The following is a 56,535-nucleotide window of genomic DNA, read 5'->3' on the forward strand; positions in this document are numbered from 1 at the left end:
CGGGCAAAGCCCACCAGGGCGAAACTCGGCGGCAGCAGCCCGCGGTTGGCGAGGTCATACACGGCCGGCATGAGCTTCTTCCGGGCGAGGTCCCCGGTCACCCCGAAGAGCACCAGCGACGACGGCCCGGCAATACGGTTCAGACGGCGGTCACGCGGGTCGCGGAGCGGATTACGCCCGCGGCCGGCCGTGGTCCTGCCGCCGTTGTAGGTTTCTGGCATGGTTGCGTGGGTGCCTTAGCTTTCGGTGGAAGGTGCTGCCTGGCCGGCAAGGGACGTGACGAGCTCCTGGAGCTGCTTCACACCCGCGGCCCGGTCGGTCAGGTGCAGCCGGAGGACCGGACGGCCGTGCTCGGACAGGACCTGGGCATCCCCGGCGGCCTGCGCCGAGATCAGCTCACCGAACGTGAACGGGCGCTCCGGGATGGCCAGGTCCATGGCGGACGCGGCCGTGACCTGCAGGAAGACGCCGATCGCGGGTCCGCCCTTGTGGAACTGGCCCGTCGAGTGCAGGAAGCGCGGACCCCAGCCGAACGTCACCGGGCGCCGGCTCAGGGCCGCCAGCTCGTCCCGGACACCCTCGAACCCGGCGTAGGCGAGCCGGTCGAAATAGGCCTGAACACTGAGGTAGCTGTCCTCTGCGAGCTGGGCCAGCAGCGCGGAGACGGCGGCAGACGCCGTCGAGGCATCTCCCAGCCATTCGCCGCCGCGGACCTCGATGGCGCCGTCGGTGAAGTTCGCCGGCGTCGGCTCCGGCTGCGCGTCCAGCAGGCCGCGTGCGGCCACCTTGGCGGCCTCGACGTCGGGCTGGTCAAACGGGTTGATGCCCAGCAGCCGGCCGGCCACGGCGGTGGCGAATTCCCACACCATCATCTGCGTCGCCAGGCCCCCGGCAATGGCAACCTCGTTCTCGCCGAGCTGCACGTCGTCGGCATCCGCCGAAACGAGCCGGATCACGAGGACATCCGCTGCGCCCAGGGTGGCTTCGGGGGAGGCGGGGCCGGCCACGACCGGCAGCACGCCGGTGCCCAGCTTGCCCGTGGATTCGGCGATGAGCTGTTCGGCCCAGTCGGCGAACCCGACGATCCCGGAGCCGTCCTCTGCGATGACGATCTTGTTGCGCAGCGGGCTGGTCCCGCCCAGGGCCGTGCCGAGGGCGAGGCCGATGTTGTCTTCCGAGTCGTCGTTGAGGATCTCGGCGGCCTCTTCGGCCTCATCCAGGAACGCCTGGATGTCCACGCCGGCCAGCCCGCAGGGGACCAGCCCGAACGCGGTCAGCGCCGAGAAACGGCCGCCGACGTTGGGGTCAGCGTTGAACACGGCGCGGTAGCCGGCTTCACGGGAAGCCTTGTCCAGCGGAGAACCCGGGTCGGTGACGATGATGATGCGGCTCTTCGCGTCGATGCCGGCGTCGGTGAATGCCTGCTCGAAGATCCGGCGCTGCGAATCGGTCTCCACCGTGGAGCCGGACTTGGACGAAACAACGATGGCGGTTTCGGCCAGCCGGTCCACGAGGGCGGCACTGACCTGTTCGGGGTCGGTGCTGTCCAGCACGGTCAGCTCGACGCCAGCGGTGCCCGCAATGACTTCAGGCGCCAGCGAGGAACCACCCATGCCACACAGGACAATGCGCGTCACGCCGTCGGCCTTCAGTGCGTCACGGAGTGCCAGGATCTCGCTGACCAGGGGCTGGGAGACGGTGGCCGCCTCGACCCAGCCCAGCCGGACGGCCGACTCGGCTTCGGCGTCGGGACCCCACAGGGTATGGTCCTTCGCGAAGATCCGGGTGGCAATGCGGTCCTCCAGCAGTGCGGGGAGGTGCTGTTCGTGGGCCTGGCGGGCTGCGCCGGTGGCGTCGTAGCTGAGTGTGCTCATGGTGGGTTAGGAAGCCTTCCGTGCAGAGGCCAGGGCGCCTTCGACGTCGCCGAGGAGTTCCTTCCAGCTGGCCACGAACTTGTCCAGGCCTTCGGACTCAAGCAGTGCCACGACGTCGTTGTAGGAGATCCCCAGGTTGTCGAGGGAGTTCAGCGTCGCGTTGGCGTCGTCGTAGCCGCGGGTGACGGTGTCGCCCGTCACCACGCCGTGGTCGAACGTGGCGTCAAGCGTCTTCTCCGGCATGGTGTTGACCACGCCCGGTGCGACGAGTTCGGTGACGTACAGGGTGTCCGGGTAGGCCGGGTCCTTCACACCGGTGGAGGCCCACAGCGGACGCTGCGGCAGGGCACCGGCCTCGGCGAGGAGGGCCCAGCGTTCGGTGGAGAAGAGCTCCTCGTAGACCTGGTACGCCAGGCGGGCGTTGGCCAGGCCGGCCTTGCCCTTGAGCGCCTTGGCCTCATCGGTGCCGATGGCATCGAGGCGCTTGTCGATTTCCGCGTCGACGCGGGAGACGAAGAAGGACGCGACGGAGTGGATCGTGGAGAGGTCGTGGCCGTTGCCCTTGGCCTGCTCCAGGCCGGACTGGAAGGCGTTGATGACGGCGCGGTAGCGCTCCAGGGAGAAGATCAGGGTCACGTTGACGCTAATGCCCTCGGCCAGAGTCGCCGTGATGGCTTCGAGGCCCTCGAGGGTTGCCGGGATCTTGATCAGGACGTTGTCCTTGTTGACCTTCTTGTACAGGTGCTTCGCTTCGGCGATGGTGCCGGCGGTGTCCCAGGCAAGGCGGGGGTCCACCTCGATGGACACGCGGCCGTCGACGCCCTTGGTCGCGGCAGCGACGGGAGCGAAGAGGTCGCAGGCGTCGGCGACGTCGGTGGTGGTGATTTCGAAGACGGTCTCTTCAACGGTGGAGCCGGCCGCGGCCTGGGCAGCGATGACGGCGTCGTAGTCCGTGCCGGAGGTGATGGCGGCATGGAAGATGGACGGGTTGGTGGTGACGCCAACGACGTTCTTCTCTTCGATGAGCTTGCGCAGGGTGCCGGTCTGCAGGCGGCCGCGGGAGAGGTCGTCGAGCCAGATCGAGACGCCGGCGTCGGAAAGCTGCTGGGTGGGGGTAGTCATGTCATAACTCCTGGAAATGATGGGTTCCGGGGGCACAGCGTCCCCCGGAACCATGGGGGTGGGTCAGTTTGTGACGCTGGCGAGCGAGTCCTTCGCGGCAGCGGTGACGGCCTCGGCGGTGATGCCGAATTCCTGGAAGAGGCGCTTGTAGTCCGCGGAGGCGCCGAAGTGCTCAAGGCTGATGGAGCGGCCGGCGTCGCCGACGAATTCCTTCCAGCCCAGGGCCAGGCCGGCCTCGACGGAGACGCGGGCCTTCACGGCGGCCGGCAGGACGGCTTCGCGGTAGGCGGCGTCCTGCTTGTTGAACCATTCCACGCAGGGCATGGACACGACCCGGGCGGCGATGCCCTCGGCCTGCAGGGCCTCACGGGCGGCCACGGCGAGCTGGACTTCGGAGCCGGTGCCGATCAGGATGACCTCGGCCGGGACCGTGGCGCCGTCCTTGGAGGCTTCGGCGAGGACGTATCCGCCCCTGGCCACGCCGGCGGTGGAGCCGAAGGTGTCGCCGCTGGCGTCGCCTTCGCCGCGGGCGTATGTGGGGATGTTCTGCCGGGTCAGGACGATGCCGGCCGGGTTCTCGTGGTTCTCCAGCATGACCTTCCACGCCGCGGCGACCTCGTTCGCGTCGCCGGGGCGGACGACGTCCAGTCCCGGGATCGCCCGGAGGGAGGCCAGCTGTTCCACGGGCTGGTGGGTGGGGCCGTCCTCGCCCAGGCCGATGGAGTCGTGCGTCCAGACGTACAGGGACGGCACGCCCATGAGGGCGCCGAGGCGGATCGCGGGGCGCTGGTAGTCGGAGAAGATCAGGAACGTGCCGGAGAACGCGCGGGTCCGGCCGTGCAGGCTGATGCCGTTCACGATCGACGCGGCGGCGTGCTCGCGGATGCCGAAGTGGAGCACCCGGCCGTAGGGGTTGCCCTTCCAGGCCCCGGTGGAGCGTGAAGCCGGGATGAACGAGGGCGAGCCTTCGATCGTGGTGTTGTTCGATTCGGCGAGGTCGGCGGAGCCGCCCCAGAGTTCGGGCATGACCGGGCCGATCGCGTTCAGGACCTTGCCGGACGCGGCGCGGGTGGAAACGTCCTTGCCGGCTTCGAAGACCGGCAGGGCGGCGTCGAGCTCGACGGGGAGTTTTTTGGCTTCGATGCGCTCGAGCAGGGCAGCGTTCTCCGGGTTGGCGGACTGCCAGGCCTCGAAGCTGCTCTGCCAGGCGGTGCGGGCCTCGGCGCCGCGGGTCTGCGCCTGACGGGTGTGGGCCAGGACGTCCTCGTCGACCTGGAACGCGCGTTCCGGATCGAAGCCCAGGACCTTCTTCAGGGCCGCGACTTCCTCGCCGCCCAGGGCCGAGCCGTGGATCTTGCCGGTGTTCTGCTTCTTCGGTGCCGGGTAGCCGATGATGGTGCGCAGCGAAATGATCGAGGGCTTGCCGGTCTCGGCCTTCGCGGCCAGCAGGGCGGCGTGGAGTTCGGCGACGTCTTCGACGTATTCGCCCGTGCGGGTCCAGTCGACCCGCTGGGTGTGCCAGCCGTAGGCCTCGTAGCGGGCCAGCACGTCTTCGGTGAAGGCGATGTCGGTGTCGTCCTCGATCGAGATGTGGTTCTCGTCGTAGATCACCACGAGGTTGCCCAGTTCCTGGTGCCCGGCGAGCGAGGACGCCTCGGACGTGACGCCTTCCTGGAGGTCGCCGTCGGAGGCGATGACCCACACAGTGTGGTCGAACGGGGACTCGCCGGCGGGGGCATCGGCGTCGAACAGGCCGCGCATCCGGCGCTGGGAGTAAGCGAAGCCGACCGCCGAGGCCAGGCCCTGGCCCAGCGGGCCGGTGGTGATCTCCACACCGGCGGTGTGCTTGTATTCCGGGTGGCCCGGGGTCAGGGAGCCCCAGGTGCGCAGGGCTTCCAGGTCCTTCAGTTCCAGGCCGTAGCCGGAGAGGAACAGCTGGATGTACAGGGTCAGGGAAGTGTGGCCCGGGGACAGGACGAACCGGTCACGGCCCAGCCAGTCCGGGTTCTTCGGGTCGTGGCGCATCAGCTTCTGGAAGAGAAGGTACGCGGCCGGGGCCAGGCTCATCGCGGTACCGGGGTGGCCGTTGCCCACCTTCTCCACCGCGTCCGCGGCCAGCACCCGGACAGTGTCCACGGCGCGCTGGTCCAAGGTAGTCCATGACAGTTCTTGCTCTTCCAAATGTGGCACGAAAACCGGGCCCCTCTCTGTGCTGACGGCCGGCGGTACGCTTGGTCCCACCCCGGGCACAGTTCGGTGCCCGCTGCAGTACGTACCAGCCGTTCACCATCGAAACGTTGATCTATCATTCAGACGCAGATGCGGAGCCGCCGGTTTCGGCAATTGCCGGGCAATTACTCGACAATTGCGTTGGTGCGTGCCCGTGTGCGCTGATCTAAGAACAGCCTAGTCCCATTCCACTTGGTGGTCAGCGTATATCTCACCAATTGGACCTGATTTCGCTTATATGAATCACCGCGCGCTCTTGCGCCCGTGAGCCGGCGTTAACACGCCCGAATCATTGGGACCCGGCGGCGGGCCGGGTGCGCGCAGCGTCACGGTATGATGGGTGGTGGCCTTCGACTGGGGCAAGGACACGGGCGTGCGCTACGCGCGGCGCCCGTTCTGCAGCAAAAGCGTTGCGACATCCACCCGGGGCTGCCCAGCCAGACAGAACTGCCCAGACAGAACAGAGTGACTGCCACCGTGAGCACAACAAATACGCCGCTGAACGCCTCGCCGGCCTCGGCAAGAATGGGCTTCGGCCGCAAAGCCAAGGCCTACCTGGCGCTCACGAAACCCCGCGTCATCGAGCTCCTGCTCGTCAGCACCCTGCCCACCATGATCTATGCCGAACGCGGATTCCCCTCGATCGGCCTGATTCTGGCGACGCTCGTCGGCGGCGCCTTCGCGGCAGGCTCCGCCGGTGCCTTCAACTGCTACATCGACCGCGACATCGACAAGCTCATGCACCGCACCGAGAACCGGCCCCTGGTCACCGGCGAGGTCACCCCCCGCGAAGCACTGATCTTCTCCTGGCTGCTGGGCGCCGCGGCGATCGCCATCCTCTGGTTCGGGGCCAACCCGCTCGCCGCATGGCTGGGCCTCGGCGCCATCGTCTTCTACGTGGTCATCTACACCATGATCCTCAAGCGACGCACCGCCCAGAACATCGTCTGGGGCGGCGCCGCGGGGTGCTTCCCGGTCCTGATCGCCTGGGCCGCCGTCACCAACACCGTCGAATGGCCCGCCGTCGTGCTCTTCATGGTGATCTTCCTCTGGACCCCGCCGCACTACTGGCCGCTGTCGATGCGCTACGGCGAGGACTACCGCAACGCCAACGTGCCCATGCTGGGCGCCATCGCCGGCGCCAAGGTGGTCTCGGTGCAGGTGGTGCTTTACGCGTGGGCCATGGTGGCGTGCTCGCTCCTGCTGATCCCGGCCGGCGGCGCGGGCTGGGTGTACACGGTGACCGCCGTCGCGGCCGGCGCGTGGTTCCTGTACGAGTCACACGCCCTGTACAACCGCGCCCAGTCTGGCGACGTCTCCAACAAGGGAGCCATGAAGGTCTTCCACGGCTCCATCAGCTACCTGACGCTGCTCTTCATCGCCCTGGCGGTGGACCCGTTCATCGGTTCGGCGGTCATGGGCGGCTGAGCCCTCCCTGTTCTTAAAACAGCAGACGCTCCCTCACCCGTGGTGAGGGAGCGTCTGCTGTTTTGTGGCAGTGCTATGAGGCGTCGCTGCGTACTTCCTGGCGCGGCCCGGGCCGGGCAACGACGCCGGCAGCCAGCCGCTGGTCCGGGTACCGCTGGTCGAAGCGATGGCGCGCGATCCGTCCGAGCCTCTCGACCGTGTGCCAGCTGATGACCGCGATGACCAGGGTCACCACGATGGCCGACACCGCCACGAGCGGCGGCAGATCCGCCGTCGACCCGCCGTTGAGCCAGAGAATGACGAGGTAGTTCCAGAGGTAGGCGGCGTAGGACACGGTGCCCAGCAGCTGCAACGGGCGCGTCCACGTCGGCATCGCACGGGTGCGGGAGGCGGCGAGGGCCACCAGGACGGCCGCGGAAGCCATGGCCAGCGGGCCGCCGATGAAGAAGAAGGCCGGTGTTTCGTTGGCTTTCGGGAAGAACGCTAGCGCGGCCAGGAGTGCCGAGGAGCCGAGCAGGGCGGCCAGCCTGAGCCGGCGGCCCGTGAACCAGCCGAAGACGCGGACCCGATAGAGGCGCAGGGCCGACCCCAAGATCAGGCCCAGGCCCCACGTCGTGGGCAACGCGTAGACCAGCGAATGAAGTTGCGGAGCCAGGATCTCCATCGCCAGCACGCTTGCCGTCATCAAAGACAGGGCGACGGCGGCCGACCAGACAATCAGCCGGCCCTGCCGATTGCGCCGCAGGGCGAGCACCAGCAGCGCGGGCCAGATCAGATAGAACTGTTCCTCCACCGCCAGCGTCCACAGCGGTCCGATGGCCATGCTGACGTCGAAGGGCAGCGGCAGGTCTTTGAGGTAGCCGAGGCCGGCGAGGACGGTGTACCCGACGATGCCCTTGGACCGGTCCCCGAGGACGTCGGTGGCCAGCTCGACGACGGCGTACACGCCCAGGAGGGAGATCAGGGCCGGCACGAGCCGGAAGGCCCTGTGCGCATAGAAACGGCCGTAGCGAATCCTTCGATGCCGTTCCACGTCCCTGAGCAGCACGTTCGTGATCAGGTATCCGCTCAGCACGAAGAACGCAATGACACCGATGATCCCGGCGCCTTGAAATATTCCAGGCCAGGAATGTCCCAGCAGGACGGCGCCAACGGCCGCGCCGCGAAGGACGTCCAGGCCGTCAAGCCGCGGACGCACTGTGATTGGCTTGCTTGCGGTTTGTTGGGTTGTAGCGTGTTGGTCTGTAGATTGCAGGGCGGCCGTGGCGGCCCTTTCGCCGACTAGTAACGCCATATAACCTCCGGAGCCTCTATCCGGCCGGTTTCTATTTCAGCTGAATCAAGGCAAAACCGTGCCGTTCCTCTTCTGATGAATGTGATTCCGGCGCCACCGCGCCGTAACCTATTATTCCGGACGCGGCTGGACGAAACCTGACCACGGTCCGTCTGGTGGTCCGTTCGCCCACACGAGCCCGGGATTCAGAGGTTGTGGGCGATGAGTTCGAGCCCGATCACCAGAAGGCTCAAGACGACTTCGGCGAACATGATGGCCGCCTTGTGATGGAGCGGGATATCGAGGCGCCGGATCGCGAGGTATCCGACGACCATGAGTGAGGCAACAAGAACAACAACCGCCCAGCCGAGAGCCACGGCCGTCGACCAGAGCCCGAGGCCGGCCGCTGCGAGCAGGAGCAGCGGAGTCACCAGAACGCCGAGGCCGCCGGCGCTGACCGCCATCATATGATGCAGTTCTTCACCGGTAGGGAGCTTCGAATGAACCGTCAGGTGGCTCAGGAGATCGGCGACGAAAATCCCCAGCAGGGAACCGATCACCACGATGCTGAGGGTGGCGGCCGCGGCCGCGGGCGACGTCTCGTCCGCGTGACTCCGAAGCGCCAGCACCACGGCGAGGCTCGTAAAGATGATGTAGACCCGCTCTTTAAGGCTCGCCGCGCGTTGGCGGGCCGCGGGTGACAGGGTCACGGGCGGTTCGATCGGATTCATGTGAGAAGGCCTTCCGGTAAGCGTCACAGGAGTGAACGACCACATGCCCACGACCGCAACGATCCAAATCCATGCCATCTCATAGTGCTCCAGGGGAACCCGCCGAGGCCAGACCGGAGCCCACAAAGACAAGCAACGCGGGGTCACGTACGTCCCATCCGCCAGAGGCGGATCGGGCGGTACGCGACCCCGCGTTGTTTGTTGGGGAAGGTGTTGGTGCGCCTATTTCACCGGGCTGTAGCGGGCAAGGTCCGCGGCGTTGGTGGCCGCGCTCATCAGCAGGGCCGCCGCCAGCATGTGTGCGCCCACGAGCAGCGCCGGGATGCCGTTGTAGTACTGCGTGAAGCCGATGACGGCCTGCAGCACCGTGACGCCGAGGAGCATGAACACCGCGGAACGGAACGGCCCCGGGATCCGCCCGCGGAGCACGAGGAACACTCCGAACAGCGCTCCGGCGGTCACCAAATACGCGGGCATGGCATGGATGTGCGCGAACAAGTCCCAGTCGAGGTCATTCCGCGGGGCGTTGGCGTCACCGGCATGCGGGCCGGCCCCGGTTACCACCACACCCAGGCAAACGGCCACGGCGGAGAAGAACGCGACGGCGGTCATCACCGGGCGCGCGGCGCCCGGCAGGGCCGGAAGCTGCACGGTCCGGGCCTTGCCGGTGCGGCCGTAGGCGCGGTTCACCAGAAGGGTTGCCAGGACCACGAGAGCCATGGACACGAGGAAGTGCAGGCCCACGACCCAGGGGTTCAACTGGGTCAGGACGGTGATGCCGCCGATGACGGCCTGGGCCGGGATGCTGGCGAGCAGGCCCAGGGCCAGCAGGAAGAGGTCGCGGCGTTCCTTGCGGAGGTTCCACAGGTACACGAGCATCATCACCGCGACGGCGGCCAGCGCGAACGTCAGGAGCCGGTTGCCGAATTCGATGATGCCGTGGAACCCCATTTCCGGCGTGGTCGCCAGGGATCCTTCCGTGCAGCGCGGCCACGTTGGGCAGCCAAGGCCCGAGGCGGTCAGCCGGACGGCGCCGCCTGTCACCACCAGGACGATCTGGCCGATGAGGGACAACACGGCCAGCCGCCTGATCCTGTTGTCGACCGTGACGGGCAGCCGGGAGGTGAACCCGGAAACGATCCGGGGTGTGCGTGACGCCGTGCTCACAGTTTTCTCAATTCCACTTGAACCAACGGATTGCCGCGCCGCCGGCGATCGCCGTCCAGAGCAGCAGGACAAAGACGGCAGCAACGTTGACGCTGCCGTACAGGAAAGCATCCCTCAACGCCTGGCCCAGCGAGCCGGAGGGGAGGAAGTGCACCACAGCCTGCGAGAGCGCCGGGAGTCGTTCGGACGGGATCACGATCCCGCCCAAGGCCCCGAGCAGAATCCAGAGCAGATTGGTGATGGCCAGGGTCGCCTCCGGCCGGACCGTCCCGGCGACCAGCAGCCCCAGCGCGGTAAAACATGCGGCCCCGAGGACCAGGATGAGCATGCCGGGCACCCAGCCCGCGGGGTTGGGCTGCCAGCCCAACACCAGGGCCACGGCCGAGACGATGAGCACCTGCAGGAACAAGACGGCCAGGACGGCCAGGATCTTCCCCGCAATCAGTCCGGTGCGGCCCAGGGGAGTGGTGGAAAGAAAGCGCAGCACGCCGTAGCGGCGGTCAAAGCCGGTGGCGATGCCCTGGCCCGTGAAGGCTGTGGACATGGCGCACAGGGCCAGGATGCCGGGGACGGCAACATTGATGCGGCTCGCACCGAGCCCGTCCAGCAACGGCGTCACGGTCAGGCCGACCATCGCCAGTAGCGGCAGGACGATCGCGAGGATCAGCTGCTCGCCGTTCCGGAGCATGGTGATGGTTTCGTACCGTCCCTGCAGCATGATCCTGCGCAACAGCGGAGCGGGTGCGCTGCCGTATGCTGTGGGCGGCGCACTGCCCTGGGGGGCACTGCCGAGAGGCGCGCCGCCGGAAACGCGGGTCATCGGATCTCCCTTCCGGAGATGTCCAGGAAGACGTCCTCGAGGCTGCGTGCCTCAAGGCTCAGGGAGCTGGGCATGATCCCGCGCGCTGCCCACCACGCGGTGAGCGCCGCGAGGTCCGCCGGGGTCAGTGCGCCGGTCACGGCGTAGCTGCCGGCCCGGGCCTCGGTGACCTCAACGCCGTCGGGCAGTACGCCGGTGAAGTCCAGGCCCGGTTCGGTCTCAAACAGCAGGGTGCGGATGTGCTGCCCGTCATCGCCGGCGGGCAGCTGATGCTGCAGCAGCTGGGCTACGGTGCCTTCGGCGACGTTCCGTCCGGCGTCGATGATGTAGACGTAGTCGGCCAGACGCTGGGCGTCGTCCATCAGGTGGGTCGTGAGGATGATTCCCATCCCGCTGTTGCGCAGCTCGGCGATGAGATCGAAGACCATCTGGCGGGACTGCGGATCCAGGCCGGCGCTCGGCTCGTCGAGGAAGAGGACCTCCGGGTTGCCGACCAGCGCCGCCGCAAGGGCGAGGCGCTGCTTCTGGCCTCCGGACAGGCGCCGCACCGAGGTGCGGCTGAACGAGTCGATCCCCAGGCGGGCAATGAGCTCATCCACCGGCCACGGGTCCTGGTACATGCCGGCAATGTGCCGAAGCAGCGGGATGGGACGGGCCGACGGCGGGAGACCGCCGTCCTGGAGCATGACACCGACTCGCGCACGGAGGCCGGCGCCGGCAGTGTCCGGATCCTGGCCGAGCAGGCTGATGGTGCCGGAGGTCCGCTTCTGCAGCCCCTGGGCGCATTCGATGGTGGTGGTCTTGCCGGCGCCGTTGGCGCCGAGCAGGGCTGTTACCTGGCCGCGTTCGGCAACGAGGGAAAGGCCGCTGACCACGCGCAGCATCTTGCCGTCGAGGGTGGGCAGTGGACCAACATCCTTGACGAGCCCGCTGATGGTCAGAACGGGGGATTCGGGAGATCGCACCACAGCATTCTACGCGATGTAGTACGGCGTTTCCCCGGAAGGGGCACCGACTGCAGGCAAGCCATGCCTTACTGGATCGCCGGAGTAAATTACGACATGATTGTGTTGTGTATTCCATGAGTCCCCTTGCGTCTGGAGCCGCTGTGTCCGGAGCCGCTGCGCCCGCTGCCCGGTCCGGCCGCGCCGCTGCGCGCCTCGGGTCCGCCCGGGCGCACGTGGCCGTCGTCCCGGATGAGGTTCCCGACGTCGTTCCCGCGGGCGTCGGCAGCCAGACCCACGACGCTGAAGAGCGCACGCGTGACCGCGTCCTCAACGCCGTGCTGGAGCATGGACCCATCAGCGCCGCCGAACTCGGCGACCTCCTGGGCTTCACCCCTGCCGCCGTCCGCCGCCACCTCGACCACCTCTCGCGCAGCGGCGTGATTGAGGTCAAGCGTGCTGCCCGTGCCGGTGCCGGCGCGGGACGTCCCGCCCGCCGCTATGTCCTGAGCTCCCAGGGCCAGTCGACGCTTGGCAACGACTACCTCGACATCGCCACCGTGGCGTTGCGCCGCCTGGGCGAGGCCGCCGGCCCCGAAGCGGTGCGGCAGTTCGCCGTCGAACGGTTCGCCGACATGGAACGCCGCTACGCGCCCGGGATCGAGCAGGCCGGCCCGGACATCACGGCCCGGGCCCGGGCCCTCTCCGAGGCGCTGAGCCGCGACGGTTTCGTCGCCTCGGCGCAGTCGATTGAAGCCAAGGCGCCGCTTCCGGCCGCCCTGTCCAGCGTCCAGCTCTGCCAGGGGCACTGCCCCATCCAGCACCTGGCGGCCCAGTTCCCCGTGTTCTGCGATGTGGAGACCGAAGTGTTCTCCCGGCTGGTCGGCGTCGATGTGCGCCGGCTGTCGACTCTAGCGCGCGGCGGGCACGTCTGTACCACCCACATACCTACGGGCCGTCCGGCCGCCGTCGGGGCTTCCAGTCCCGCAGCCCCGGGTACCCCGGACGAAGTATCCAACCATCTGCAAGAAAGGCCGTGATGACGGACCAACTATCAGAGAAGAAGGTTGCTGACTCTACTGTGATTTCGGAGATTCTGGAAAAGAATCCCGAGCTCCACGGAATCGGCACCTACGAGTACGGCTGGGCCGACAAGAATGACGTCGGAGCCAACGCCCGCAGGGGCATCGATGAAGACGTTGTCCGCGACATCTCGGCTAAGAAGAGCGAGCCGGAATGGATGCTGGACCTGCGCCTCAAGGGCCTGAAGTACTTCGACCGCAAGCCCATGCCCACATGGGGTGCGGACCTCTCCGGCATCGACTTCGACAACATCAAGTACTTCGTGCGGTCCACCGAGAAGCAGGCCGCCACCTGGGAAGACCTTCCCGAGGACATCCGGAACACGTACGAGAAGCTCGGCATCCCGGAAGCCGAGCGCAGCCGCCTGGTCTCCGGTGTTGCGGCCCAGTACGAATCCGAGGTGGTGTACCACCAGATCCGTGAGGACCTCGAAGCCCAGGGCGTCATCTTCCTGGACACCGACACCGCGCTGCGCGAGCACCCGGAGATCTTCCAGGAATACTTCGGCACGATCATCCCGGTGGGCGACAACAAGTTCGCCTCGCTCAACACGGCGGTCTGGTCCGGCGGGTCCTTCGTGTACGTGCCCAAGGGCGTCCACGTGGACATTCCGCTGCAGGCCTACTTCCGGATCAACACCGAAAACATGGGTCAGTTCGAGCGCACCCTGATCATCGCCGACGAGGACTCCTACGTCCACTACATCGAAGGCTGCACCGCGCCGATCTACACCTCGGACTCGCTGCACTCCGCCGTCGTGGAGATCATCGTGAAGAAGGGCGCCCGCGTCCGCTACACGACCATCCAGAACTGGTCCACCAACGTGTACAACCTGGTCACCAAGCGCGCCATCTGTGAAGAGAACGCCACGATGGAGTGGATCGATGGCAACATCGGCTCCAAGGTCACCATGAAGTACCCGGCCGTCTACCTCGTGGGCGAGGGCGCCAAGGGCGAGACCCTGTCCATCGCGTTCGCCGGCGAAGGCCAGCACCAGGACACCGGCTCCAAGATGGTCCATATCGCGCCGAACACCAAGAGCTCGATCATTTCGAAGTCGGTGGCCCGTGGCGGCGGCCGTGCCGCCTACCGCGGCCTGGTCCAGGTCCGTGAAGGCGCCAAGCACTCGGCCAACACGGTCCGCTGTGACGCCCTGCTGGTGGACACCATCAGCCGCTCGGACACCTACCCGTACATCGACATCCGCGAGGACGACGTCACCATGGGCCACGAGGCCACGGTCTCGCGCGTCAGCGAAGAGCAGCTGTTCTACCTGATGTCCCGCGGCATGCGCGAAGACGAGGCCATGGCGATGATCGTCCGCGGCTTCATCGAGCCGATTGCCCGTGAGCTACCGATGGAATACGCCCTTGAGCTGAACCGCCTGATTGAACTGCAGATGGAAGGATCGGTCGGTTAATGACTGACATCACTACTGAAAAGGCCCGCATCGGCGCGCCGTCGGCCCAGCCGTTCATCAACGGTTTCACCGAGGAAGGCGAGAGCCTCTCACCGCTGAACGCCGCGGAGTCCAAGGCCCCGCTGGCCGGCGAGGCCGTCAAGCGCCACTCCCACGGTGGCGGCGTCGGCATTCCGGACAGCTCACGCGCCGGCCGGCTGACCTCGTACAAGCTGGCTGACTTCAAGCCGCTGACCGGCATGGAAGAGGACTGGCGGTTCACTCCGCTCAAGCGCCTCCGTGGCCTGCACACCCAGGTCCTCACCGGTGCGGCCCCGTCCGTGAGCGTCACCGCCCCGGACAGCGTCACGGTGGAAACCGTCGGCCGCGACGACCGCCGGATCGGCTCCGCCGCCATCCCCGAGGACCGTGTGTCCGCGAACGCCTGGGAGAACTTCACCGAGGCCACCGTCATCACGGTTCCCGCCGAGGTCCAGGTCGACGGCGAGGTCAGCGTCCTGCTGACCGGCCAGGGCACCGAGGCCTCCGCACAGCACGTCGTGATCGTCGCCGAAAAGTTCTCCAAGGCCGTCGTGGTCCTGGACCACCAGGGCACCGCCGTCGTGTCGGAAAACATCGAGATCGTCGTCGGGGACGGCGCGCAGCTCACCGTCATCTCGCTTCAGGAATGGAACGACGACGCCGTGCACGCCTCCTCCCAGCAGGCCAAGCTCGGCCGGGACGCCAAGTTCAAGCACATCGTCGTCAGCCTCGGCGGCGACCTCGTGCGCGTCACGCCGTCGGCACGCTTCACCGCCCCGGGCGCCGAAGTGGAACTGTTCGGCTTGTACTTCGCCGACGCCGGCCAGCACCTCGAGCAGCGCCTGTTCGTGGACCACTCCGTGCCCAACTGCAAGTCCAACGTCCTGTACAAGGGTGCCCTGCAGGGCCGCAATGCGCACACCGTGTGGGTTGGTGACGTTCTGATCCGCAAGGAGGCAGAAGGCACCGACACCTATGAGGCCAACCGCAACCTGGTCCTGACCGACGGTGCCCGCGCGGACTCCGTGCCCAACCTTGAGATCGAGACCGGCCTCATCGCCGGCGCCGGCCACGCCAGCGCCACCGGACGGTTCGACGACCAGCACCTGTTCTACCTGATGGCCCGCGGCATTCCGGAAGAGGTGGCCCGCCGCCTGGTGGTCCGCGGCTTCCTGAACGAGATCATCCAGCAGATCAAGGTTCCTGCCATCGAAGAGCGCCTCACGGACGCTGTCGAGCGCGAACTCGCGGCAACGAATCATTAGCCAGCACAGCAGCACAGGGAAGATCAATGACTGAACAGCCAAAGGGCGAGCTTGTCTGCAACGCCAGCGAGATCCAGGTCAAGCAGGCACTGCGGATCCTGATCGACGACTACCCCGTTGCGATCGTGAAAGACTCGATGGGCGAGATCCACGCCATCGGCGACACCTGCTCGCACGCGGACATCTCCCTTTCCGAAGGTGAGGTGGAAGGCTGCAAGATCGAGTGCTGGGGCCACGGTTCCCAGTTCGACCTGCGCAGCGGTGAGCCGCTCCAACTGCCGGCCTACGATCCTGTCCCCGTCTTTGCCGTGACCGTCCTGGATGATGAGGTCTATGTGGACTTCACCAACGTCCTGAACGGTGCCGAGGCCCCGAACTTCAGCTAGCTTCCGGCAGCTAGCGCACCACAACTTATCGACAAGAAAACGCACAGTGCCGGAGGGCGCCGTGCAGAGGAGAACAAGGCACATGTCTACTCTTGAGATCAAGGACCTGCACGTCAGCATTGACACCGAGCAGGGCACCAAGGAAATCCTGAAGGGCGTCAGCCTGACCATCCGGACCGGCGAAACGCACGCCATCATGGGTCCGAACGGTTCCGGCAAGTCCACCCTGGCGTCCACCATCGCCGGCCACCCGCGGTACAACGTCACCTCGGGTACCATCACGCTCGACGGCGAAGACGTCCTCGCGATGAGCGTTGACGAACGCGCCCGGGCCGGCCTGTTCCTGGCCATGCAGTACCCCGTCGAGGTTCCCGGCGTGAGCATGACGAACTTCCTGCGCACTGCCAAGACCGCCATTGACGGCGAGGCCCCGAAGCTCCGCACCTGGACGAAGGACGTCAAGGCTGCCATGGCGCAGCTGCGCATCGACGCCGACTTCACCCAGCGCAACGTCAACGAGGGCTTCTCCGGCGGCGAGAAGAAGCGCGTCGAGATCCTCCAGCTCGAACTGTTCAAGCCGAAATTCGCGATCCTCGACGAGACCGACTCCGGCCTCGACGTCGACGCACTGAAGGTTGTCTCCGAGGGCGTCAACCGCGCCCACGCGGAAGGCAACATGGGCACCCTGCTCATCACGCACTACACCCGGATCCTGCGCTACATCAAGCCGGACTTCGTGCACGTGTTCGTTGACGGCCAGGTTGTCGAAGAGGGCGGCCCGGAACTCGCCGACCGCCTTGAAGAAGAAGGCTACGACCGCTACGCCACGGGCGCCGGAGCAGCCACGATCGCTGCCGCAGACGCTGCAGCACAGGCCTAGTTAGGACTTCACCATGACTGAACTCAATGTGGCCCGCACGGGCCTCGAGGACGTCGAAGAGGCGCTCAAGGATGTGATTGACCCGGAACTCGGGGTCAACATCGTTGATCTGGGCCTGCTCTACGGCCTGAAGTACTCAGACGACGACGGCGCGCTCCTGATCGACATGACGCTCACCACGGCCGCCTGCCCGCTCACCGATGTCATCGAAGAGCAGGTCGGCAAGGCCCTGGACGGGATCGTCGACGACTGGCGCCTCAATTGGGTTTGGATGCCGCCGTGGGGCCCGGAACGGATCACCGAAGACGGACGAGACCAGATGCGCGCCCTGGGCTTCAACATCTAGGTCCCCCCACCGCCTCCCTAGCCTCGCTTCGCTCGGCCGGGGAACCCTCGGCGGCCCCTAATTACGATGACGCCGGCTCCGCCTCACTGAGGCGGGGCCGGCGTCATTTAAGCCTGCGCGTTCCCTTTCGGCCCGGTCGGTGATCTGATAAAGGCAACGAGTCCGCCGCGGCACCCTGGCTGCGGACCGGGCATAGTGTCGACAGGAGGCAAACCGGAATGGATGCCACACCAGCACCGTGGCCGGACACGGGCGGCGCTGCCGGCGCGGCGCCGGGGCCGTCCGGCGCCGCCGGGGACTTCGTCGTCGTCGAGGACAGCGGCGAGTTCGACTACTACCGTTCCAGGGAAGACCTGCTGGCGGACTTCGAGTATGTCGGCGAGGCCTCCTGCATCATCGACCGCAACGCCACCTCCTACCGCCTCGAGCTGGACCAGAACCGCCACCTGAAGATGGGGCCGCCCCTGGGACGCGTGGAATTCCACTGGCTGCGGCAGGCGCTGGCCGACGCCCGAGAGGTGCACCCGGAAAAACACCGGTTGCAGCGAGCGGACGCCGCCGGACTCACCGAACTCGTGGCCGGACTGTTTGAGACGCTGCAGCTGGAACGCGGGACGGACGCTGAACTGGGGCTCTGGGGCCTGGAAATCGACGGGCTGTCGACGCGGCGCAACGAACTGGCCGACGTCGACCGCCTCTTGGCCGGGAATGAGCAGCTGGACACGGTCCGGGTGATGGACCCCTTCGGGCATCTTTACCGGCCGGTATGGCATCCGAAGCACCGGCACATGGGCCACGCCGGTTTCCTGAGCTACGTTGAGATCCCGGCCCGGCGCGGAACGCCAGCCCGGTGAACGCGAGGCCGGTGAGCTCCAGCATTAGGCGTCAGGGCGTCGCCACCGCAAAGGTGTCGCACATGTTGATGTCCCCGGTCGTGTAGCCCTGGTAGAACCACTTCTGCCGCTGTGCACTGGACCCGTGGGTCCACGCTTCGGGTAAGACGCGGCCTGTGGCGGCCTTCTGGATGCGGTCATCACCCACGGCCGAGGCGGCCGACAAGGCATCCTGGAGATCCTTGTCCGTGAGCGGTTCGAGATACGGCTGGCCGGTCTTGGGGTCCGGCTGGGTGGTTGCATAGTGTGCCCACAGCCCTGCGTAGCAGTCGGCCTGGAGCTCTACCCGGACACCCCCGGAAGCGGGGCCCTGGGGATCCTGTTGCGCGCGGTCGAGGTTGCCGAGCAGGTTCTGGACGTGGTGCCCGAATTCGTGGGCAACCACATATTCCTGTGCCAGCGGGCCGCCGGAGGAGCCGAACCGGTCCACGAGTTCCTGGAAGAAGCCGGGATCGAAGTACGCAGTGGTGTCGACGGGGCAGTAGAACGGTCCTACCTCGGTTGTCGCGGCGCCGCAGCCGGTGTTGGTCCCGCCGGTGAAGATCACGGCCTTGGGACGCGGGTATTTGGCGTTGTACTGGGCCAGATAGGCCGGCCAGAAGGCGTTCAGGCTGTTGACGGTGCCCGTGATCCTGCAGTCGAGGCGGGCGTCGGCGTCGGCCCCGGTCTGGCAGGCCGGCGCAGAGCCCTGACTCTGCGACTGGGGGTCCTGGGTGGTGCCGGCCAGTCCCTCGAGAAGCTGGGGGTTGATGCCGAACAGCGCGGCCAGCAGCAGGATGATGCCACCGCCGATCCCGCCGCCGATCATGGGGCCGCGGCCCATCCCTCGTCGGTCCTGGACCTGTGACGGATCCAGCGGCGCGTTGTCATTGAAGCTCATTGAGTCACAATATCCCGCACAACGGGCGGCGGCGGCCGGCAACGGTAAAGTTGGTGCGATGCCTTTTCTCGACAGACTCCAACGCTGGGCCGATGACCGTCCCGACGAAACTGCCGTCGTCGTGGCCGGGACGCACCTCAGCTGGTCCGGTCTGCGGGGCCAGGCCGCGGCGCGGGTCCCCGCGGCGCCGGCCATCACCGTCTTGTCGGAACACAACTCGACCCGCTTCGCCGTCGCGTTCGCCGCTGCCGTCGCCGGTCAGCGCCAGTGCGCGGTGCTGGACCCTGCCTGGCCGCAGCAGCTGCAGGACGCGATTACCGCCCGCATCGCGCGGACACCGGTTCCGGGGGATGAGTCCGGCCCTGAACTGGGAGCCGAGCTGGTTGACGGGCCGCCGGGTACCTCGTTCCTGATCGGTTTGACCTCCGGGACCACCTCGGTGCCCAAGGCGTTTACCCGCTCGCGGCGGTCCTGGCAGGAATCGTTCGACGCGTCCATTGAATTCTTCGGCCTGACCCGGCAAGACAAGACCCTCGCCCCCGGCCCCCTCGCGGCGAGCCTGAACCTCTACGCTCTCGCCGAATGCCTCTACGCCGGTGCGGAGTTCCACACGCTTGACCACTTCGACGTCGGCGCCGCCCACGCGGCCGTCAGCCACGACGGCATCACCCGGCTTGTCCTGGTGCCCACCATGCTACGGCTGCTTAGCGAGCGCGGCCTGGCCGGCGGGGTCGACGCCTCCGGCATCCGCAGCATCGTCTGCGCCGGCTCCAAGCTGGACGCCCGGACGCTGGAAGCAGCGAGGCGCTGGGCACCCAACGCCACCATCTTCGAGTACTACGGCGCCTCCGAGCTCAGCTTCGTTTCGGGCGCCGGCCTGCGCCCCGGCGAGGGCGTGGAGCCCGGCGGCACCGGGATCGGGAAGCCCTTTCCCGGCGTCGATATCCGCATCCTGGACGACCGGGGGGCCGAACTCCCGGACGGCACTGACGGCAACATCTGCGTTCGCAGCGGCATGGTCAGCAACGGCTACCTGTGGGGCGACGACGGCCACGCCCTGCGGTGTTTCGACGGCTGGTACACCGTCGGGGACCAAGGATACGTCTCCGGCGGGACCCTGCACATGCTGGGCCGCCGCTCCGACATGATCATCACCGCCGGCACGAACGTCTACCCGCACGAAGTCGAAATGGCGCTGGCGTCCGTCCCGGGCGTCGCCGCGGCCGTGGCTGCCGGCATGGCCGACGACCTTCGGGGCCAGCGTGTGGTGGCTGCAGTGGTGCCCTCGCACGGGGCGGTCACCGCCACCCAGCTGAAGGCGGGCATCGAGGACGTGCTGGCACGCAATAAGCGCCCGCTCGAATACTTCGCGCTGGCGGAGCTGCCCCTGACCGACCGGGGCAAGATCAGCCGGCAGCTGCTGCTCGACTGGGTGGACCGGAACGATCCCCGGATCCGGCGCCTTGGCTGAGCGGCGCACCTTGGCTGAGCCGCGCCCGGAGTCCGGGCCGTTGGGAGGCGGCCCGGATTCAGACGGCCGTGCTTCAGGCGGGCCGTCCTTCCCGGGGCTGCTGCCGGAGGACCGGCAGCCTGTGATCATCGCCGCGCGGCGGACGCCGCTCTGCCGGGCCAACGGCACCCTGAAGAAGCTGCGCGCCCACGAGCTCCTGGCCCCGGTGCTGCGCAGCCTGCTCTCCGACGCCGGTGCGGGCCTCACCCCGGGCTCCGTGACCGACGTCGTGATCGGCAACGCCGTGGGCGGCGGCGGGAACGTGGCCCGGCTCGCCGCTTTGGAGGCCGGTCTGCCCATCACGGTCCCCGGCGTCACGGTGGACCGGCAGTGCGGCTCCGGGCTGGACGCGATCGTGCTGGCCTCCCGGCTCGTCGGCGCGGGCGGCAGCGGTGTCTACCTTGCCGGCGGCGTGGAGAGCATCAGCACGGCCCCGCTCCGGGCGCACCGCAATGAGGACGGCAGCGCGGACTACTACAGCAGGGCCCAGTTCGCCCCGCTCAGCCTCGGCGACCCGGACATGGGGGTGGCGGCCGAGAACGTTGCCGCCAGCTACGGCATCAGCCGGGACCGCCAGGACACCTTTGCCCTCCGCAGCCACCGCCGCGCCCTGGCCGCCGCCACTGCCGGGCGGTTCGACGGCGAACTCGTGCCGCTTGCCGCGCAGTCCGGGGCCGCCGTGGCAGCCGACGACGGTCCGAGGCCCAGTCTTGGACCGGCCCTGATGGCCCGCCTCCCCCCCGTGTTCGCTGCAGGCGGCACGGTCACGGCCGGGAACTCCTGCTTCGACGCGGACGGCGCGGCCGCTGTCATCATTACCTCCGTGGAACGGGCCCGGCAGCTGGGCGCCGCCGACGGGCTCCTGGTGCTGGCAACCGACACTGCCGGGGTGGCGCCGCACCTGCTTGGCATCGGGGCGGCCGCGGCGGCCGGGCGGCTCCTGGCCGCCCGGGGTCTCACGTCTAAAGACTTGGGCCTGGTGGAATTCAACGAGGCATTCGCCTCCCAGACGCTCGCGTGCCTGGATCTGTTGGGGATCGATCCGGAGCGCGCGAACCTCGACGGCGGCGCCCTGGCGCTCGGGCACGCCTACGGAGCTTCGGGCGCTGTGCTGGTGACAAGGCTGCTGGCACAGGCCCGCAGGTCCCGGGAGCCAGGCCAGCTCGCCCTGGCCATGATCAGCATCGCCGGAGGCATGGGCACGGCCGCGCTGCTCGGCTACTGCAGCCTCGGCTGACCGTCCCGGGCAGCCCCGGGGGGACATGCCCATTTTTCGCCGTGGCGGGTGGACATGCGGGGTTTATGTCCCGCGGCTGCGGGCAACGGAGGACATGTCCATTCTTCGGATCCGGGACACGCCCTGCTCTGGCCCCGGAGAAGGGACATGTTCTTCTCTGGCCCCGGCGACGTGACATGTACATTCTTCGGCTTGAAGGGTGGACACCATGGCTCTATGCCCATTGCTCGCGGCAAGGGGAGGGCATGTCCAACGGGTGCGGGCTCCGGGTGTGGGCCGCTCGGGCACTGGTGGCGGGACATGTCCATTACTTGGCTTCTGGGGTGGACACCATGGTTCTATGTCCATTACTTGCGGCCAGGGGAGGGCATGTCCAGGGGGAACGGGGTCCGGGAGGAATACCCGGGGCAACCGGCAGGGGACTAGTCCTCCGGGTCCTCGGGGTCGCCCAGGCCACGCGCGGCCAGGGCTTCGCCGGTCTGCCGGGCGAAGGCCACGGTGGTGATGAACACCGGGAGCACCAGTGCGCGGGGGTTGCGGTCGAGTCCGCGGGCCCGGGCGGAGTCGCGGACGTTCAGGTAGGCCTCGGCAACGAACGGGATGCTGCGGAGCATGATGGCAATGGTCAGGGCGAAGCGCTCAGGGTCCGCACCGAAGCGCCGAAACGGCCGGGCCAGGGACGCGACGCCGTCGAGGAGCGCCTGCACCGGGGTAGTGGCGGTGAGGATCGAGGCCGCCACAACACAGACCAGGACGTTCAGCACGATCCGCGCGGCGGTGGGTGCGCCCAGCTGCCACCACTGGAAGACGCCGATCGCCAGGAGAACCGGTAGGACCGGGCGCACCGCGCGGAACAACCGGGCCGGCCCCGCGCCGCTGACCAGGAACAGCCCGCACAGCAGCGTCAGCGCGACGGCGGACACCGCCCAGTCGGAGATCAGGAAGGACGCCATTCCACACCCGACAACCAGCAGGAACTTCAGCGCCAGCGGCGCCCGGTGGATCAGGGACGTGCCCGGCGAGTAGGTTGCCAGGAGGAAGCCGTGGCCGCTCACGGCCGCTCCAGCCGGGCCTGCCGAAGGCCGCCCTGCTGAAGCCCGCCCTGCTCCAGCGGCTCCGGCTGAAGCCCGGCCAGCCCGGCGCCGGTCCCAGGCACACCCACGATAGGCAGACCCGCAGCGCTCAGGGCGCGGTAGTGCCGGACGGCCTCGGCCGGACCGCCGTCGAACACCACCTTCCCGGCATCCACCACGAGGACCCGGTCCATGTCCTGGGCGAGTTCGAGGTCGTGGGTGGACAGGATGACCTGCTGGCGGAGCCCGGACAGCGTGCGCCGCAGGAGTTCGCGGTTGCGCAGGTCCAGCAGGGTGGACGGCTCGTCCAGGACCAGCACCTCAGGGTCGACGGCCAGGACGGCGGCTAGGGCCAGGAGTTGGCGTTCGCCGCCGGAGAGTTCATAGATGCTCTGGTCCGCGAGGCGCAGGAGTCCGAACCGGTCCAGGACTGTCTCCGCGTGGGCGCGGCGCTCGGTGGTGTTGCGGATGGAGCGCCGCAGGGACAGCTCCACGTCCTCGCGCCCGGTGGGCATGACGAGCTGGGACAGCGGATCCGTGAAGACAAAGCCCACGCGGCGGCGGACCTCCCGCACGGCGCGCACGGTATCGGCGCCGTCGACTCCTACCGTGCCGTCGCTGGGTGCCACGAGCCCGTTGAGGAGCCGAAGGAGGGTGGACTTGCCCGAGCCGTTCGCCCCGATAATCCCGATGCGCCGTTCCGTGAATGTGAGGGAAAGCTCCTGGAGCAGCGTCTTGGGTTCGGCGCGGCCGTCAACGGACACCCGCACCGAAACCCGGTCCAGGACGATGGTGCTCACGGGCGGGCGTCTGCCGTCCGGACGCGGCGGAGCAGCAGATCCGGGAAGGCCTTGTGCAGGGCCAGGGCAATGCTGACGGCCAGGACGTTCTTGATGATATCGCCGGGGTAGAACACGAGGTCGGCCAGGAAGGCCTTGGAGAAGTCGAGCTTGGCGTTGACCATCATGCCCAGGATGCCCAGGCCGTGGATGAAGACGATGCTGCTCACCATGGCGGCGGCGAACAGGAGCACGGCGCGGAGTTTGCCGGTCCGGGTGGCGGTGCGTGCGAGCACGACGGCGGTCAGCCAGCCCACCGCCGTGGCGGCCAGCAGGAACCCGATGATGTAGCCGGCGGACGGGCCGGCCAGAACGCCCAGCCCGCTGCGGCCGCCACTGAAGATCGGCAGGCCGGCGAATCCCAGCAGCAGGTAGAGTCCCAGGGCGGCGAAGGCCCGCCCCGGGTCGAGCGCCAGCCCCGTGAGCATGACCGCAAGGGTCTGCAGGGTGATGGGCACGCCGAGCCCGCCAACGGGAATGGCGGCGATCAACGCGGAGCCGGCCACTAGGGCGGCGAAGACTGCGATCAGGCCGAGGTCGGTGGCGTTCCAGCGGCTCCGGCGGCGCGAGAGCCCGGTCTTGGCAGTGGCGGAGTGGTCGGTCTGCGTCATGGAGTTCCTGTCGAAGGTGCGGTGCGGTGCGTTGCATGGCTGCGATGCGGCGCATAACGGAATGGTGATTCCGACTCTACGGCCGCGGCCCTCCGGGTTTTTTGTAGGTGCCCCACTAAGCGGCGGGTCGGATGCTGGAGGGCGCCGCCAACGAATGCCGTCCGCGGTCCGCGCGGCGGCCGGCCGCGGCCGCCGGTGTCCATGTCACGGAGTCCGGGCGGGGCCGGTAGACTTGTAGAGGCCGTGCTCTCGGCCGACCTGCCCCGGCCCCGCCCAGATTCCACCCGATGTGCCGCGGCATTCCCTGTTGTGAAAGGCCTTAGCTGCATTGATTACCGTCCAGGATCTCGAACTTCGCGCCGGCGCCCGCCTCCTCATGGACCAGGTGAGCTTCCGGATCGACAAGGGAGACAAGATCGGCCTGGTCGGCCGTAACGGTGCAGGCAAGACCACACTGACCCGGGTGCTCGCGGGCGAAGGCCTGCCGGCCGCCGGCAAGGTAACCCGCAGCGGTGAAATCGGCTACCTGCCGCAGGATCCGCGCACCCCGGACATGGAACAGCTCGCACGGGACCGGATCCTGTCCGTCCGCGGCCTGGACGTCGCCGTCGGCAAGCTCCGCGTCGCGCACGAAGAGATGGCCAGCGAGGACGCGGCAGTCCAGCGCAAGGCGATGAACCGCTACGACCGGCTGGAATCCGAATTCCTGGCCGCCGGCGGCTACGCAGCCGAAGCCGAGGCCGCGGCGATCTGCTCGAACCTCGCCCTGCCGGACCGCCTGCTGAACCAGCCGCTGAAGACCCTGTCCGGCGGGCAGCGGCGCCGCGTGGAGCTCGCGCGCATCCTCTACTCGGACGCCGAGACCATGCTCCTCGATGAGCCCACCAACCACCTCGACGCCGATTCCATCTCCTGGCTCCGTGAGTTCCTCAAGAACCACCAGGGCGGCCTGATCGTCATCAGCCACGACACCGAACTGCTCGAAGCAACGGTGAACAAGGTCTTCCTGCTGGACGCCAACCGCGCCCAGATCGATTTCTACAACATGGACTGGAAGCGCTACCTCACCCAGCGCGAAACCGACGAGCGCGCCCGCAAGCGTGAACGCGCCAACGCGGAGAAGAAGGCCCAGGTCCTCATGGACCAGGCGAACAAGATGCGGGCCAAGGCCACCAAGGCCGTCGCCGCGCAGAACATGGCCAAGCGCGCCGAACGCCTTCTCGGCGGCCTCGAAGCCGTCCGTGAAAACGACCGCGTGGCAGCCCTGCGCTTCCCGGACCCCTCGCCCTGCGGCAAGACCCCGCTCACTGCGGACGGCCTCAGCAAGTCCTACGGCTCGCTGGAAATCTTCACCGACGTCGACCTCGCGATCGACCGCGGCTCCAAGGTGGTCATCCTGGGCCTCAACGGTGCCGGTAAGACCACGCTGCTGCGCATGCTCGCCGGCGTCGACAAACCGGACACCGGCGAAGTGATCCCCGGCCACGGCCTCAAGGTGGGCTACTACGCCCAGGAGCACGAGACGCTCGACGTCGACCGCACCGTCCTGCAGAACATGCGCTCGGCCGCCCCGGACATGAACGATTCCGAGGTCCGTGGCATCTTGGGCTCGTTCCTGTTCTCCGGGGACGACGTCGACAAGCCCGCCGGGGTCCTCTCCGGCGGCGAAAAGACCCGTCTGGCCCTGGCCACCATCGTGGCCTCGAGCGCGAATGTGCTGCTCCTCGACGAGCCCACCAACAACCTGGACCCGGCCAGCCGCTCCGAAATCCTCGGTGCGCTGCGCAACTACACCGGCGCCGTCGTGCTGGTGAGCCACGATGAGGGCGCCGTTGAGGCGCTCAACCCGGAGCGGGTGGTCCTGCTTCCCGACGGCATCGAGGACCACTGGAACGAAGACTACCTGGACCTGATCACGCTGGCGTAAAACCCTAACGGACGGGCATCTCCACCGCGCCCGTGATCCGGTGCAGCTCTTCGTAGCTGATCGAGAACATCGAATTGTGGTCGCCCGCCCCTGCCCAGAGCACGGGATGGGCCGCCAGTGATTCGTCCAGCAGCGTCCGGATCTTCTCCGGGTGCCCCACGGGAGCCACGCCGCCGACTTCCTGCCCGGTGTGTTCCAGGACGAATTCAGGTGAGGCGCGGCGGATCTTCCCTGCGCCCACCCGCGCCGCGACCTTGCGGACATCGACCCGAGCGGCGCCGCTGGCCAGGATCAGCAACGGCGTCCCGTCAAGGTCGAACACGAGGCTGTTGGTGATCGCCGCGACGTCGCAGCCCAAGGCGGTCGCGGCAGCGGCCGCCGTCGGGACTCTCGATTCAAACACCGTGACGGTGTCCTCGGCGCCCAGGGAGGTCAGTGCGTGCTTCACCCGGGCCACCGGCTCCGGAATCAAGGCGGCCACGTCTCAGTAGCCCTGCGCGTCCAGAATCGCGTCTTCCTCTTCCTCCGCGGTCGCGTTCTTCCGCTTGCGGGGGACAGGACGACGCCGGGCCACCGGACCGCTGGAGTGCAGGAATCCGCCGTTGGCGGCCTCCGCTTCGGCGTCCTCGGCATCCATCGCAGCGTTACGGGCCTGCTGCCGGGCCGCATAACCGAAGCCAACGAACATCAGCACGCCAAAGGCGAACCACTGCAGGGAGTAGGAAAGGTGGGTTCCTTCATCGGTGGACGGTTTGGGGAACGGGAAGGGCATGGCCTGCACCGCGGGGGACTCCGAGGCAAGCTGTCCGTAGGCGCCCCTGAGCAGCGGATATCCCAGTTGTGTGGAATAGGTCGAGAGATCGATCGAGGCCAGCTGGCCGTCAGGGGCGCCGCGCTGAAGCTCGGGTTCGCCGGCTTTGAGGCGGGCAACCACCGTCACAGGTCCCTGCGGCGGCGCGGGCACCGTGTCGGGCCGGCCCGGCGTGTTGTTCCCGATCGGCAGCCAGCCCCGGTCAATCACCACGGTTTCTCCGGATTCGAGCCTCAGCGGCACCACCACCTCGTATCCTGGCTGGCCGTTCAGCGGCCGGTTGCGGACGACGCGCTGTCCGGCGGCGTCGTAGCTGCCCTTGAGTTCCACCTGGGTCCACTCGCGCTCCGGATCGAGCCGGGTGAACTGGTCCCGGACGGCGGAGAAGGGCACCGGTGTGGCGGAGTAATTGGAGACCACCCGGTTGATTTCAGCCAGAGTCTCGGCGCGCCGGTCCATTTGCCACCGGCCAAGCCCCACGCAGGCGGCGGCGAAGATCGCGGCGAGCAGCAAGTACCCCAGCCACTTGCTGGAGAAAAGAAAGCGGTACATTCAGCCGATCCTGCCTGACGGGTCCAGGGGCGCAGTCTTGTCGAAGGACGGGGTCGCTTCGAGGGCCAGAGTCTCTTTCCACAGCCCGCGGGTCTGGAGGTAGTCCTCAAGCCAGGCGCGGTGTTCACCGCACGCCAGCCAGATCTTGCGCCGCTCCGGGGTGTGGATCTTAGGGTTGTTCCACAGGAGCTGCCATTCCGCCTGCTCGCGGCAGGCCTTCCGCGAGCAGACGGTGCCGGGGGCCGCGGCGGTGCCGCCGCCGTTCCCGGCCAGGTCAAAGAGGTTCATGAAGCTGCCCGTCCGTGGGTGTCGTCGTCGTTCTCATCATCGATCAGTTCGCCTTGCAGCAGCGTCACGCCGGCGTCATCCGCGTCGTCTGCCCCGGCGGGCGCGGACGCCTGACCCGGGTCTGTGGCGGCCGGGGCGTCCAGCTCCACCTGCGGCACATAGTCCAGGAGGGAATCGCTGTGGATTTCCGCTTTGTCGCTGCCGTTGGCGATCACCACCGCAACCCACGGCAGGAACACGGCCCCCAGGACGGGAAGGAGCTTGAACCAGCCGTCCACGACGAAAATGAGGATCAGGCAAACCATGCGGATCCCCATGGCGATCGCGTATTTGATCATCCGCTGGCGCATCTCGTCCGAGTGCGCGGCAGCGGCGTCGGTAATGCTGTGCACCTCGGTGCCGCCGGACTCGGCGTCCGGCCTCCCGGGCACAGGAACACCGGGTCGGTTTTTGAGTGTCACGGCTGTTAGATCACGCTCCCAAGGCTTACTCCGATTCTCTCACCATCGGCGGAGCCGCCCAAACGGATGCGAACCGGACGCTAAGATCGGAGGCAGGAAAAATCCAGCCCCCCCCCAGCGCGGCCTTCCCTGCCGCAGAATTCCGGAGCCCCGCATGTCTGAAACACCCACCACCGGCCGCAGCGTTCTGATCACCGGCGGAAACCGGGGGATTGGCCTGGCTATCGCCGAGTCCTTCCTGGCCAACGGCGACAAGGTCGCAGTGACCTTCCGCAGCGAATCACCCCTGCCCGAGGGCATCCTCGGCGTCAAGGCGGACGTCACGGACGAAGCCTCGGTTGACGCCGCGTTCGCCGCCGTCGAAGCCGCCCACGGCCCCGTCGAGGTACTCGTCGCCAACGCCGGCATCACCAAGGACACGCTCCTGATGCGCATGAGCGAAGACGACTTCACCTCCGTGATCGACACCAACCTCACGGGCGCCTTCCGCGTCATCAAGCGCGCGTCCAAGGGCATGATCCGGGCGCGCAAGGGCCGCGTGGTCCTGATCTCCTCGGTCTCCGGCATGTACGGCGCGCCGGGCCAGATCAACTATTCGGCCTCCAAGGCCGGCCTCGTGGGCATCGCCCGTTCGCTCACCCGCGAGCTCGGCGGCCGCGGCATCACCGCGAACGTGGTGGCACCGGGCTTCATCAACACCGATATGACGGCCGAACTGCCCGAGGCTACCCAGAAGGACTACCTGACCAAGGTTCCCGCCGGGCGCTTCGCCGAAGCCTCCGAGGTCGCCAACGTCGTTCGCTGGATTGCCAGCGACGAGGCTTCCTACATCTCCGGTGCGATTATTCCGGTCGACGGCGGCCTCGGCATGGGCCACTAAGCCCCGCCGACGGCGGCGCACGGCCGCCTCGCGCGCACCGGCCGTGCCGGGCGCGGTGGGCACAGCGGACGACGGCGCATACCGCCGTCGTCCGCTGCCGTCTGCCGGCCGGCGCCTCCATCCCCGGGACGCCCGCCTGACTCCTCGACGCCGGGCCTTTTTGCCCTTGGCAGTGCGGGCCCGGGAGCGTGTAATGGGCTCACAGCCCCTGACCTGCCGCGGCAGGGGCGTGGACGCAGGAGGAAAATCATGAGTGATCTGAGCAAATGGACGCCCTCGGACATGCTGGAACCTGTCCGCCGCTTCCTTGAGGGCGATCTGACGCTGGCGCCCAGCATCAAGATCGAACAGTTCCAGGAGGGCAACACCCTGGTGGTTCGGGCCGAAGTGCCCGGCATCGATCCCGACACGGACGTCGACGTCTCGGTCAGCGAGGGCATGCTGAACATCTCAGTGGAGCGGGAGGAAAAGTCCGAGCAAAAGAGCAAGACCGGTTACCGCTCGGAATTCCGTTACGGCTCGGCCACACGAAGCATTGCGTTGCCTGCAGGAGCGAAGGAAGAAGACGTCACGGCCACCTACAAGGACGGCGTCCTCGAAGTCCGCGCCCCGGCGCCCGAGGTGGCGCCCGTCGAAACCACAAAGAAGATCCGGATCGACCGCAGCTGATACGGCGCTGGTCGAGACGGCACTCGCTGACTCTGTGCGTGCTCACCCTGTACTTGCCGGTGCGATGAGGCTGGCGGCAGGTGCCGCCGCGGCATCAGCGGGCCTCGTCCCGGGCCCGCTGGAGCCAGCCCGCGACCTCGGCGTCGAGGTCATCTTCCGAGCGAAGCTCCAAGTGGTGCATCCAGACGCCGGGGGACGAGTTGACCACTGATTTGAACCTTGATGAGTCGATGCGGCTGCCCGCGGCGATCGACAGCACTGCCGGAACGTCCGAGCGGACATAGCGTCCGGGCCACCACACGTAGGCAAACCCGCGGTTCTCCCGGAAGGCCACCTGGCTCCTGGTTGCCCGGGTCTCCGGCGGGACCGGATGTGCCAGCAATTCCTCCACAGCCCTGAACAGCGCCAGGCCCCGCGGCGAGCCGCTAAAGGCCTCCTCCGGTGTCGACTCGGCGGCCGGGCGTTCCATGGCCGCGAGCCTACGCCAGGCCGGCTCTCCACAACAGGGCCGGCCGAGGCTCAGCCAAACGCAGCCCACGGCGGCCCGTGCCGTCCCCGGGGGACATGTCCAGTCCTGGTCGCCGCCCGCGACCCCAACCGCGGGGACATGTCCAGTCCTGGCCCCCGGCACCGGACATATGGGCCACATGTCCAGTCCAGAGCCCACACGGAGAGCATGTCCCGCGCAGGGGAGGTGCAGGGGAGAATCAGTGGAGCCGCCATGCACCGGGAACTACGCCGCCGGGGCTTCTTTGTGGAGGCTGAACAACTGAAAAGGCGCTATCCGCTGGCATGATGGATTGCAGACCCACAGTGTTTGGACGTTTGGAACAAAGGAGCTTGTATGGGACTGCTGGAGAACAAGACTGCGATCGTGACCGGTTCGTCGCGCGGAATCGGCGCCGAAGTCGCCAAGTTCCTCGCCGCCGAGGGTGCGGCCGTGGTTGTGAACTACCGTCAGAAGGCGCCGCGCGCCAACAAGGTTGTCGCCGAGATCGAGGCCGCCGGCGGCCGCGCGGTGGCGGTCGGCGCTGACCTGACCACCCAGGAAGGCGTCCAGGCCCTGGCCAGCGCCGCCATGGAGAACTTCGGCTCGCTCGACCTCCTGGTCCTCAATGCCTCCGGCGGCATGGAGACCGGCATGGAAGAGGACTACGCCCTGAAGCTGAACCGTGACGCGCAGGTGAACATGCTCAACGCCGCGGCGCCCCTCATGCCGGAAGGTTCCCGCGTGGTCTTCGTGACCAGCCACCAGGCCCACTTCATCGACACCGTGCCCACGATGCCCGAGTACGAGCCCGTCGCGCGCAGCAAGCGCGCGGGCGAGAACGCCCTGCGCGAACTCGTCCCGGACCTGGCGGACAAGGGCATCTCACTCGTGGTCGTTTCCGGCGACATGATCGAGGGCACCGTCACGGCCACCCTGCTTGACCGGTCCAACCCCGGCGCCATCGAGGCCCGCCGTGCCGAGGCCGGCAAGCTGTACTCGGTCAAGGAGTTCGGCGCCGAGGTCGCCAAGATGGCCACGGCCGACGTCGAGACGGGCCACACCGAATACGTCGGGGGCGCCGATTATTTCGATAAGACCGCAGCCAAGTCGGCCGACAAGGGTTCCCACTAGGACCTCAGGCCGGCGCCGGCCGGGATGGCACGTCACGGCAATGTTTCCCCCAAAACATTGCCGTGACGTGCCATCCCGCAGTTAACGCAACGGAAGAGCGTCAGACCCCCGCGATGTAGCGCACGGCGTCGAGGTAGGGAAGGTTCACGGCGGCATCTGCGGCCGCGCGGACGGCCGGTTTCGCATTGAACGCGATGCCGATTCCGGCGGCGCCGAGCATGTCGAGGTCGTTGGCGCCGTCGCCCACGGCAATCGTGTGCTGCATCGGGATGCCTTCGGCCGCCGCCCACTCGCGCAGGTACTTCTCCTTGGCGGCGCGGTCGACGACGTCGCCGATCACCTTGCCGCTCAGCGCGCCGTCGATGATCTCGAGTTCGTTGGCAATCCAGTAGTGCAGGCCCAGGTCCTCGGCGATCGGCCGGAGGATCTGGTTGAACCCGCCCGACACCACGGCCACCGCGTGGCCGGCGGCCTGGAACGCCGCCACGAGCTCCGCGGCGCCGTCGGTCAGCTTGACCTCGGCGCGGACCTTTTCGACGACGTCGGCCGGCAGCCCGGCGAGCACCGCCACCCGGGCGTGCAGGCTCTGTGCGAAGTCCAGCTCGCCGCGCATGGCCGCCTCGGTCACCGCGGTCACTTCCTCGCGCTTGCCGGCATAGGCGGCCAGGAGCTCGATCACTTCCTGCTGGATGAGCGTGGAGTCCACGTCCATGATCAGGAACTTGCGCGGCGCGTTGCGCAGTTCCGCGGGAACCAGGGCCGTATCCACGCCGTCGATGCCTGAGGCCGCCAGCGTGCGGCGCGGACCCTCCAGCTGCGACGCCCCGAGGGAGGCTTCGGCATAGGCATCGGCGTTTCCGGGCTCTGCATTGAGGGAGTCCAGTGCGCAGTCCGCCGCATACACCTCGAAGCGGCCGTCGCCGGTGCGGGTTTCGGCGTCGACGCTCAGCCCCGCGTCCGTGAGGAGCGACCGCAGACGCTGGATGTCGGGAAGGGACAGTTTCAGGCCGTAGCTGACTGCGGTCACGTTCGAACTCATGGCTTCAATCCTAGCGAGCGGGCGCCGGACGGCCCGAATTCGTTGCGCATCGGCCCCCGCCGCGTGACGCCCCACGGCAGCCCGCGGCGCCGGTTATCAGTCGTCCGCTTTTTTGTCCTAGTGTCTACTCCTATGAGTGAAGTTCTTGAAATGGCCGGCGTCAGCGTTGTACGTGGGGCTAAGACCCTCCTGGACAAGGTCGACTGGCAGGTCAAGGAAGGCGAACGCTGGGTGATCCTGGGACCCAACGGCGCCGGCAAGACCACTCTTCTCCAGCTGGCAGGGGCGCGGATCCACCCCACGTCCGGCACGGCGGGCATCCTGGAGGAAGTGCTGGGCGCCGTCGACGTCTTTGAACTCCGGCCCCGGATCGGACTGTCCTCCGCAGCGCTGGCCAGCCAGATCCCGGAACAGGAAAAGGTCCTCAACGTGGTGGTCACGGCCGCGTACGGCGTGACCGGCCGCTGGCGCGAAGGCTACGAGAAGGACGACGAACGGCGCGCCTTTGGGCTGCTGAACGAGTGGGGCATGGGCCCGCTGCTCAACCGCCCCTTCGCCTCACTCTCCGAGGGGGAGCGCAAGCGCGTCCAGATCGCCCGGGCCCTCATGACCGACCCTGAACTCCTGCTCCTAGACGAGCCCGCCGCCGGGCTGGACCTCGGCGGCCGCGAGGACCTCGTCCAGCGCCTGAGCGAACTCGCCCGCGATGAGTCGGCCCCGGCAATTGTCCTGGTCACGCACCACCTCGAGGAAGTGCCGCCGGGCTTCACCCACGCCATGCTCCTGCGCGACGGCGGTGTGGTGGCCTCCGGCCCGCTGCCCGAGGTCCTCACGGCCGAAAACCTGAGCGCGACGTTCGGCCTGCCGCTGGACGTCACCGTCACCGCCGGCCGGTACACCGCCACCGCCAGCCGCTGACGGGGCCGCTGACCGCGCGTGGAGCTCCTCAATAGCGTTTTCATTTTCTTCGCCGGGCTGTGGGCGGGCACCATCAACAGCGTCGTCGGCTCCGGCACGCTGGTCACCTTCCCGGTGCTGATCGCCCTGGGTTACCCTCCCGTCACCGCGTCCATCAGCAACGCCATGGGACTCGTGGCCGGCAATGCCGCCGGCGCCTGGGGCTACCGGAGGGAGCTGACCGGCCGGGGCAAGCAGCTGCTCCGGCTCCTGCCGGCCTCGCTGCTGGGCGCCGTGACCGGCGCCTACCTGCTGCTGCACCTGCCCGAGAAGGTCTTCTACTACGCTGCCCCCGTCCTGATCGTGCTGGCCCTGCTGATGGTGGCCTTCCAGCCGCGGCTCCAGCGGTGGGTGAAGAACCGGGAAGAGAACCCCGAGCACGCGATCCGGGACCGCCGCCACGGTGTGCTGCTGGTGGTGCTGGTGTACCTGGCCGGCGTCTATGGCGGCTACTTCGTCGCGGCCCAGGGCATCCTGCTGGTCGGCATCCTGGGCGTGTTCATGACCGGGACCATCCAGAACGCCAACGCGATGAAGAACATCCTGGTCCTGGGCGTAAACGTCATCGCCGCCTGCTCGTACCTGTTGTTCGCCTTCGACCGGATCAGCTGGGGCGTGGTCGGCCTGATCGCCGTGAGCTCCCTGATCGGCGGGCTGATTGGCTCCAAGGTGGGGCGCCGGCTTTCTCCGGTGGTCCTGCGCGGGGTCATCTTCGTCCTGGGCATGGCGGCGCTGGGATTCATGATCGCCAACCTTTTCAAATAGCCACACGAACCTGCTGAAATGACCTGCCCGTGACTTTTTACTATCTTGACTCCGCCGACGACCCGAGGGTTTCCGACTACACCCAACTCACGGACGTGCACCTGCGCAAGGTCAGGGAACCCGCCGAGGGCCTGTACATTGCGGAGTCTTCCCGCGTCCTGCGCCGGGCCCTGGCGGCGGGGCACCGGCCGCGGTCCTTCTTCCTGGCCGAGAAATGGGCCGAGGACCTGGCGGATGTCTTTGCGCAGTACCCGGACGTCCCGGCCTATGTCGGCCCGGCCGCGCTGCTGGAGGAAATCACCGGCTTCCACCTGCACCGCGGCGCCATGGCCGCCATGCACCGGCCCGCCCCGGTGCCCCTGGCGGAACTGCTCGCGGGAGCCCGCCGGGTGGCCGTGCTGGAAGACATCGTGGACCACACCAACGTGGGGGCGATCTTCCGCTCCGCCGCAGCCCTGGGCGTGGACGCCGTCCTGGTGTCACCGCGCTGCGGGGATCCGCTGTACCGGCGCAGCGTGCGGGTCAGCATGGGCACGGTGTTCCAGGTGCCGTGGGCGCGGCTGGAAGACTGGCCGGGAGGATTGGCCGCGCTCCGGGAGCAGGGTTTCACCGTGGCCGCCATGGAGCTCACGGATGACGCCGTGGACCTGGACGAGCTCGCGGCCCGCCGCCCCGAGCGGCTGGCGCTGGTGCTGGGCACGGAGGGGGCGGGCATGAGCGAAGGCACCCTGGCCGCCGTCGACCTCGCCGTGAAGATTCCGATGCGCCCGGGCGTCGATTCACTCAACGTCGCGGCGGCGTCGGCGGTCGCGTTCTGGGAGCTCCGCCCGAAGGGCTGACGTGCGCAAACGGCGTTCGTCACTCCGTCCGCTTTCCGCTATGATTGATAGCTGGCCGTCCGGTGCTTTCCGTCGGCCATCCCATTCATACCTGGCAGCTGGCAAAATCCAGTTGTGCGAACAAAGGTCCAATTATGAAGTCTGATACCCACCCGAAGTACGAAGCTGTTGTTTTCAACGACCTGGCTTCCGGCGTCAAGTTCCTGACCAAGTCCACCGTGTCTTCTTCCAAGACCATCGAGTGGGAAGACGGCAACACCTACCCGGTCATCGACGTCGAAATCTCCTCCGAGTCCCACCCGTTCTACACGGGCAAGCAGCGCATCATGGACTCCGCAGGCCGCGTCGAGCGCTTCAACGCTCGCTTCAAGGGCTTCGGCGGCAAGAAGTAACTTTCTTCCCCAAGGTCTTGTAGGAAGCCCGCACCGGCAACGGTGCGGGCTTTTTGCGTGGCCCTCGCGTTCCGCCGTGCGTCGAGCCGCAGGCGGCGCCGGGCCGCCGTCGCTTCCGTCGCGCCGCCGGCAGGGTTGCCGTGGCAGGATTAATGCCATGACGACCCTTCCCTATGCTTCCGGTTCCGCGAACGACGACGGCGGCCGTCACCACGGCGAATACAAGGTCCCGGGCGGCAAACTTGTGGTCGCCGATTTCGACGTCGTGGACGGTGTGCTGACGAACGTCTCGCTCAGCGGAGACTTTTTCCTGGAGCCGGACGAGGCGCTGCCGGAGATCAACCGGGCCCTCACCGGGCTGGCCCTGGACACCGGCGCCGCCGACATCGCGGCCGCCGTGACGGCGGCCCTGCCCGAAGACGCCGTGCTGTTCGGCTTTTCCGCCGACGCTGTCGCGGTCACCGTCCGCCGCGCCCTGGCGAAGGCCACGGGCTGGGGGGACCACCACTGGAACATCATCGCCCCGTCCGTCCTGCCCACCCACGTCAACGTTGCCCTGGATGAAGTCCTGACCGAGGAGGTCGGGGCCGGGCGGCGCAATCCCACCCTGCGGTTCTGGGACTGGGAGGAGCCCTCCGTGGTGATCGGCAGCTTCCAGTCCGTCCGCAATGAGCTCCACCCGGCAGGTGTGGCCCGGCACGGCATCAGCGTGGTCCGCCGGATCAGCGGTGGCGGAGCGATGTTCATGGAGGCCGGCAACTGCATCACCTACTCGCTCTACCTCCCGCAGACCCTCGTGGACGGCATCAGCTTCGCGGACTCGTACAGTTTCCTGGACGCCTGGGTCATGGCCGCGCTGGAGAAGGTCGGCATCAGCGCCTTCTATGTGCCCCTCAATGACATCGCCACCGAGCATGGCAAGATCGGCGGGGCGGCCCAGAAGCGGCTCGCCAACGGCGGGATGCTGCACCACGTCACCATGAGCTACGACATCGACGCCGACAAGATGGTCGAGGTCCTGCGCATCGGGCAGGAGAAACTGTCGGACAAGGGCACCAGGAGCGCGAAAAAGCGGGTGGATCCGCTGCGGCGCCAGACCGGCTTGGCCCGCGCCGAAATCGTCGCGGCCATGATGGACGTCTTCGCCGAACGCTATGGCGCGACGCCGTCCGAACTCACCAACGCCGAGCTCGAGGCGGCCGGCCGCCGCGTCGAGACCAAGTTCGGCACCGCGGAATGGCTCCACCGGGTGCCGTAACGGTGCAGGCCTAGGCGTCCAGGGCCTGCGCCTTAAGAGAACGGTGCAGGTGGCTGCGCTGTTCGATGATGATCCGGCGCAGGGCGCGCGGCGCCCCGGGGTGGGCCGCCAGCCAGCGGTCGGTGCGGACGATCACGGGGTGGGTCTCGGGCGTCCCGCCGTGGCCGTCGAGGTCCTGGCCCGCAGGGTAGAAGCCGCGGACAATCCGGCTGGCGATCTCGATGCTCCGGTCCGCCCAGACCTGCTCGAGGCATTCGAAGTACGGGTCAATGAACCGGGCGAGCAGTGCGGCCGCCCCGGTGTTGAATCCGGCGATGGTGGCGCTGAGGAGCTGGTTGGACAGGCCCGTGCCGTGGACGGCGGCGTCCCAGGCAGCCGCTTTGACGGACGCGTCCGGGCGGGCTGTGAGGGCCGTGGCGTGGCCGGATTTGCCCGCCGCCGTATTGTCCCGGGTAAGTTCCTCGTCGAGCTGCGCCTGAGAGGCCTGGCCGTGGGCGGCGAGGGCGTGCCAGAGGTTCCAGCGCAGCTCGGCATCCACCGCGAGGCCGTCGATCACCGTGCTGCCGTCCAGGATGCCCCTGAGGAGATCGAGCCGGGCGGCGTCGTACCGGCTGGTGGCGGCGAGGGTCCGGGCCCAGGCCAGTTGCTGGTCGGACCCGGGCGTTGCCGCCTGCAGCTGTTCGGCAGCGGTGTCGAGGAAGCAGCGGCGCACGGTGTCCCGCGCGCCCCGGGGCACAAAGCGTTCCACCGCCGTCGAGGCGTTCCCCAGGACGTTCAGGAGGACCCCGATTCCGGTTTCGGCGGGTCCGAAGCGCTGGACGGCGTCGACGTAGAGGGCGGCCGGTGTGACCGCGTCACGGGCCGAGTCCCACAGCGCCGTCCAGCACAGCGCCCGTGCCATGGGGTCGCTGAGCTTGTCCAGGGAGCTGCGCACCGTGGTCTCGGAGTGCGGGTCCAGCCGGACCTTGGCGTAGCTGAGGTCGTCGTCGTTGACCAGCAGCAGGGCGGGCCGCGGTTTACCCGCCAGCGCTGTGACGTCGGTCCGGTCGCCGCTGACGTCGGTCTCGACGCTGTCCGAGCGGACCAGGGCGCCGGCGTCGTCGAAGTCGTAGAGGCCGATCCGCAGCCGGTGCGGCCGCGGTTCCTGCAGCCCGCTGGCCGGATCGACGGCGTCCTGCAATACGGCGACGGCGCCGAGCTCGTCCGCGTTCGCCGTCCCGCTGGCAATCGTGATCTCGCTGGAGAGGGTCGAGATGCCGGAGGTCTGCAGCCACTGCCGGGCCCACTGCGCGAGGTCGCGGCCGGATGCCGAGCTCAGCGCGGTCAGCAGCTCGGCCAGGGTGGTGTTGCCGTAGGCGTGGTCCTTGAAGTATTGCCTGGACCCGGCAATGAACGCCTCAAACCCGACGTAAGCCACGAGCTGCTTGAGGACCGACGCGCCTTTGGCGTACGTGATGCCGTCGAAGTTCTGCTTCGCGGCCTCGAGGTCCGGGATGTCGGCGACGATCGGGTGCGTCGTGGGGAGCTGGTCCTGCACGTAGGCCCAGGCCTTGCGGTTGTTGGCGAAGTTCACCCAGGCCGTGTCCCAGTCCGTGGTCCGGTCCACGCCCAGGGTGCCCATGTAGTCCGCGAAGGATTCCTTGAGCCACAGATCGTCCCACCACTTCATGGTGACGAGGTCGCCGAACCACATGTGTGCCATCTCGTGCAGGAGGGTATTGGCGCGGGCCTGGTACTGCGAATCGGCCGCCCGGGAGGTGAAGACGTAGCTTTCCGTGAAGGTCACGAGTCCCGGGTTTTCCATGGCGCCGAGGTTGTATTCGGGCACGAAGGCCTGCTCGTACTTGCCCCACGGGTAGGGGAAATCGAAAAGCTCGTTAAAGAAGGACAGCCCGTTCTTGGTGAGGCCGAAGAGCGCCCCGGCGTCGAAGGACGCGGCCATGGACGCGCGGCAGTAGAGCGCCAGCGGCACGTCCAGGACCGTGCCGTCGGCCAGCGTGCCGCTCCACGCGTCCCGGGCCTTGAAGTACGGCCCGGCCAGGACGGTGGTGATGTACGTGGACATCGGCCTGGTGGGGGCGAAGTCCCACCGGCTCGTGGCGGGGTCGGACGTTAGCTGGGTGCGCAGGACCTCAGCACCGTTGGAGGACACCTGCCAGTCCGACGGGGCCATGACATGGAACGTGAACTCGGCCTTCAGGTCGGGCTGCTCGAAGTTCGCGAAGACCCGGCGCGCGTCGGCGGGTTCGTACTGCGTGTAGAGGTAGCACTGCCCGTCGGCGGGATCCACGAAGCGGTGCATGCCCTCGCCGGAGGTGCTGTACAGGGCCGTCCCGGTGATGGTGACCTGGTTCTCGGGCTGCAGGTTGTCGAGCCGGATGCGGGAGCCGTCCACGACGTCGGCCACGGGCAGGCCCTTGCCGTTGAGGAAGACGCTGTGCACGCTGCCCGCGATGAAGTCCACGAAGGTCGACGCTCCGGGTTCGCTGGCCGAGAACGTGATGACGCTGCGGCTCGTGTAGCCGGCGACACCCGGGTCCGCTGCCTGCCGGACGTCCAGGGAGATGTCGTAGCTGTGCGTGGTGATGAGGGCGGAGCGGGCCGCGGCTTCGTCACGGCTCAGATTCTGATTCGACACCCCGCTATCTAATCACGGGAGCCTGTGTGCCGGATCACGCCGGCGGGAACATCAGGAACGCGGCGCCCAGCCCGAGCAGGGCGATCAGCAGCCAGGACGCCAGCGCGGCCAGCAGCGCGCGGGCGCCGGTGTGGAGGAGCTGGCCCACCCGCACCGCGGAGCCCAGTCCGAACAGCGCCATGCCCAGCAGCACGTCCTGGAGCACGGCGGCAGCGTCCAGGACGGCGGGGGAGAGCCAGCCGCTGGTGCGCAGGGCCGCCAGGGCCACGAATCCGAGCACAAACAGCGGGATCACGGGCGGGCGCTTGGCGCCGTCGGATCCTGAGCCCAGCCGGTGGTGGAAGCCTGCGGCGGCGACCACCGGTGCCAGCAGGATCACCCGCGTGAGTTTGACGACGACGGCGACCGCCAGGGCGGCGGTGCCCGCGGTCTGGGCGGTGGCGACCACCTGTCCGACGTCGTGCACCGAGGCGCCGGTCCACGCCCCGAAGATCTCCGGCCCGAGGCCCAGCGGCCGCGCGAGCAGCGGGAGCACCCCGATCGCCAGCGTCCCGCACAGCGTCACGAGCGCCACGGGCAGCACGGTGTCTTCTTGCCGGATCCGGCGCACAGCGGCCATCGCCCCGATCGCCGACGCCCCGCAGATGGCGAACCCCGTGGCCACCAGCAGCGATACGCGCGGAGGAAGCCGGAAGAGCCTGCTGATCACGTAGGTGCCCGCGAAAGCCGCCGCCACCACAGCCGCAATCAGCAGCAGCGCGGCCCAGCCCAGACCCAGCACATCGCCGAGGCTAACCTTCAGGCCCAGGACCACGATCCCGGCGCGCATGAGGTGCTTGCCGGCGAAGTCCAGCCCGGGACGCGCCGGCCCCGCGGTCCAGCCCGCCACGCCCGGCAGATTGGCGGCCAGGAGCCCGAGGAGGACGGCGAGGGTCATCGCCGGCAGCGCGGGGAGCAACAAGTGGACAGCGACGGCGGCGGCAACGGCCGCGGCGGCGCCCAGCAGACCTGGCGCGGCCGCAGATGCGGAACTGGTGGGAGGCACGACCCTACATTGCCGTACCCGGCCGGAAAAGCAGTAACTGCGGCCGCCCGGGCAGGCGCCCGTGCGCCGTCCGCGCCGTGCCGGGGGCCGCCGAAATGATTTCGTAACGAAAAAGTGGTTGGCTAGTCACCATGTCTGACCTATTCCAGGATTACTCCGAGGCTGCCGGCCGCACCGGCGCCTACGACGAGATGTTTGCCCCCGGCCAGCAGGCCCGGAAGTCCTACGGGCAGGTGGCCGGGGCCCTGCGTGAACTTTCATTGGCCGATGTGAGCGCCCGCGCCGATTCCATGGCACGGACCTTCCTGGACCGCGGCGTCACCTTCGACTTCGCCGGCGAGGAGCGCCCCTTCCCCCTGGACATCGTCCCCCGGGTGATCCCCGCCGATGAGTGGAGCGTCCTGGAGCGCGGAGTGGCGCAGCGGGTCCGGGCCCTGGAGGCCTTCCTCAACGACGTCTACGACAAGATGACCGTGGTGTCCGACGGCGTCATCCCGCGCCAACTCGTCACCACGAGCGCCCACTTCCACCGTCAGGTGCACGGCTTCGAACCTGCCGGCGGTGTCCGCGTCCACATTTCCGGCATCGACGTCGTCCGGGACGCCGCGGGCACCTTCCGGGTCCTGGAGGACAACGTGCGCGTGCCCTCGGGCGTCAGCTACGTCCTCGAGAACCGCCGCGCCATGGCCAAGGGCCTGCCCGAGGCCTTCGGCCAGCAGCTCATCCGCCCGGTCGAGGAGTACCCCCGCCGGCTCCTGTCCGCGCTGCGCAAGACGGCGCCTGCCGGCGTCGACGATCCCACCGTCGTGGTCCTGACCCCCGGCGTGTTCAACAGCGCCTACTTCGAGCACACCCTCCTTGCCGGCCTCATGGGCGTCGAGCTCGTCGAGGGCCGTGACCTCATCTGCCGCGGCAACCGCGTCTACATGCGCACCACGGCCGGTGAGCAGCGCGTGGATGTCATCTACAAACGCATCGACGACGAGTTCCTGGATCCGCTGCAGTTCCGGGCCGATTCCATGCTCGGCTGCCCGGGTCTGGTCAACGCGGCCCGTGCCGGTGGCGTGACCATCGCCAACGCGGTGGGCAACGGCGTCGCCGACGACAAGCTCGTGTACAGCTACGTGCCGGACCTGATCCGGTACTACCTCAGCGAAGAGCCCGTGATCGCCAACGTGGACACCTTCCGGCTGGAAGAGAAGGAAGCCCGGGAGCACGTCCTGGACCGGCTCGACGAGCTCGTGGTCAAGCCGGTCGACGGCTCCGGCGGCAAGGGCCTCGTGATCGGCCCGGATGCGTCCAAGGAAGAACTCGAAGCCCTGCGCAAGCGGGTCATCGCCGATCCCCGCGGGTGGATCGCGCAGCCGGTGCTGCAGTTGTCCACGGTGCCCACGCTCAGCGGCGACAAGTTCGGCCCCCGGCACGTGGATCTGCGCCCGTTCGCGGTCAACGACGGCGAGGACGTCTGGGTGCTTCCCGGCGGCCTGACCCGGGTGGCGCTCAAGGAGGGTTCGCTGATCGTCAATTCAAGCCAGGGCGGCGGCTCCAAGGACACCTGGGTCCTGGCGGATTCCCCGCAGGTTCCGGTCGAGGTCATCCCGCGGCCCACCGTCACGGTCCGTGAGCGGGTTTCGGTCTGGCCGGTGGAAAGCAACTGGCGCGACAGCCAGAAAGAGCAGCAACAGCAGCAGATTTCTGACGCGCAGGAGGTAACCGCGAATGCTTAGCCGTATTGCCGAGTCACTGTTTTGGATCGGCCGCTACGTGGAACGGGCCGACGGCACAGCCCGGATTCTCGACGTCCACCTCGAGCGGCTCAACCACCTGCCCATGGAAGAACAGCGCAGCGTCGCGCAGGAGCTCCTGGCGGTGATGGGTGCACGCCCGCAGAATGACGAGTTCGGTCTCCCCGAGCTCTTGAACGCCCTGGCGTACGACAAGCACAGTGCGACGTCGATTGCCGGCTCGCTCGGCGCGGCCCGGGAAAACGCCCGCCGTGCCCGGGAGACCGTCTCCTCCGGACTCTGGGAAAGCCTCAACACGACCTACTACGGGCTGAACCAGCACCGCAAGGACGTCGTGGGCACCTACCGGTTCTGCAACTGGGTCCTGGAGCGCACGGCGATGGTCAGCGGCCTCGCCGACACCACCGTCAGCCACGACGAGAGCTGGCTGTTCCTGGTCCTGGGCCGGTCCCTCGAGCGCGCCGACATGACGGCCCGCATGCTGTCCACGCGCGATGTCCTCTCGGCCGGTATGTCCTGGGTGAACATGCTCCGCTGCGCGGGCGCCTACGAATCCTTCCTGCGCACGCGCCGGGCGGCCTTCGGCGACCAGCACGCCGCAGAGTTCCTGCTCCTGGACCGGCTGTTCCCGCGGTCAATCGTCTACGCCCTGCGCGACGCCGACGAGTGCCTCGCGAAACTGGATCCCTCGGCCCAGCGCGTCGGCTTCATCAACGACGCCCGCCGCATTGTCGGCCAGGCCCGCACCTTCCTGGAGTTCCACCGCACCGATGACCTTATGTCGGAACTGCCGGAGCACATGGAGCGCGTGCAAAAGGCGGTCTCGCAGGCCTCGGACGCCATTTCCCGTAAGTACTTCAATCAGGCAGACGAACTGGCCTGGGTGGGAGAAGTTTCATGACCCGGCTGAGGATCGTCCACAAGACGGCGTACAAATACAACAAGCGCGTCACCCTGTCCTACAACGAGGCCCGGATGACCCCGCTGACGGACCCGCAGCAGGTGGTCCTGGAGTCCTCCATGAAGGTGTCGCCCTCACAGGCGGCCCTGAGCAGCTACCGCGACTACTGGGGCACGCGCGTGACGGCCTTCGACATGCAGATGCCCCACGACCACCTCGAAGTCCTCTCCACCACCACCGTGGAGGTGCACCGGGTGGAGAAGATCGCAGCCGAGGCCGACATCGTCGGGTGGGACGTCCTGGCGGCCCCGGAGACACTCAACCAGTACAGCGACTGGATTCCACAGTCCCAGCTGACCGGTCCGGGCACCGAAGTGCTTGGCATCATTCCGGGCGTCGTCGAGGGAAAGACGCCGCACGAGGCCGCCATGGCGGTCTTCGCCTGGATGCGCGGCGAGATGACGTACATGAAGGGCTCCACCGGCGTCACCACCAACGCCGAGCAGGCCTGGAACCAGCGGCAGGGCGTCTGCCAGGACCTGGCGCACCTGGCCATCGGCTCCCTCCGCAGTTGCGGGATCCCGGCCCGCTATGTTTCCGGCTACCTTCACCCGCGTTCGACGGCGGACATCGGCGAGACGGTTGCCGGACAGTCCCACGCGTGGCTCGAATGGTGGGACGGCGAATGGCGCAGCTGGGACCCGACCAACCACAAGCCTGCCGGGGACTTCCACGTCACCGTGGCCCGGGGCCGCGACTACCGCGACGTCCCGCCGCTCAAGGGCATCCTGTCCGGCGGCGGCGGATCGGCCCTCAACGTCAGCGTGGAGATCACCCGCCTCGCCTAGCGCAACCCGGGGATCGGGGCGGTAGGGGACCGGGGGTAAGGATTATTCCAGTCCGGACCGGGTGGCGTCGTCCAGCGGTGTCCACCAGGTCATCGGCGGGACCACCTTGAAGCGCCGGCCGGTGACGGTGTCCGGCGTGATCCGGACGAAGTGCTCCTTCTTGCCGGCCTGCCACGGGAACAGCAACAGACCCACGGTGTCCATGACTTCCTCAGGGTTCTGCACCGGCGCGGCCTGGCCTTTGGCCACGACGCTCCAGGCGATCCCGGTGTCCGCGTCCACGCCGTCCGCTTCCACGGCCACCGGCGTGTCGCCCGTGGCTGCCTGCAGTTTGGTGCCCACTGCGGTGCGGAACACCAGCGTCCCGTGATCGACCTTGTAATTGATCGGGAAGATGTCGGGATGATCGTCCACCCAGACCGCCAGCCTGCCCACCGAGACGCTACGCAAGAGTCGCCAGCATTCGTGATGATCGAGGTTTTCCACGGCGTGGGGCTGGTCCTTTGGCGGCTGGCCGCCCGGGTTCGCATCAGTACTCATGCCGGTGAGCTTACGCCGGAGGGGTGAGCAGGGGCTAGGGCAAAAGGTCCCAGCCGTGGAGCAAAGCGCAAATAGATGCTGACTACTCGGGACCTTCCGTGCAGTTCACGGTATTCTGGCAACACATCGTCAGCGTCGACGAGCGCCGGAGCGATTGGGGCAATCAATATGCATTCAACGGGTAAGAGCCATGGCCATAGCGCCCCCGACCCGACTCCGAGGCTCGAGGAGCTGCTGAAGGGTTTTGGTTCCAGGGCCGAGGAGCTGCAGCAGTCCCAGGAACGCATGACCGGGCTGCTCGAGGCGGTTGTAGCCGTAGCCGAGGACCTGAGCTTGGATGCAGTCCTGGAGCGCGTAGTGATGTCGGCGTGCCGGTTGCTGCACGCCCGGTTCGGCGCCCTGGGGGTGATCGGTGATGACCACGCCCTGAGCCACTTCATCACCGTCGGCATCGACGAAGAGCTGGCCCGGCAGATCGGTCCGCTGCCGACCGGCCACGGTGTACTCGCCCTGCTGATTTCTAATCCCCGGCCACTGCGGCTGCACGATCTCCGCCGACATCCGGAGTCTTACGGCTTCCCCGCACACCACCCGCCCATGCATTCCTTCCTCGGCGTCCCGGTCCGCGTCCGCGAAGTCGTCTTCGGAAACCTCTACCTCACGGAGAAGGAAGGCGGCGGCGATTTCACTGACGAGGACGAAGCCCTGGCAGTCGCCCTCGCCGCAGCCGCCGGTGTCGCCATCGAGAACGCCCGCCTTTACGACGACGCGCGCCGCAGAGCGCGGTGGCTGGAGGCCAGCATGGACGTGTCCGGGCTGATGCTGAGCACCGACCGGGACTACACCTCGGGCGGCCTTGACCCGATTGCCGCCCGCGCACTCCAGGAGTCCGGGTCCGACCTCGCCTTGCTGGTAGCGCCCGCGGCGGACTCGCCGAGCTACGTGGTGATCGGCGTCGCCGGTGAACGCGGACGGTCCTTTTCGGGACGGTCGCTCCACCTTGCGTCCGAACGTCTGGAAGGAGTTCTCGACGGCGGCGAGCCGGTCCTCTTCGACGACGCGTCCGACGTCGTCGGGGAGGTCGACGGCGCCGTCACCGGGCCGCTGCTGGCCGTGGCACTCAGCACCCAGGGCGCCCACCACGGGCTTCTGTTGCTGGCAAAGAACAAGGATTCGGTCCGCTACGCCAGGACAGACATTGAAATGGGCGCTGTCTTCGGCTCCCACGTTGCCTTGGCCCTGGAACTGGCCAGGGTGCACCGGCTGCGCGAAGAGCTCCTTGTCTTCACCGACCGTGACAGGATCGCCAGGGACCTCCATGACCTCGTCATCCAACGACTGTTCGCTGCCGGGCTGAGCGTGCAGAGCCTCACCCGCTTCACCAAGGAAGAATTGGCGCTGGAGCGGATCCGCAACATCACGGGCGAACTCGACGAGGCCATCCGGAGCCTCCGCGACACCATCTACTCCCTCAAGAGCAGCGGCGGCGAAACCGAACTGCTGAGCGGCCGGATCCGCCGGGTCACGAAGAGCTCGGCGAAGTCCATGCCTTTTGCCCCGCGCCTGACCATCACCGGACCGGTGGATGCCGTGACACCGGACAAGGCCGACAACGTGGTGGCTGTGGTCTCTGAGGGCCTCAGCAACGCGATCCGCCACTCCGGGGCGGACACGATTTCCGTCTCTGTCGCCGTCATCAAGGGCCGGGTGACGGTGGTGATCAACGACAACGGCACCGGATTCGCCGATCCGGAAAAACGCGGGGGCCTGACGAACCTCGAGGACCGGGCGCGGATGCTCGACGGCGAGTGCACCATCACCAGCACGCCCGACGCCGGTACGAGCCTCGAGTGGTCGGTGCCCCTTTAGGGCCCCTTTATTGAGGCGGTAAGCCCGGACTGCAGGTGCTACCGGACGCTGTGCGGCCGGTTCGCGTCACCGGCGTTCCCGGCGGACGCCACCGGGACCGCCGGACTGGCGATGAAGACGGCTGCCTGGGTGCGGCGTTCGAATCCGAGCTTGGCCAGCAGCGAGGAAACGTAGTTCTTGACGGTCTTTTCCGCCAGGAACATCTCCGCCGCTATCTGCCGGTTGGTCAGTCCGCCGCCCACAAGTTCCAGTACCCGGCGTTCCTGAGGCGTGAGGGACGAGGTACGGGGGTCGACTTCCTCGGTATCCACCAGGCTGTCCACGACGCCGGCGGCGACGCCTTCCGCAAAGAGCGATTCCCCAGTGGCTGCCCGCCGCAGGGCACCGATCAGGTCGGTGCCGCCGATCTCTTTGAGCACGTAGCCCCGGGCGCCTGCCAGCACGGCGCCGCGCAGTGCCTGTTCGTCGTCAAAGCTCGTCAGGATGATGCAGTTCAGGGACGGGTCAACAGAGCGCACATCGCGGCAGACCTCAATACCGGTCCCGTCAGGCAGCCGGGCGTCCAGCACACAGACGTCCGGATGGAGGGCCGGAATCCGGCGGGTTGCTTCCACCGCGGATCCGGAACTGCCCACCACGACGAATCCTTCGCCTTCGAGGAGTTCCTGCAGCCCGCGCCGGACCAGCTCGTGATCGTCAAGGATAAAGACGCGGATAACCGCCGGCACGCCATCGGGTGCAGTGAGACCTGCATCTGACCAGGCAATCATGACTCTCCTGTCCGGCCGCTTACTGCTGCACCGTTTGATTCCGTAGTTTGTTGACTTCCCCAAGCCTTTGCCATTCTTCTGCACACCGTGTCCCGGGACAAGGGTCCTAATGCCCACCCACCGGCACCGCTGCATGACTTTTGGCCCTAGGCGCCTGCAGGGCCGGGCGGCATCATGGGAGCGGCGCCATCCATGCCCGGCCGATACGAGGATGAGGGATCACCAATGAACGAAGCCAGCGACACCCGGACCATCGTTGTGGGCGTTGACGGCTCGGAGGCTTCTGTGGAGGCTCTCCGGCAGGCGCAGCGCCTTGCCGTGCCGCTGTCCGCCACAGTGGTCGCCCTGGCCTGCTGGGATTACCCGCCGGTCTACGACGGCTACGTCGCCGTCGGCATCGATGATTTTGATGTCCGGGCGGGGGAGATCCTCGCCGAAGCAGTCGCCAAGGCGTTCGGCCCGGACGCTCCCGCCAACGTCGAAACCCGGCTTGTCCAAGGCCATCCGCGCCACATGCTCATCGAGGAAAGCAAAACCGCGGACATGCTGGTTTTGGGCCGCCGCGGCCGCGGCGGCTTCGGCGGCCTGCTTCTGGGATCCGTCAGCTCCGCCTGCGTGGCGCATGCGCATTGCCCGGTGCTGATCGTGCACTCGCCAGAAAAGGAGTCCTGACGCCTAGCTATTCGAAGGTGGAGCGGCGCGGGTCCGAAAGGCGTGTAGTCCAGAGATCGGGCCGGTTGACCTTGAAGCGTCGTCCGGTCAGCGCTTTGGGAGCGACCCGCACGTAATAGGCCTTCTCGCCGGGCTGCCAGGGCTCCAGGAGCAACGCATCCACGGCATCCTTCTCCTCCTGGCTCTCGATGAGCTCGGCTTCGCCGCGGGCCATGACGCTCCACGCCGCCTCGTCGTGGGCGTCGTATCCATCGATTTCGAAGGCGACCGGCTTGGTGGTGATGGCGCCCCACAGTTTCGTGCCGCCAGAGGTGCGGAAGACGATCGCACGCCGTTCCAGCACGAAATTCACTGGAAAGATCTCCGGATGACTATCCACGATCAGCGCGACGCGCCCCACGGTTTCAGTGTCGAGGAGGACCCAGCACTGGTCCATGGTGAGCGAGTAATCGGGCGAGGGCGTGGTTGAGTCCATGGACAGACACCTTACGGGCCGGCTCCGACTCCCATCAGGGCCATAAGGCCCGGTCAAGGGGCCATATGGCCCGGCGGCCACACGTGTCCCGCGGCGCGCTCCCCGTGCCGCCAAGACGGATCCGGGGAGCTCCGAACGTCACCAGGGGCTGGGCTTGTAGTCCTTGAGGAAGACGCCATACTGGTCTTCGCCGGCCTCGCCCATGACGATCGGGTCATAGACGCGGGCCGCGCCGTCCACCAGGTCCAGGGGCGCGTGGAAGCCCTCTTCCATGAGACGGACCTTGGTGTAGTGCGGGCGCTCGTCCGTGATCCAGCCGGTATCCACCGCGGTCATCAGGATGCCGTCGGCGTCGAGCATCTCCTGGGCGCTGGTGCGCGTCATCATGTTCAGCGCCGCCTTGGCCATGTTCGTGTGCGGGTGCCCGGGGCCCTTGTAGGCGCGGGAGAACTGGCCTTCCATGGCACTGACGTTGACGATGTACTTCCGCCGCGCGGTGGAGCGCTTCATGGCGCCGCGGAGCCGGCTCACCAGCAGGAACGGGGCCGTGACGTTGCACAACTGCACTTCGAGCATCTCCAGCGGGTCCACCTCGTCCACCACCTGGGTCCAGCTGTTGATCGTGGCGAGATCCGGAACCAGCCCGCCGGCGTCAATCGCGGTGCCCGAGGCAATGCGCTCCAGCGAGGCCGAACCCGTGGACAAGGCCAGGGAGGTGATGGCGTCCCCGGCCAGGACGGGGTGTTCAAGCACCGTGCTGGCCAGTGCCAGCGGGTGTTTGTCGTGCGCGTGGCCGAACGTGACGAGCTCGGGGCCCCCATTGCCGGCCTGAAGGGCCGCGGGCAGCGGCTCGTCCTCGGCGTCGGCCAGAGGCTTATAGGCGTTTCCGGAGCGCCGCACCGTCTGGGCCGCGTTGTTGATGATGATGTCCAGCGGTCCTGCGGCGTCCAAGGAGTCCGTCAGGGCCATCACCTGGGACGGGTCGCGGAGGTCGATGCCCACGATCCGGAGCCGGTGCAGCCAGTCTGCACTGTCCTCCATGGCAGCGAAGCGGCGGGCGGCGTCCTTCGGGAAGCGTGTGGTGATGGTGGTGTGGGCGCCGTCCCGGAGGAGCCGGAGCGCGATGTACATGCCGATCTTCGCCCGGCCGCCGGTCAACAGGGCATTGCGGCCGGTCAGGTCGGTGCGCGCGTCGCGCTTGCTGTGGCTGAACAGGGCACACTCGGGGCACAGTTGGTGATAAAAGGCGTCCACCTGGGTGTAGTGCTGCTTGCAGATGTAGCACGGGCGAGACCTGATGAGGTGGCCGGCGATTTCGCCGGTCGCGGACGGGGCAAGCTTGTTGCCGCGTGTCTCGTCGTCGATCCTGTCCGGGGCAGCCGTCGCCGTCTGGGCGATGACGGCGCGGTCCGCTTCCGCGATCTCATCCCGCTTGGCAACCCGGCGGTGGCGCTTGACCGCCTTAAACATCTTTCCGGTGGCACGGCGGACGGACACGTAGTCCGGGTGTTCCTCGTCGTACGCGTGGATGGTGTTCAGGACCTTCAGGCAAGCCCGAATCTCCTCCGGGGTCAGCTCGGCAGCGGCCGGCTCGGCTGCGGTCAACGCAGCAACGGAAAGATCGGAGGATAGATCGGGGGAGCTCATTGCCCCAATTTTACAGGCAACTGGTGCCCTGCCGGACCTCCGGCAGGGCACCGGTCCTAGTAGGCCTTGGTCGAGCGTTTGCCCTGGGCGTCCACGCCGACGGCGGCGGCCTGCACCTCAGCGACCCTGTCCACCGACTCCCGCAATTCCGGCCAGTTTTCGGTGGCGGCGCGGACGGCATCCGGCACAAGGCGCAGGTTAGCGGCGGAGAGCGCCCGTTCTGCGTCGCTGGGCTCCGGGACGAGCTGCCCCTTGGACAGGACCGTGATGCCGGACTCCGTGACCTTGAAGCCGCGGGCGCGGTCGAGTTCGGCATCGAGGCCGATCGCGGCCCCGGCCGGAACCTTGACGTTCTTGTCGAGGATGGCGCGCCTGATCACAGCACCCTCGCCGACATTGACCTTGTCCATGAGCACCGAATCCAGGACCCGGCTGGACGTCCCGACGTACACATCGTTGGAGAGCACTGAACCCTCCACGATGCCGCCCGAGACGACGACACCGTTGGCCACGATGGAATCGAGGGCGGTGCCTACGGTGTTGGATTTGCCGCGGACAAACTTGGCCGGCGGGGAGACGCTCTGGCGGGTGTAGATCGGCCACTCGGAGTTGTAGAGGTTGAACACCGGCACGGGGGAGATGAGGTCCATGTGGGCGTCGTAGAACGAGTCAATGGTGCCGACGTCGCGCCAGTAGGTGCGGTCCCGTTCGGTGGACCCGGGAATGTCATTGAGCGTGAAGTCGTAGACGCCGGCCTCACCCTGGGAGACAAAGTAGGGAATGATGTCCCCGCCCATGTCGTGCTTGGTGTCGAGGCGCTCGGCGTCGACGTGCAGCGCCTCGACGAGGGCATCGGCGTTGAACACGTAATTGCCCATGGAGGCCAGGAACTGGCTCGGGTCCGCGGCGAGTCCGGGCGTCGAGGACGGCTTCTCGACGAAGGCGGAAATCTTGTCCGGGTTCTCGGGGTCGGTTTCGATCACGCCGAACTGATCCGCCATGTGCAACGGCTGGCGGACGGCGGCTACCGTCGCCTTGGCCCCGCTGGCTACGTGCTGCGCCACCATCTGGGAGAAGTCCATGCGGTAGACGTGGTCTGCGCCGACCACGACGACGATGTCGGGGTTGGCGTCGTGGATCAGGTTCAGAGACTGATAGATGGCGTTGGCACTCCCCAGGAACCAGCTCTTGCCGACCCGCTGCTGGGCCGGAACGGAGGCCACGTAGTTGCCTAATTGGGTGGACAAGCGCCACGTCTCAGAAATGTGCCGGTCCAGGCTGTGCGACTTGTATTGCGTCAGCACCACAATTTGCAAATAACGCGAATTCACGAGATTTGATAGGGCAAAGTCAATGAGCCGGTAGCTTCCGGCAAAGGGCACGCCCGGCTTGGCCCGGTCCGCCGTCAATGGCATGAGCCGGTTTCCCTCGCCACCTGCGAGGACAATTGCCAAGACTTTCTTTTGATGCGGCATGGTTATCGCTCCTGAACGCCTTCGTTACTCCCCAAAACAGTCCGGCATGCCCGAACGTCTTCACACTAGATCAGTTCCACCGTAACGACTACCTTGGTGCATGTGCGAATAGACATTGTGACCAAAGAATTCCCGCCGGAAATCTACGGCGGCGCCGGAGTCCATGTGGCCGAGCTCAGCAGAGTCCTGGCCCAACGTGTGGACCTACAGGTGCGTGCCTTCGGCGCGCCCCGCGAGCCCGGGTACCACGGAGCGACGGTCACGTCCTACTCCGTGCCCGAAGACCTGGGCTCCGCCAACGCCGCCATCCAGACCCTCGGGGTGGATCTGAGGATCGTTCCGGACATTGCCGGCGCGGACCTGGTGCACTCCCACACCTGGTACGCCAACATGGCAGGACACATCGCGTCCCTGCTCCACGGCATTCCCCATGTGCTCAGCGCCCATAGCCTGGAACCGCTGCGCCCGTGGAAGGCCGAACAGCTTGGTGGCGGCTACGCGGTCTCCTCCTGGGTGGAAAAGACCGCCTACGAGGCCGCCGCCGCCATCATTGCCGTTTCGGAAGGCATGCGGCAGGACATCCTGCGCAGCTATCCGGAGGTGGACCCGGCCAAAGTCAAGGTAGTCCACAACGGCATTGACGTCAGCCTGTGGAACCGGGACGAGGGCGAGGACGTCGTCCGGGCGCTCGGGATCGATCCCTCGCTGCCGAGCGTCGTGTTTGTCGGCCGCAATACCCGGCAAAAGGGGGTTCCGTATCTGCTCCGTGCCGCCGCCAAACTGCCGGCCAATGTCCAGCTGGTGCTGTGCCTCGGCGCAGCCGATACTCCCGAGCTGGCGGCCGAGACCGCGCGCCTCATCGAGGAGCTGCAGAGCAAGCGCACGGGCGTAATCGTGGTGGAACGGATGCTGCCCCGCAACGAGCTCATCCAGGTCCTCAGCCACGCCACGGCGTTCGCCTGCCCGTCCATCTACGAGCCGCTGGGCATCGTGAACCTTGAAGCCATGGCCTGCGGTGCCGCCGTGGTGGCCAGCGCCACCGGTGGTATCCCGGAGGTTGTAGATCACGGCGTGACCGGGCTGCTGGTGGAGCTCGAACAGGTCACCGACGGCACGGGCACCCCGCTCGACCCGGAGAAGTTTGTCACCGAGTTCGCCGCCGCCCTGACCGAGGTGGTGTCCGATCCCGCCCGGGCCCGGGCCATGGGGGAAGCGGGTCGGCGCCGGGCGGAGAAGCACTTCTCCTGGGAGTCCATCACGGAGACCACGCTCGAGGTCTACCGTTCGGTCCTGCCCGGTCCGGCGGCCTGACCAGCAGTCCTCCAGACAGAGATACGGACTCAGGCAAGGACTGCTGAGCACGCGACGGCGCCGCTCCCCTCAGCGGGGAGCGGCGCCGTCGTGCGTTAAGGGGCTTCGCCGGATGATGGTGCCGCCGGAAACGTCAGGCGCGCGCGGGCTTGGACTGCAGCGTGGTGCGGGCGAGCAGGATCTTTTCATCCACGGGCGCCTGGCCGCTGGCCCGCTGCTTCCGGAAGTAGTCCCGGGCCTCGTCCTGCCGGATCTTTTCCGCTCCGGTCGAGATCTCCGCGCGGAGATGCTCCGGTCCGTAGCCGAACGCGTCCACAAGGTCGACGGCGTGCGGCCGGATCTTCACGAGGAGCCGGTTGATGTACTCGCCCACGGTGCGTCCGCGCTGCATCGACAACCGGCCGTTCATCAGGTACCAGGACAGGTTCTTCTCGATGAGTGAGAGGCCGAAGAGATCACGCAGCCAGGTCAGGACCTTGTGCGTACCGGGGTCGGTGACGTTGCCGAGGGCTTCGGTAAAGGCCTCCCACTGCAGCAGTTCGGCGTGCGCCTGGGCGGCTTCGATGAGCTCGTGCTGGTGTGCGTTGAACAGGGCGGCGCCCTGCCGCTGCGGGAGCCTGTTGGCGCCCTTGAGCGCCGCGCCGACCTGCGCGACCATGGTCTGGACCCGGTCGGTCAGGAGGGCGCGCTGGCTTGACTCGTCGCGGATGGCGATCGCGGCCTTCTGCACGGAGCCGGAATCGGCCATGAACTGGGCAACCTGGCGCAGGCCGCTGCGGTGCAGCGCAGTGCCCGTCGCCTGGGACACGACGTAGCGGGCCAGGACACCGACGTTGGCGTTGCGGAACTCCTTGGCGTAGTCGGCGAGCAGGCGCTTGGCGACGAGCTGCAGCAGGACCGTGTTGTCGCCTTCGAAGGTCACATAGACATCGAGGTCGGCGCGGAGCGACGCAAAGCGGTTCTCGATCAGGAAGCCGGCACCGCCGCAGGCCTCGCGGCATTCCTGCAGCGTGTCCAGGGCGTGCCAGGTGCTGAGCGGCTTGAGCGCCGCGGCCAGGGTCTCGAGGTCCTGCCGGTCCTCGTCGGTGTCGTGCCGGCCGGAGAAGACGTCGTCGAACTTCTCGAGCAGCTGCTCGTGCGCGAAGCTGGCCGCGTAGGTGGTGGCGAGCCGGGTGAAGAGCCGGCGCTGGTGCCGCTGGTAGTCCAGCAGGACCTCCTCGTCGGTCTGGGAGGAGGCGTTGAACTGCCGGCGCTCGGTGGCGTACTGGATGGCGGTCTTCAGCGCGAGCTTGGAGGCGGCCACGGCAGCGCCGTCGAGCGAGACCCTGCCCTGGACGAGGGTGCCGAGCATGGTGAAGAAGCGGCGGCCCGGGCTGGCGATGGGGGAGGTGTAGTTGCCCTCGGCGTCGACATCGCCGTAGCGGTTGAGCAGGTTGGTGCGCGGGATGCGGACGTTGGCGAAGTGGAGCCGGCCGTTGTCGATGCCGTTCAGACCGCCCTTGACGCCGTCGTCCTCGCCGCCGATCCCGGGCAGGAATTCCTTGGTGTCGGGGTCGCGCAGATCCAGGTAGAAGGCATGCACGCCGTGGTTGACGCCCTTGGTCAGGAGCTGGGCGAAGACGACCGCACCCAGGCCGTCGATCGCGGCGTTGCCGATGTAGTCTTTCCACGCGGCCCGGAACGGCGTGTGGATCACGAATTCCTCGGTGGCCGCGTCGTAGGTGGCCGTGGTGGCGATGCTGGCGACGTCCGAGCCGTGCCCGGTCTCGGTCATGGCAAAGCAGCCGGGAATCGCCAGGCTCATGATGCCCGGCAGCCACTTGCGGTGATGGTCCTCGGTGCCCAGGTGCATCACGGCGGAGCCGAAGAGGCCCCACTGCACGCCGGCCTTGATCTGCAAGGAAGGATCGGCGGTGACCAGTTCCTCGAAGCCTGCAATGTTGCCGCCGTGGTCATCGTTGCCGCCAAGCGCGGACGGGAAGGCCCGGTGGACGGCGTTGTGGCGCACGAGGTGCTCCAGCTGCCCGAAAGCGCGCCGACGGTGTTCGGTGTGGGTCAGGCCCTCGATCTTGTGCAGTTCCGGCTGGCCGGACACCGCGCGGGCGTGCCGGCGGACGTCGGCCCATTTGCCCAGCAGTTGCTCGCCAAGGGCTGCGACGTCGACGGCGGCCTGCTCCGGAGCGCCGGGCCGGCGGGCTGCCGATGTTGTGCTGTGTCCGGGCTCGGTGCCGGCGGTACGGTCGGCGAGTTCAGTCATGTCGATTCCTTCTTTGGTTCTGACAATTCAGTGCTAAGGCCTCAGTTCCGGGCCGCGGTTCCGTGGCCCGGGGGCCCGGGTACCGGTGCTAGGAGGTGCCGCGGTCCGGCACAGGGTCCGCTCCCGTCGGGGGCGTCTGCAGTTCGGGAGCGATCCCGAAGCAGAGCCAGTCCGTAATCTGCCGTGCCATGGCCTCCTGGTCCGGCTTGGCGGGTCCTGGCGGGCTGGCGAGCCACTGTTCTCCGGCGTTCCGCACCAGTCCGATCGCGGCGTTGGGCCAGTAGCCGATCACGGCTTCCTTGTCCTGGCCGCCGCCCAGGTGGCTGCGCATGGGCCGGGCGATCATGTCGCTGATGGCGGCGAAGAAGTGGCTCAGCGCCCCGGCGGTGGAGATGGACGGGCCCGCCGTGTCCGCGTCGCCGTGGCGCGTCACGAACGTGTAGACGTTCGGGCTGGTCTCGGCCATCTGCAGGTAGGCCGAGACCATGGCGAACAGGCCCTCGCGCGGTGTCTGGGCGCTCTGGGCAGCCTCCTGGATCCGGCGCTGCATCTGGCCCAGCACCACCTCGCCCACGGCCTGCTGGAGGCCGGCTTTGTCACCAAAATAGCGGTAGAACACGGACTTTGACGTTCCCGCGGCTACGGCGATGTCCTCCATGGATGCATCGCTGCCCAGGGCGTGCACCGCCTTCCGGGCGGACTTGATGAGTTCCCGCCGCCGTTCCTCGCGGTGGGACTGCCACCGCGAGGAACGGCCGTCGACGCCGGACGGCCCACCGGAGCTGCCGGAGGGGACGCCCGATCCACCGCTTGGCGGGGTGCTTGACCGGGGGTTTGACCGGGGGGCCGCGCCCCTGGCGGCGGCCTTGCCGCTGGCCGTGGTGGCGTCCGGCGGACTAGCGTGGGGGATGTTCACGATACCCAGCGTATCAGGTACGCTGGGTATCGGTAACCGCTTTGATCGAAGGAGACAGCCCATGTCCGTCAACGGACAGTCAGTACCCGGCCCGCAGGAACCGACCGCCGCCCCGCACCTCCGCAAAGCCGTGGTTGTGGGCGGCAACCGCACACCGTTTGCCCGGACCGGCGGCGCCTACACCAAGTCCTCCAACCAGGACATGCTCACCGCCGCCCTGGACGGACTCATTGCCCGCTTTGGCCTCCAGGATGAGCGGATCGGGGAAGTCGCTGCCGGAGCCGTCCTCAAGCACTCCCGCGACTTCAACCTCACCCGGGAAGCAGTTCTCGGCTCGGCCCTCTCCGCCGAGACCCCCGCGTATGACCTCCAGCAGGCGTGCGCCACCGGCCTTGAGACAGTCCTCGGCCTGGCCAACAAGATCAAGCTGGGCCAGATCGAGTCAGCGATCGCCGGCGGCGTCGACTCGGCCTCGGATGCCCCCATCGCCGTCAGCGAAGGGCTCCGCGAGGTGCTTCTGGACCTGAACCGGGCGAAGACGGTATCCCGGAGGCTGCAGGTACTCAGCCGGCTCCGGCCCAAGGACCTGGCCCCCGATGCCCCGAACACGGGGGAACCGCGCACCGGGCTGTCAATGGGCGAGCACCAGGCGCTGACCACCGCGCAATGGAAGATCACCCGGGAGGCCCAGGACGAGCTCGCCTTCAACAGCCACAAGAATCTTGCCGCGGCCTACGACGCCGGCTTCTTCGACGACCTCCTGACGCCCTACCGGGGACTGAGCCGCGACTCCAACCTGCGGGCCGACACGAGCCTGGAGAAACTGGCGGCACTCAAGCCGGTCTTCGGCAAGAACCTTGGCGCCGAGGCGACCATGACGGCCGGCAATTCCACCCCGCTGACGGACGGCGCCTCCACCGTGCTGCTCGCTTCCG

General features: G+C 67.7%; 53 protein-coding genes and 1 pseudogene (1 of these 54 only partly in view). 26 read left to right on the plus strand and 28 right to left on the minus strand.

Annotation, left to right across the window (positions count from 1 at the left end; translation table 11 throughout):
* From BLR03_RS14995 to tkt, 4 genes and pseudogenes are all read right to left on the minus strand, one after another.
* Window positions 1-221: pseudogene (locus BLR03_RS14995) on the minus strand (glucose-6-phosphate dehydrogenase); the annotation flags it as partial.
* Window positions 222-236: 15 nt separating this feature from the next.
* Entirely contained in the window at window positions 237-1,874 is a 1,638-nt protein-coding gene (locus tag BLR03_RS15000) for a glucose-6-phosphate isomerase (protein WP_091254053.1), read from the minus strand.
* Between the two features lie 6 nt (window positions 1,875-1,880).
* Window positions 1,881-2,996, minus strand: coding sequence for a transaldolase (gene tal, locus BLR03_RS15005; RefSeq protein WP_091254056.1), 1,116 nt, complete (start codon window positions 2,994-2,996; stop codon window positions 1,881-1,883).
* Between the two features lie 63 nt (window positions 2,997-3,059).
* A complete protein-coding gene (tkt, locus tag BLR03_RS15010; protein WP_091254059.1) occupies window positions 3,060-5,177 on the minus strand; it encodes a transketolase in 2,118 nt (705 codons plus the stop codon).
* A 513-nt stretch (window positions 5,178-5,690) separates the two neighbouring features.
* Between tkt and BLR03_RS15015 the strand changes: the two genes are divergently transcribed.
* Window positions 5,691-6,653, plus strand: a complete 963-nt coding sequence (locus BLR03_RS15015; protein WP_091254060.1) for a heme o synthase — start codon at window positions 5,691-5,693, stop codon at window positions 6,651-6,653.
* A gap of 73 nt (window positions 6,654-6,726) precedes the next feature.
* Here BLR03_RS15015 and BLR03_RS15020 read toward each other — a convergent pair whose 3' ends face one another.
* The 5 genes from BLR03_RS15020 to BLR03_RS15040 form a co-directional block, all read right to left on the minus strand.
* Window positions 6,727-7,851, minus strand: a complete 1,125-nt coding sequence (locus BLR03_RS15020; protein ID WP_254788522.1) for an acyltransferase family protein — start codon at window positions 7,849-7,851, stop codon at window positions 6,727-6,729.
* Between the two features lie 281 nt (window positions 7,852-8,132).
* A complete protein-coding gene (locus BLR03_RS15025; RefSeq protein WP_254788523.1) occupies window positions 8,133-8,657 on the minus strand; it encodes a hypothetical protein in 525 nt (174 codons plus the stop codon).
* Window positions 8,658-8,879: 222 nt separating this feature from the next.
* Entirely contained in the window at window positions 8,880-9,824 is a 945-nt protein-coding gene (locus BLR03_RS15030; RefSeq protein ID WP_091254063.1) for a COX15/CtaA family protein, read from the minus strand.
* A 7-nt stretch (window positions 9,825-9,831) separates the two neighbouring features.
* Window positions 9,832-10,542: an ABC transporter permease gene (locus BLR03_RS15035; RefSeq protein WP_091254066.1), complete on the minus strand. Its 711-nt coding sequence runs from the start codon at window positions 10,540-10,542 to the stop codon at window positions 9,832-9,834.
* Window positions 10,543-10,640: 98 nt separating this feature from the next.
* Window positions 10,641-11,609 (minus strand): ABC transporter ATP-binding protein, encoded by a 969-nt coding sequence (locus BLR03_RS15040; RefSeq protein WP_091254069.1) that lies wholly within the window; start codon window positions 11,607-11,609, stop codon window positions 10,641-10,643.
* A 107-nt stretch (window positions 11,610-11,716) separates the two neighbouring features.
* On the opposite strand from BLR03_RS15040, the gene BLR03_RS15045 reads away from it, so the two are divergent.
* The 7 genes from BLR03_RS15045 to BLR03_RS15075 all read left to right on the plus strand — a co-directional run bounded on the left by BLR03_RS15045 (window position 11,717) and on the right by BLR03_RS15075 (window position 17,843).
* Entirely contained in the window at window positions 11,717-12,628 is a 912-nt protein-coding gene (locus tag BLR03_RS15045) for a helix-turn-helix transcriptional regulator (protein WP_254788524.1), read from the plus strand.
* Window positions 12,628-14,091, plus strand: a complete 1,464-nt coding sequence (gene sufB / locus BLR03_RS15050; RefSeq protein ID WP_091254071.1) for a Fe-S cluster assembly protein SufB — start codon at window positions 12,628-12,630, stop codon at window positions 14,089-14,091. The genes BLR03_RS15045 and sufB overlap by 1 nt, the downstream gene beginning before the upstream one ends.
* On the plus strand, window positions 14,091-15,377 hold the full coding sequence (gene sufD, locus BLR03_RS15055) for a Fe-S cluster assembly protein SufD (RefSeq protein ID WP_091254074.1): 1,287 nt from the start codon (window positions 14,091-14,093) through the stop codon (window positions 15,375-15,377). The genes sufB and sufD overlap by 1 nt, the downstream gene beginning before the upstream one ends.
* Window positions 15,378-15,403: 26 nt before the next feature.
* A complete protein-coding gene (locus BLR03_RS15060) occupies window positions 15,404-15,763 on the plus strand; it encodes a non-heme iron oxygenase ferredoxin subunit (protein ID WP_091254076.1) in 360 nt (119 codons plus the stop codon).
* An 82-nt stretch (window positions 15,764-15,845) separates the two neighbouring features.
* Window positions 15,846-16,643 (plus strand): Fe-S cluster assembly ATPase SufC, encoded by a 798-nt coding sequence (gene sufC / locus BLR03_RS15065; protein ID WP_091254077.1) that lies wholly within the window; start codon window positions 15,846-15,848, stop codon window positions 16,641-16,643.
* Window positions 16,644-16,656: 13 nt separating this feature from the next.
* Window positions 16,657-16,989 carry a metal-sulfur cluster assembly factor gene (locus BLR03_RS15070; protein WP_018772973.1) on the plus strand — a complete coding sequence of 111 codons (333 nt, stop codon included), beginning with the start codon at window positions 16,657-16,659 and terminating at the stop codon, window positions 16,987-16,989.
* A gap of 218 nt (window positions 16,990-17,207) precedes the next feature.
* Window positions 17,208-17,843 carry a hypothetical protein gene (locus tag BLR03_RS15075; RefSeq protein WP_091254079.1) on the plus strand — a complete coding sequence of 212 codons (636 nt, stop codon included), beginning with the start codon at window positions 17,208-17,210 and terminating at the stop codon, window positions 17,841-17,843.
* A gap of 31 nt (window positions 17,844-17,874) precedes the next feature.
* On the opposite strand, the gene BLR03_RS15080 is transcribed toward BLR03_RS15075, so the two are convergent.
* Window positions 17,875-18,762 (minus strand): KPN_02809 family neutral zinc metallopeptidase, encoded by an 888-nt coding sequence (locus tag BLR03_RS15080; protein WP_091254081.1) that lies wholly within the window; start codon window positions 18,760-18,762, stop codon window positions 17,875-17,877.
* Between the two features lie 58 nt (window positions 18,763-18,820).
* Here BLR03_RS15080 and BLR03_RS15085 point away from each other — a divergent pair, with 58 nt between their 5' ends.
* Entirely contained in the window at window positions 18,821-20,233 is a 1,413-nt protein-coding gene (locus tag BLR03_RS15085) for a class I adenylate-forming enzyme family protein (protein WP_091254084.1), read from the plus strand.
* Between the two features lie 121 nt (window positions 20,234-20,354).
* Window positions 20,355-21,509 carry a thiolase family protein gene (locus BLR03_RS15090; protein ID WP_091254243.1) on the plus strand — a complete coding sequence of 385 codons (1,155 nt, stop codon included), beginning with the start codon at window positions 20,355-20,357 and terminating at the stop codon, window positions 21,507-21,509.
* A 422-nt stretch (window positions 21,510-21,931) separates the two neighbouring features.
* On the opposite strand, the gene BLR03_RS15095 is transcribed toward BLR03_RS15090, so the two are convergent.
* From BLR03_RS15095 to BLR03_RS15105, 3 genes are read right to left on the minus strand one after another with little or no spacing between them, the layout of a single operon-like run.
* Complete coding sequence (locus BLR03_RS15095) at window positions 21,932-22,564, minus strand: energy-coupling factor transporter transmembrane component T family protein (protein WP_091254087.1); 633 nt, start codon at window positions 22,562-22,564, stop codon at window positions 21,932-21,934.
* Window positions 22,561-23,382 (minus strand): energy-coupling factor ABC transporter ATP-binding protein, encoded by an 822-nt coding sequence (locus BLR03_RS15100; protein WP_254788525.1) that lies wholly within the window; start codon window positions 23,380-23,382, stop codon window positions 22,561-22,563. Before BLR03_RS15100 ends, BLR03_RS15095 begins: the two co-directional genes overlap by 4 nt.
* A complete protein-coding gene (locus tag BLR03_RS15105) occupies window positions 23,379-24,032 on the minus strand; it encodes a biotin transporter BioY (protein WP_091254089.1) in 654 nt (217 codons plus the stop codon). The genes BLR03_RS15100 and BLR03_RS15105 overlap by 4 nt, the downstream gene beginning before the upstream one ends.
* Before the next feature lie 328 nt (window positions 24,033-24,360).
* Between BLR03_RS15105 and BLR03_RS15110 the strand changes: the two genes are divergently transcribed.
* Entirely contained in the window at window positions 24,361-25,959 is a 1,599-nt protein-coding gene (locus tag BLR03_RS15110) for an ABC-F family ATP-binding cassette domain-containing protein (RefSeq protein ID WP_091254091.1), read from the plus strand.
* A gap of 4 nt (window positions 25,960-25,963) precedes the next feature.
* Here the strand turns inward: BLR03_RS15110 and BLR03_RS15115 are convergent, their stop codons facing one another.
* The 4 genes from BLR03_RS15115 to BLR03_RS15130 are packed head-to-tail and all read right to left on the minus strand — an operon-like array spanning window position 25,964 to window position 28,071.
* Window positions 25,964-26,440: a YbaK/EbsC family protein gene (locus BLR03_RS15115; RefSeq protein ID WP_254788526.1), complete on the minus strand. Its 477-nt coding sequence runs from the start codon at window positions 26,438-26,440 to the stop codon at window positions 25,964-25,966.
* Window positions 26,441-26,443: 3 nt separating this feature from the next.
* Window positions 26,444-27,322, minus strand: a complete 879-nt coding sequence (locus BLR03_RS15120; RefSeq protein WP_091254093.1) for an SURF1 family cytochrome oxidase biogenesis protein — start codon at window positions 27,320-27,322, stop codon at window positions 26,444-26,446.
* Window positions 27,323-27,610 (minus strand): hypothetical protein, encoded by a 288-nt coding sequence (locus tag BLR03_RS15125; RefSeq protein ID WP_091254096.1) that lies wholly within the window; start codon window positions 27,608-27,610, stop codon window positions 27,323-27,325.
* Window positions 27,607-28,071 carry a DUF3099 domain-containing protein gene (locus BLR03_RS15130; RefSeq protein WP_091254098.1) on the minus strand — a complete coding sequence of 155 codons (465 nt, stop codon included), beginning with the start codon at window positions 28,069-28,071 and terminating at the stop codon, window positions 27,607-27,609. The genes BLR03_RS15125 and BLR03_RS15130 overlap by 4 nt, the downstream gene beginning before the upstream one ends.
* A 154-nt stretch (window positions 28,072-28,225) precedes the next feature.
* On the opposite strand from BLR03_RS15130, the gene fabG reads away from it, so the two are divergent.
* Entirely contained in the window at window positions 28,226-28,951 is a 726-nt protein-coding gene (gene fabG / locus BLR03_RS15135; protein ID WP_091254100.1) for a 3-oxoacyl-ACP reductase FabG, read from the plus strand.
* 249 nt (window positions 28,952-29,200) lie between these two features.
* The gene (locus BLR03_RS15140; protein WP_091254102.1) at window positions 29,201-29,620 is read left to right on the plus strand and encodes an Hsp20/alpha crystallin family protein; all 420 of its coding nucleotides are present in this window, start codon (window positions 29,201-29,203) and stop codon (window positions 29,618-29,620) included.
* A 94-nt stretch (window positions 29,621-29,714) separates the two neighbouring features.
* Here BLR03_RS15140 and BLR03_RS15145 read toward each other — a convergent pair whose 3' ends face one another.
* Window positions 29,715-30,089 (minus strand): DUF5655 domain-containing protein, encoded by a 375-nt coding sequence (locus BLR03_RS15145; protein WP_091254104.1) that lies wholly within the window; start codon window positions 30,087-30,089, stop codon window positions 29,715-29,717.
* A 375-nt stretch (window positions 30,090-30,464) separates the two neighbouring features.
* Here BLR03_RS15145 and BLR03_RS15150 point away from each other — a divergent pair, with 375 nt between their 5' ends.
* On the plus strand, window positions 30,465-31,241 hold the full coding sequence (locus BLR03_RS15150; RefSeq protein WP_091254107.1) for an SDR family oxidoreductase: 777 nt from the start codon (window positions 30,465-30,467) through the stop codon (window positions 31,239-31,241).
* 100 nt (window positions 31,242-31,341) lie between these two features.
* On the opposite strand, the gene serB is transcribed toward BLR03_RS15150, so the two are convergent.
* On the minus strand, window positions 31,342-32,280 hold the full coding sequence (gene serB, locus BLR03_RS15155) for a phosphoserine phosphatase SerB (protein WP_091254110.1): 939 nt from the start codon (window positions 32,278-32,280) through the stop codon (window positions 31,342-31,344).
* A gap of 132 nt (window positions 32,281-32,412) precedes the next feature.
* Here serB and BLR03_RS15160 point away from each other — a divergent pair, with 132 nt between their 5' ends.
* The 5 genes from BLR03_RS15160 (at window position 32,413) to BLR03_RS15180 (ending at window position 36,491) form a co-directional block, all read left to right on the plus strand.
* Window positions 32,413-33,198, plus strand: a complete 786-nt coding sequence (locus tag BLR03_RS15160) for an ABC transporter ATP-binding protein (RefSeq protein WP_091254114.1) — start codon at window positions 32,413-32,415, stop codon at window positions 33,196-33,198.
* 18 nt (window positions 33,199-33,216) lie between these two features.
* Window positions 33,217-34,002, plus strand: a complete 786-nt coding sequence (locus BLR03_RS15165) for a sulfite exporter TauE/SafE family protein (protein WP_091254117.1) — start codon at window positions 33,217-33,219, stop codon at window positions 34,000-34,002.
* Between the two features lie 29 nt (window positions 34,003-34,031).
* Complete coding sequence (locus tag BLR03_RS15170; RefSeq protein WP_091254119.1) at window positions 34,032-34,841, plus strand: TrmH family RNA methyltransferase; 810 nt, start codon at window positions 34,032-34,034, stop codon at window positions 34,839-34,841.
* 134 nt (window positions 34,842-34,975) lie between these two features.
* Complete coding sequence (locus tag BLR03_RS15175) at window positions 34,976-35,233, plus strand: type B 50S ribosomal protein L31 (RefSeq protein WP_090956047.1); 258 nt, start codon at window positions 34,976-34,978, stop codon at window positions 35,231-35,233.
* 157 nt (window positions 35,234-35,390) lie between these two features.
* Window positions 35,391-36,491 (plus strand): lipoate-protein ligase LplAB, encoded by a 1,101-nt coding sequence (locus BLR03_RS15180; RefSeq protein ID WP_091254122.1) that lies wholly within the window; start codon window positions 35,391-35,393, stop codon window positions 36,489-36,491.
* 10 nt (window positions 36,492-36,501) lie between these two features.
* On the opposite strand, the gene pepN is transcribed toward BLR03_RS15180, so the two are convergent.
* The gene (gene pepN, locus BLR03_RS15185) at window positions 36,502-39,129 is read right to left on the minus strand and encodes an aminopeptidase N (protein WP_091254125.1); all 2,628 of its coding nucleotides are present in this window, start codon (window positions 39,127-39,129) and stop codon (window positions 36,502-36,504) included.
* A gap of 34 nt (window positions 39,130-39,163) precedes the next feature.
* Entirely contained in the window at window positions 39,164-40,174 is a 1,011-nt protein-coding gene (locus BLR03_RS15190) for a YeiH family protein (RefSeq protein ID WP_091254126.1), read from the minus strand.
* A 131-nt stretch (window positions 40,175-40,305) separates the two neighbouring features.
* Here BLR03_RS15190 and BLR03_RS15195 point away from each other — a divergent pair, with 131 nt between their 5' ends.
* The 3 genes from BLR03_RS15195 to BLR03_RS15205 are packed head-to-tail and all read left to right on the plus strand — an operon-like array spanning window position 40,306 to window position 43,668.
* The gene (locus BLR03_RS15195) at window positions 40,306-41,901 is read left to right on the plus strand and encodes a circularly permuted type 2 ATP-grasp protein (RefSeq protein WP_091254128.1); all 1,596 of its coding nucleotides are present in this window, start codon (window positions 40,306-40,308) and stop codon (window positions 41,899-41,901) included.
* On the plus strand, window positions 41,894-42,820 hold the full coding sequence (locus tag BLR03_RS15200) for an alpha-E domain-containing protein (RefSeq protein WP_091254130.1): 927 nt from the start codon (window positions 41,894-41,896) through the stop codon (window positions 42,818-42,820). Before BLR03_RS15195 ends, BLR03_RS15200 begins: the two co-directional genes overlap by 8 nt.
* Complete coding sequence (locus BLR03_RS15205) at window positions 42,817-43,668, plus strand: transglutaminase family protein (protein WP_091254131.1); 852 nt, start codon at window positions 42,817-42,819, stop codon at window positions 43,666-43,668. Before BLR03_RS15200 ends, BLR03_RS15205 begins: the two co-directional genes overlap by 4 nt.
* A 42-nt stretch (window positions 43,669-43,710) precedes the next feature.
* Here the strand turns inward: BLR03_RS15205 and BLR03_RS15210 are convergent, their stop codons facing one another.
* Window positions 43,711-44,208, minus strand: a complete 498-nt coding sequence (locus BLR03_RS15210) for a pyridoxamine 5'-phosphate oxidase family protein (protein ID WP_091254133.1) — start codon at window positions 44,206-44,208, stop codon at window positions 43,711-43,713.
* A 168-nt stretch (window positions 44,209-44,376) separates the two neighbouring features.
* On the opposite strand from BLR03_RS15210, the gene BLR03_RS15215 reads away from it, so the two are divergent.
* Window positions 44,377-46,077 carry a GAF domain-containing sensor histidine kinase gene (locus tag BLR03_RS15215; protein ID WP_175460572.1) on the plus strand — a complete coding sequence of 567 codons (1,701 nt, stop codon included), beginning with the start codon at window positions 44,377-44,379 and terminating at the stop codon, window positions 46,075-46,077.
* 38 nt (window positions 46,078-46,115) lie between these two features.
* Here BLR03_RS15215 and BLR03_RS15220 read toward each other — a convergent pair whose 3' ends face one another.
* Complete coding sequence (locus BLR03_RS15220; protein ID WP_091254135.1) at window positions 46,116-46,847, minus strand: response regulator; 732 nt, start codon at window positions 46,845-46,847, stop codon at window positions 46,116-46,118.
* A 225-nt stretch (window positions 46,848-47,072) separates the two neighbouring features.
* Here BLR03_RS15220 and BLR03_RS15225 point away from each other — a divergent pair, with 225 nt between their 5' ends.
* On the plus strand, window positions 47,073-47,519 hold the full coding sequence (locus BLR03_RS15225) for a universal stress protein (protein ID WP_091254137.1): 447 nt from the start codon (window positions 47,073-47,075) through the stop codon (window positions 47,517-47,519).
* Window positions 47,520-47,526: 7 nt separating this feature from the next.
* Here BLR03_RS15225 and BLR03_RS15230 read toward each other — a convergent pair whose 3' ends face one another.
* The 3 genes from BLR03_RS15230 to glgC all read right to left on the minus strand — a co-directional run bounded on the left by BLR03_RS15230 (window position 47,527) and on the right by glgC (window position 51,122).
* Window positions 47,527-47,994 carry a pyridoxamine 5'-phosphate oxidase family protein gene (locus BLR03_RS15230; protein ID WP_091254140.1) on the minus strand — a complete coding sequence of 156 codons (468 nt, stop codon included), beginning with the start codon at window positions 47,992-47,994 and terminating at the stop codon, window positions 47,527-47,529.
* A 138-nt stretch (window positions 47,995-48,132) separates the two neighbouring features.
* On the minus strand, window positions 48,133-49,641 hold the full coding sequence (locus BLR03_RS15235) for an SDR family NAD(P)-dependent oxidoreductase (RefSeq protein ID WP_091254143.1): 1,509 nt from the start codon (window positions 49,639-49,641) through the stop codon (window positions 48,133-48,135).
* A gap of 56 nt (window positions 49,642-49,697) precedes the next feature.
* Window positions 49,698-51,122: a glucose-1-phosphate adenylyltransferase gene (glgC, locus tag BLR03_RS15240; RefSeq protein ID WP_217639799.1), complete on the minus strand. Its 1,425-nt coding sequence runs from the start codon at window positions 51,120-51,122 to the stop codon at window positions 49,698-49,700.
* A 96-nt stretch (window positions 51,123-51,218) separates the two neighbouring features.
* Between glgC and glgA the strand changes: the two genes are divergently transcribed.
* On the plus strand, window positions 51,219-52,427 hold the full coding sequence (gene glgA / locus BLR03_RS15245; RefSeq protein WP_091254153.1) for a glycogen synthase: 1,209 nt from the start codon (window positions 51,219-51,221) through the stop codon (window positions 52,425-52,427).
* 133 nt (window positions 52,428-52,560) lie between these two features.
* Here glgA and BLR03_RS15250 read toward each other — a convergent pair whose 3' ends face one another.
* Window positions 52,561-54,684, minus strand: coding sequence for an acyl-CoA dehydrogenase family protein (locus BLR03_RS15250; RefSeq protein WP_091254157.1), 2,124 nt, complete (start codon window positions 54,682-54,684; stop codon window positions 52,561-52,563).
* A gap of 88 nt (window positions 54,685-54,772) precedes the next feature.
* Window positions 54,773-55,663 (minus strand): TetR/AcrR family transcriptional regulator, encoded by an 891-nt coding sequence (locus BLR03_RS15255; protein ID WP_175460574.1) that lies wholly within the window; start codon window positions 55,661-55,663, stop codon window positions 54,773-54,775.
* Between BLR03_RS15255 and BLR03_RS15260 the strand changes: the two genes are divergently transcribed.
* Window positions 55,662-56,535 carry the 5' portion of an acetyl-CoA C-acetyltransferase gene (locus BLR03_RS15260; protein WP_091254160.1) on the plus strand. The gene runs 476 nt beyond the window's last position, so the window shows 874 of its 1,350 coding nt (coding positions 1-874); the start codon lies at window positions 55,662-55,664; its stop codon lies off the right edge, out of view. The two genes, BLR03_RS15255 and BLR03_RS15260, sit on opposite strands and share 2 nt — an antisense overlap.

Source organism: Arthrobacter sp. ok909 (assembly GCF_900104405.1).
Taxonomy (GTDB): domain Bacteria; phylum Actinomycetota; class Actinomycetes; order Actinomycetales; family Micrococcaceae; genus Arthrobacter; species Arthrobacter humicola.

What these genes read in the sequence shown, in the direction of transcription:
- BLR03_RS15000 (WP_091254053.1), bottom strand. Translation starts at nt 1,874, where the DNA reads ATGAGCACACTCAGCTACGACGCCACCGGCGCAGCCCGCCAGGCCCAC.
- tal (WP_091254056.1), bottom strand. Translation starts at nt 2,996, where the DNA reads ATGACTACCCCCACCCAGCAGCTTTCCGACGCCGGCGTCTCGATCTGG.
- BLR03_RS15025 (WP_254788523.1), bottom strand. Translation starts at nt 8,657, where the DNA reads ATGAATCCGATCGAACCGCCCGTGACCCTGTCACCCGCGGCCCGCCAA.
- BLR03_RS15035 (WP_091254066.1), bottom strand. Translation starts at nt 10,542, where the DNA reads ATGCTGCAGGGACGGTACGAAACCATCACCATGCTCCGGAACGGCGAG.
- sufB (WP_091254071.1), top strand. Translation starts at nt 12,628, where the DNA reads ATGACGGACCAACTATCAGAGAAGAAGGTTGCTGACTCTACTGTGATT.
- sufD (WP_091254074.1), top strand. Translation starts at nt 14,091, where the DNA reads ATGACTGACATCACTACTGAAAAGGCCCGCATCGGCGCGCCGTCGGCC.
- BLR03_RS15060 (WP_091254076.1), top strand. Translation starts at nt 15,404, where the DNA reads ATGACTGAACAGCCAAAGGGCGAGCTTGTCTGCAACGCCAGCGAGATC.
- sufC (WP_091254077.1), top strand. Translation starts at nt 15,846, where the DNA reads ATGTCTACTCTTGAGATCAAGGACCTGCACGTCAGCATTGACACCGAG.
- BLR03_RS15070 (WP_018772973.1), top strand. Translation starts at nt 16,657, where the DNA reads ATGACTGAACTCAATGTGGCCCGCACGGGCCTCGAGGACGTCGAAGAG.
- BLR03_RS15075 (WP_091254079.1), top strand. Translation starts at nt 17,208, where the DNA reads ATGGATGCCACACCAGCACCGTGGCCGGACACGGGCGGCGCTGCCGGC.
- BLR03_RS15080 (WP_091254081.1), bottom strand. Translation starts at nt 18,762, where the DNA reads ATGAGCTTCAATGACAACGCGCCGCTGGATCCGTCACAGGTCCAGGAC.
- BLR03_RS15085 (WP_091254084.1), top strand. Translation starts at nt 18,821, where the DNA reads ATGCCTTTTCTCGACAGACTCCAACGCTGGGCCGATGACCGTCCCGAC.
- BLR03_RS15105 (WP_091254089.1), bottom strand. Translation starts at nt 24,032, where the DNA reads ATGACGCAGACCGACCACTCCGCCACTGCCAAGACCGGGCTCTCGCGC.
- BLR03_RS15120 (WP_091254093.1), bottom strand. Translation starts at nt 27,322, where the DNA reads ATGTACCGCTTTCTTTTCTCCAGCAAGTGGCTGGGGTACTTGCTGCTC.
- BLR03_RS15125 (WP_091254096.1), bottom strand. Translation starts at nt 27,610, where the DNA reads ATGAACCTCTTTGACCTGGCCGGGAACGGCGGCGGCACCGCCGCGGCC.
- fabG (WP_091254100.1), top strand. Translation starts at nt 28,226, where the DNA reads ATGTCTGAAACACCCACCACCGGCCGCAGCGTTCTGATCACCGGCGGA.
- BLR03_RS15140 (WP_091254102.1), top strand. Translation starts at nt 29,201, where the DNA reads ATGAGTGATCTGAGCAAATGGACGCCCTCGGACATGCTGGAACCTGTC.
- BLR03_RS15145 (WP_091254104.1), bottom strand. Translation starts at nt 30,089, where the DNA reads ATGGAACGCCCGGCCGCCGAGTCGACACCGGAGGAGGCCTTTAGCGGC.
- BLR03_RS15150 (WP_091254107.1), top strand. Translation starts at nt 30,465, where the DNA reads ATGGGACTGCTGGAGAACAAGACTGCGATCGTGACCGGTTCGTCGCGC.
- serB (WP_091254110.1), bottom strand. Translation starts at nt 32,280, where the DNA reads ATGAGTTCGAACGTGACCGCAGTCAGCTACGGCCTGAAACTGTCCCTT.
- BLR03_RS15160 (WP_091254114.1), top strand. Translation starts at nt 32,413, where the DNA reads ATGAGTGAAGTTCTTGAAATGGCCGGCGTCAGCGTTGTACGTGGGGCT.
- BLR03_RS15175 (WP_090956047.1), top strand. Translation starts at nt 34,976, where the DNA reads ATGAAGTCTGATACCCACCCGAAGTACGAAGCTGTTGTTTTCAACGAC.
- BLR03_RS15180 (WP_091254122.1), top strand. Translation starts at nt 35,391, where the DNA reads ATGACGACCCTTCCCTATGCTTCCGGTTCCGCGAACGACGACGGCGGC.
- BLR03_RS15195 (WP_091254128.1), top strand. Translation starts at nt 40,306, where the DNA reads ATGTCTGACCTATTCCAGGATTACTCCGAGGCTGCCGGCCGCACCGGC.
- BLR03_RS15200 (WP_091254130.1), top strand. Translation starts at nt 41,894, where the DNA reads ATGCTTAGCCGTATTGCCGAGTCACTGTTTTGGATCGGCCGCTACGTG.
- BLR03_RS15205 (WP_091254131.1), top strand. Translation starts at nt 42,817, where the DNA reads ATGACCCGGCTGAGGATCGTCCACAAGACGGCGTACAAATACAACAAG.
- BLR03_RS15210 (WP_091254133.1), bottom strand. Translation starts at nt 44,208, where the DNA reads ATGAGTACTGATGCGAACCCGGGCGGCCAGCCGCCAAAGGACCAGCCC.
- BLR03_RS15215 (WP_175460572.1), top strand. Translation starts at nt 44,377, where the DNA reads ATGCATTCAACGGGTAAGAGCCATGGCCATAGCGCCCCCGACCCGACT.
- BLR03_RS15220 (WP_091254135.1), bottom strand. Translation starts at nt 46,847, where the DNA reads ATGATTGCCTGGTCAGATGCAGGTCTCACTGCACCCGATGGCGTGCCG.
- BLR03_RS15225 (WP_091254137.1), top strand. Translation starts at nt 47,073, where the DNA reads ATGAACGAAGCCAGCGACACCCGGACCATCGTTGTGGGCGTTGACGGC.
- BLR03_RS15230 (WP_091254140.1), bottom strand. Translation starts at nt 47,994, where the DNA reads ATGGACTCAACCACGCCCTCGCCCGATTACTCGCTCACCATGGACCAG.
- BLR03_RS15235 (WP_091254143.1), bottom strand. Translation starts at nt 49,641, where the DNA reads ATGAGCTCCCCCGATCTATCCTCCGATCTTTCCGTTGCTGCGTTGACC.
- BLR03_RS15250 (WP_091254157.1), bottom strand. Translation starts at nt 54,684, where the DNA reads ATGACTGAACTCGCCGACCGTACCGCCGGCACCGAGCCCGGACACAGC.
- BLR03_RS15255 (WP_175460574.1), bottom strand. Translation starts at nt 55,663, where the DNA reads ATGGGCTGTCTCCTTCGATCAAAGCGGTTACCGATACCCAGCGTACCT.